The 45,903-nt window shown below is 66.2% G+C and carries 47 protein-coding genes and 1 tRNA gene (1 of these 48 cut by a window edge); 16 read left to right on the top strand and 32 right to left on the bottom strand.

Features of this window, described 5'->3' with window-relative positions:
• The first annotated feature begins 359 nt into the window (after positions 1 to 359).
• Positions 360 to 830 (top strand): hypothetical protein, encoded by a 471-nt coding sequence (locus GL279_RS10990; protein WP_155064680.1) that lies wholly within the window; start codon positions 360 to 362, stop codon positions 828 to 830.
• Positions 831 to 963: 133 nt separating this feature from the next.
• Here the strand turns inward: GL279_RS10990 and GL279_RS10985 are convergent.
• Positions 964 to 1,040 (bottom strand) — tRNA-Arg (locus GL279_RS10985).
• 213 nt (positions 1,041 to 1,253) lie between these two features.
• Between GL279_RS10985 and GL279_RS10980 the strand changes: the two genes are divergently transcribed.
• The 3 genes from GL279_RS10980 to GL279_RS10970 are packed head-to-tail and all read left to right on the top strand — an operon-like array spanning position 1,254 to position 2,615.
• Positions 1,254 to 1,628, top strand: coding sequence for an NADH:ubiquinone oxidoreductase subunit NDUFA12 (locus GL279_RS10980; protein ID WP_170293951.1), 375 nt, complete (start codon positions 1,254 to 1,256; stop codon positions 1,626 to 1,628).
• A 1-nt stretch (position 1,629) separates the two neighbouring features.
• Positions 1,630 to 2,106 (top strand): outer membrane lipid asymmetry maintenance protein MlaD, encoded by a 477-nt coding sequence (mlaD, locus tag GL279_RS10975; RefSeq protein ID WP_155064678.1) that lies wholly within the window; start codon positions 1,630 to 1,632, stop codon positions 2,104 to 2,106.
• Positions 2,103 to 2,615: a DUF2155 domain-containing protein gene (locus tag GL279_RS10970; protein WP_155064677.1), complete on the top strand. Its 513-nt coding sequence runs from the start codon at positions 2,103 to 2,105 to the stop codon at positions 2,613 to 2,615. The genes mlaD and GL279_RS10970 overlap by 4 nt, the downstream gene beginning before the upstream one ends.
• Here the strand turns inward: GL279_RS10970 and aat are convergent.
• The 5 genes from aat to GL279_RS10945 all read right to left on the bottom strand — a co-directional run bounded on the left by aat (position 2,579) and on the right by GL279_RS10945 (position 7,013).
• A complete protein-coding gene (gene aat, locus GL279_RS10965; RefSeq protein WP_155064676.1) occupies positions 2,579 to 3,211 on the bottom strand; it encodes a leucyl/phenylalanyl-tRNA--protein transferase in 633 nt (210 codons plus the stop codon). The two genes, GL279_RS10970 and aat, sit on opposite strands and share 37 nt — an antisense overlap.
• Before the next feature lie 13 nt (positions 3,212 to 3,224).
• Positions 3,225 to 4,574, bottom strand: coding sequence for an acetyl-CoA carboxylase biotin carboxylase subunit (accC, locus tag GL279_RS10960; protein WP_155064675.1), 1,350 nt, complete (start codon positions 4,572 to 4,574; stop codon positions 3,225 to 3,227).
• Positions 4,575 to 4,582: 8 nt separating this feature from the next.
• A complete protein-coding gene (accB, locus tag GL279_RS10955) occupies positions 4,583 to 5,101 on the bottom strand; it encodes an acetyl-CoA carboxylase biotin carboxyl carrier protein (protein WP_155064674.1) in 519 nt (172 codons plus the stop codon).
• A gap of 95 nt (positions 5,102 to 5,196) precedes the next feature.
• Positions 5,197 to 6,111 carry a lysophospholipid acyltransferase family protein gene (locus GL279_RS10950; protein ID WP_155064673.1) on the bottom strand — a complete coding sequence of 305 codons (915 nt, stop codon included), beginning with the start codon at positions 6,109 to 6,111 and terminating at the stop codon, positions 5,197 to 5,199.
• The gene (locus GL279_RS10945) at positions 6,108 to 7,013 is read right to left on the bottom strand and encodes a DMT family transporter (protein WP_155064672.1); all 906 of its coding nucleotides are present in this window, start codon (positions 7,011 to 7,013) and stop codon (positions 6,108 to 6,110) included. The genes GL279_RS10950 and GL279_RS10945 overlap by 4 nt, the downstream gene beginning before the upstream one ends.
• 214 nt (positions 7,014 to 7,227) lie before the next feature.
• Here GL279_RS10945 and GL279_RS10940 point away from each other — a divergent pair, with 214 nt between their 5' ends.
• Positions 7,228 to 8,697, top strand: a complete 1,470-nt coding sequence (locus GL279_RS10940) for a nucleobase:cation symporter-2 family protein (protein WP_155064671.1) — start codon at positions 7,228 to 7,230, stop codon at positions 8,695 to 8,697.
• Here the strand turns inward: GL279_RS10940 and GL279_RS10935 are convergent.
• From GL279_RS10935 to GL279_RS10925, 3 genes are read right to left on the bottom strand one after another with little or no spacing between them, the layout of a single operon-like run.
• Entirely contained in the window at positions 8,691 to 9,668 is a 978-nt protein-coding gene (locus tag GL279_RS10935) for a site-specific tyrosine recombinase XerD (RefSeq protein ID WP_155064670.1), read from the bottom strand. The genes GL279_RS10940 and GL279_RS10935 overlap by 7 nt on opposite strands.
• Positions 9,668 to 11,281, bottom strand: a complete 1,614-nt coding sequence (locus tag GL279_RS10930; protein WP_155064669.1) for a hypothetical protein — start codon at positions 11,279 to 11,281, stop codon at positions 9,668 to 9,670. Before GL279_RS10930 ends, GL279_RS10935 begins: the two co-directional genes overlap by 1 nt.
• A complete protein-coding gene (locus tag GL279_RS10925; RefSeq protein ID WP_155064668.1) occupies positions 11,268 to 11,513 on the bottom strand; it encodes a hypothetical protein in 246 nt (81 codons plus the stop codon). Before GL279_RS10925 ends, GL279_RS10930 begins: the two co-directional genes overlap by 14 nt.
• A 138-nt stretch (positions 11,514 to 11,651) precedes the next feature.
• On the opposite strand from GL279_RS10925, the gene GL279_RS10920 reads away from it, so the two are divergent.
• Together GL279_RS10920 and aroB are read left to right on the top strand one after the other, a co-directional pair.
• Positions 11,652 to 12,215 (top strand): shikimate kinase, encoded by a 564-nt coding sequence (locus GL279_RS10920; protein ID WP_155064667.1) that lies wholly within the window; start codon positions 11,652 to 11,654, stop codon positions 12,213 to 12,215.
• Positions 12,212 to 13,342 (top strand): 3-dehydroquinate synthase, encoded by a 1,131-nt coding sequence (gene aroB / locus GL279_RS10915; protein WP_155064666.1) that lies wholly within the window; start codon positions 12,212 to 12,214, stop codon positions 13,340 to 13,342. The genes GL279_RS10920 and aroB overlap by 4 nt, the downstream gene beginning before the upstream one ends.
• Positions 13,343 to 13,360: 18 nt before the next feature.
• Here aroB and mnhG read toward each other — a convergent pair whose 3' ends face one another.
• The 11 genes from mnhG to GL279_RS10860 all read right to left on the bottom strand — a co-directional run bounded on the left by mnhG (position 13,361) and on the right by GL279_RS10860 (position 24,750).
• Positions 13,361 to 13,765: a monovalent cation/H(+) antiporter subunit G gene (gene mnhG / locus GL279_RS10910; protein ID WP_155064665.1), complete on the bottom strand. Its 405-nt coding sequence runs from the start codon at positions 13,763 to 13,765 to the stop codon at positions 13,361 to 13,363.
• Complete coding sequence (locus GL279_RS10905) at positions 13,762 to 14,043, bottom strand: K+/H+ antiporter subunit F (RefSeq protein ID WP_155064664.1); 282 nt, start codon at positions 14,041 to 14,043, stop codon at positions 13,762 to 13,764. Before GL279_RS10905 ends, mnhG begins: the two co-directional genes overlap by 4 nt.
• Positions 14,040 to 14,528, bottom strand: a complete 489-nt coding sequence (locus tag GL279_RS10900) for a Na+/H+ antiporter subunit E (protein ID WP_155064663.1) — start codon at positions 14,526 to 14,528, stop codon at positions 14,040 to 14,042. The genes GL279_RS10905 and GL279_RS10900 overlap by 4 nt, the downstream gene beginning before the upstream one ends.
• Positions 14,525 to 16,237: a monovalent cation/H+ antiporter subunit D gene (locus GL279_RS10895; protein ID WP_155064662.1), complete on the bottom strand. Its 1,713-nt coding sequence runs from the start codon at positions 16,235 to 16,237 to the stop codon at positions 14,525 to 14,527. Before GL279_RS10895 ends, GL279_RS10900 begins: the two co-directional genes overlap by 4 nt.
• Positions 16,237 to 16,578: a Na+/H+ antiporter subunit C gene (locus tag GL279_RS10890; RefSeq protein ID WP_155064661.1), complete on the bottom strand. Its 342-nt coding sequence runs from the start codon at positions 16,576 to 16,578 to the stop codon at positions 16,237 to 16,239. Before GL279_RS10890 ends, GL279_RS10895 begins: the two co-directional genes overlap by 1 nt.
• Positions 16,578 to 19,505, bottom strand: a complete 2,928-nt coding sequence (locus tag GL279_RS10885; protein WP_155064660.1) for a monovalent cation/H+ antiporter subunit A — start codon at positions 19,503 to 19,505, stop codon at positions 16,578 to 16,580. The genes GL279_RS10890 and GL279_RS10885 overlap by 1 nt, the downstream gene beginning before the upstream one ends.
• A 264-nt stretch (positions 19,506 to 19,769) precedes the next feature.
• On the bottom strand, positions 19,770 to 21,017 hold the full coding sequence (locus GL279_RS10880) for a type III PLP-dependent enzyme (protein WP_155064659.1): 1,248 nt from the start codon (positions 21,015 to 21,017) through the stop codon (positions 19,770 to 19,772).
• Positions 20,998 to 21,234 (bottom strand): acyl carrier protein, encoded by a 237-nt coding sequence (locus GL279_RS10875; RefSeq protein ID WP_155064658.1) that lies wholly within the window; start codon positions 21,232 to 21,234, stop codon positions 20,998 to 21,000. Before GL279_RS10875 ends, GL279_RS10880 begins: the two co-directional genes overlap by 20 nt.
• A 17-nt stretch (positions 21,235 to 21,251) precedes the next feature.
• Entirely contained in the window at positions 21,252 to 22,850 is a 1,599-nt protein-coding gene (locus GL279_RS10870) for an AMP-binding protein (protein ID WP_155064657.1), read from the bottom strand.
• On the bottom strand, positions 22,847 to 23,383 hold the full coding sequence (locus tag GL279_RS10865) for a serine acetyltransferase (protein ID WP_155064656.1): 537 nt from the start codon (positions 23,381 to 23,383) through the stop codon (positions 22,847 to 22,849). The genes GL279_RS10870 and GL279_RS10865 overlap by 4 nt, the downstream gene beginning before the upstream one ends.
• Positions 23,384 to 23,568: 185 nt before the next feature.
• Positions 23,569 to 24,750 (bottom strand): SGNH/GDSL hydrolase family protein, encoded by a 1,182-nt coding sequence (locus GL279_RS10860; RefSeq protein ID WP_155064655.1) that lies wholly within the window; start codon positions 24,748 to 24,750, stop codon positions 23,569 to 23,571.
• 98 nt (positions 24,751 to 24,848) lie between these two features.
• On the opposite strand from GL279_RS10860, the gene GL279_RS10855 reads away from it, so the two are divergent.
• Positions 24,849 to 25,700 carry a universal stress protein gene (locus GL279_RS10855; protein ID WP_155064654.1) on the top strand — a complete coding sequence of 284 codons (852 nt, stop codon included), beginning with the start codon at positions 24,849 to 24,851 and terminating at the stop codon, positions 25,698 to 25,700.
• 102 nt (positions 25,701 to 25,802) lie between these two features.
• Here GL279_RS10855 and proS read toward each other — a convergent pair whose 3' ends face one another.
• On the bottom strand, positions 25,803 to 27,155 hold the full coding sequence (gene proS, locus GL279_RS10850) for a proline--tRNA ligase (protein ID WP_155064653.1): 1,353 nt from the start codon (positions 27,153 to 27,155) through the stop codon (positions 25,803 to 25,805).
• Between the two features lie 123 nt (positions 27,156 to 27,278).
• Between proS and GL279_RS10845 the strand changes: the two genes are divergently transcribed.
• The 4 genes from GL279_RS10845 to GL279_RS10830 all read left to right on the top strand — a co-directional run bounded on the left by GL279_RS10845 (position 27,279) and on the right by GL279_RS10830 (position 33,114).
• Entirely contained in the window at positions 27,279 to 28,616 is a 1,338-nt protein-coding gene (locus GL279_RS10845) for an AI-2E family transporter (RefSeq protein ID WP_155064652.1), read from the top strand.
• Between the two features lies 1 nt (position 28,617).
• Positions 28,618 to 29,343 (top strand): P-loop NTPase family protein, encoded by a 726-nt coding sequence (locus tag GL279_RS10840; RefSeq protein ID WP_155064651.1) that lies wholly within the window; start codon positions 28,618 to 28,620, stop codon positions 29,341 to 29,343.
• Positions 29,340 to 31,505: an RNA degradosome polyphosphate kinase gene (locus tag GL279_RS10835; protein WP_155064650.1), complete on the top strand. Its 2,166-nt coding sequence runs from the start codon at positions 29,340 to 29,342 to the stop codon at positions 31,503 to 31,505. The genes GL279_RS10840 and GL279_RS10835 overlap by 4 nt, the downstream gene beginning before the upstream one ends.
• A 67-nt stretch (positions 31,506 to 31,572) precedes the next feature.
• Entirely contained in the window at positions 31,573 to 33,114 is a 1,542-nt protein-coding gene (locus tag GL279_RS10830; protein WP_155064649.1) for a Ppx/GppA family phosphatase, read from the top strand.
• A 331-nt stretch (positions 33,115 to 33,445) separates the two neighbouring features.
• Here GL279_RS10830 and GL279_RS10825 read toward each other — a convergent pair whose 3' ends face one another.
• Positions 33,446 to 34,495 (bottom strand): dipeptidase, encoded by a 1,050-nt coding sequence (locus GL279_RS10825; protein WP_155064648.1) that lies wholly within the window; start codon positions 34,493 to 34,495, stop codon positions 33,446 to 33,448.
• Positions 34,496 to 34,573: 78 nt separating this feature from the next.
• Entirely contained in the window at positions 34,574 to 35,077 is a 504-nt protein-coding gene (locus GL279_RS10820) for a hypothetical protein (RefSeq protein ID WP_155064647.1), read from the bottom strand.
• 148 nt (positions 35,078 to 35,225) lie between these two features.
• On the opposite strand from GL279_RS10820, the gene GL279_RS10815 reads away from it, so the two are divergent.
• Positions 35,226 to 35,633, top strand: coding sequence for a SufE family protein (locus tag GL279_RS10815; protein WP_155064646.1), 408 nt, complete (start codon positions 35,226 to 35,228; stop codon positions 35,631 to 35,633).
• 60 nt (positions 35,634 to 35,693) lie between these two features.
• Here the strand turns inward: GL279_RS10815 and ileS are convergent, their stop codons facing one another.
• A complete protein-coding gene (ileS, locus tag GL279_RS10810; protein WP_155064645.1) occupies positions 35,694 to 38,618 on the bottom strand; it encodes an isoleucine--tRNA ligase in 2,925 nt (974 codons plus the stop codon).
• Between the two features lie 240 nt (positions 38,619 to 38,858).
• Here ileS and GL279_RS10805 point away from each other — a divergent pair, with 240 nt between their 5' ends.
• Positions 38,859 to 39,257 (top strand): group III truncated hemoglobin, encoded by a 399-nt coding sequence (locus tag GL279_RS10805; RefSeq protein WP_155064644.1) that lies wholly within the window; start codon positions 38,859 to 38,861, stop codon positions 39,255 to 39,257.
• Here GL279_RS10805 and GL279_RS10800 read toward each other — a convergent pair.
• The 6 genes from GL279_RS10800 to GL279_RS10775 all read right to left on the bottom strand — a co-directional run bounded on the left by GL279_RS10800 (position 39,254) and on the right by GL279_RS10775 (position 43,393).
• Positions 39,254 to 39,916, bottom strand: a complete 663-nt coding sequence (locus GL279_RS10800) for a trimeric intracellular cation channel family protein (RefSeq protein ID WP_246175274.1) — start codon at positions 39,914 to 39,916, stop codon at positions 39,254 to 39,256. The two genes, GL279_RS10805 and GL279_RS10800, sit on opposite strands and share 4 nt — an antisense overlap.
• 3 nt (positions 39,917 to 39,919) lie before the next feature.
• A complete protein-coding gene (rnhA, locus tag GL279_RS10795; protein WP_343039779.1) occupies positions 39,920 to 40,387 on the bottom strand; it encodes a ribonuclease HI in 468 nt (155 codons plus the stop codon).
• Positions 40,384 to 40,989, bottom strand: coding sequence for a glutathione S-transferase family protein (locus GL279_RS10790; protein WP_155064643.1), 606 nt, complete (start codon positions 40,987 to 40,989; stop codon positions 40,384 to 40,386). The genes rnhA and GL279_RS10790 overlap by 4 nt, the downstream gene beginning before the upstream one ends.
• A 244-nt stretch (positions 40,990 to 41,233) precedes the next feature.
• On the bottom strand, positions 41,234 to 42,187 hold the full coding sequence (gene ispH, locus GL279_RS10785; RefSeq protein WP_155064642.1) for a 4-hydroxy-3-methylbut-2-enyl diphosphate reductase: 954 nt from the start codon (positions 42,185 to 42,187) through the stop codon (positions 41,234 to 41,236).
• 43 nt (positions 42,188 to 42,230) lie between these two features.
• Complete coding sequence (locus GL279_RS10780; RefSeq protein ID WP_155064641.1) at positions 42,231 to 42,800, bottom strand: adenine phosphoribosyltransferase; 570 nt, start codon at positions 42,798 to 42,800, stop codon at positions 42,231 to 42,233.
• Positions 42,797 to 43,393: a flavin reductase family protein gene (locus tag GL279_RS10775; protein ID WP_155064640.1), complete on the bottom strand. Its 597-nt coding sequence runs from the start codon at positions 43,391 to 43,393 to the stop codon at positions 42,797 to 42,799. Before GL279_RS10775 ends, GL279_RS10780 begins: the two co-directional genes overlap by 4 nt.
• A gap of 200 nt (positions 43,394 to 43,593) precedes the next feature.
• Between GL279_RS10775 and GL279_RS10770 the strand changes: the two genes are divergently transcribed.
• Positions 43,594 to 44,130 (top strand): GNAT family N-acetyltransferase, encoded by a 537-nt coding sequence (locus GL279_RS10770; protein WP_155064639.1) that lies wholly within the window; start codon positions 43,594 to 43,596, stop codon positions 44,128 to 44,130.
• A gap of 37 nt (positions 44,131 to 44,167) precedes the next feature.
• Here the strand turns inward: GL279_RS10770 and GL279_RS10765 are convergent, their stop codons facing one another.
• Entirely contained in the window at positions 44,168 to 44,653 is a 486-nt protein-coding gene (locus GL279_RS10765; RefSeq protein ID WP_155064638.1) for an Ivy family c-type lysozyme inhibitor, read from the bottom strand.
• 212 nt (positions 44,654 to 44,865) lie between these two features.
• Here GL279_RS10765 and GL279_RS10760 point away from each other — a divergent pair, with 212 nt between their 5' ends.
• Positions 44,866 to 45,687 (top strand): EcsC family protein, encoded by an 822-nt coding sequence (locus GL279_RS10760; RefSeq protein ID WP_155064637.1) that lies wholly within the window; start codon positions 44,866 to 44,868, stop codon positions 45,685 to 45,687.
• 5 nt (positions 45,688 to 45,692) lie between these two features.
• Here the strand turns inward: GL279_RS10760 and GL279_RS10755 are convergent, their stop codons facing one another.
• A protein-coding gene (locus GL279_RS10755) for an ATP-dependent DNA helicase (RefSeq protein ID WP_155064636.1) crosses the window boundary here: on the bottom strand, positions 45,693 to 45,903 show its final stretch. It continues 1,325 nt past the right edge of the window; the window shows 211 of its 1,536 coding nt (coding positions 1,326–1,536); the start codon falls outside the window, past its right edge — the gene reads right to left on this strand; the stop codon is at positions 45,693 to 45,695.

The raw sequence follows: 45,903 nt of genomic DNA, 5'->3' as shown, positions 1-45,903 counted from the left end.
CGAGAAGCCGTCCAAATGGCCGCCCATTTTGCCGTCTCGTTCCAAGCCAACACCTCCGACGTTCATGCGCACGGAGATTGGCCCGTTCAGATCACCAGCGGCAGGAGGGGATCAGCGTCGCGCTTACAGAAGTTTCTGGTTGATGCAGGTGCAATTCCGGATCCGAGCATCGATCAGCGTCCTCCCGCACTCAGGACTTTCGATGCATGGAAGTATGCTGACCTGCTGCGTGAAATACCGACACTCGTCGGTCCGCTAGAAATGCAAGCCGCGATCGGTGCCACGAAGGCCCAGCTGAGATCTCTGAAGGAAGGCGGGATCCTGACGCCAAGGATCACCCGAGACAAGATCGACTCGCCATGGAGGATATCAGCAAGCTTGGACGTCTGCCAGGCGCTGCCGGTTATAGATCTTTTATGGTCTCGAAATCGGAGATCAACGAACTTGCCAGTCGCGAATCCAAGGTCCGCTTTCACACACGACCTTCGGTGAACGCTACCTCGGCCGCGGCATTTTCGAGAAGTATTGGAATGAGGGCAGACGGCTGGTTCCACTCTCTGTTTGAGGCAGGGCACGCAAGTGCAAGTTGGGTGCAGCACCCGATCACGAATGTTCGCATGCTATACGTCTCGGGCGAGGACATCGCTGCCTTTAACCAGCGATTTCTTACGCCTTCCCAGATGCAGCGCGAGTTCGGGCTGCATAAGCGGACCTGCCTGGCCAAGCTCAGAAAAGCTGGAGTGTCGCCGTTCGCACCTGACGGCAAAGACTTCGGCGCACTCTATGAACGCCGATTTGTCGAGCCGGTGCTGCGGGGCCCGCACGCCTGACCACGACAGCACCGTCTTGCTGTGACGCGTGGCGGCCGTAGCCCAGCAACGCATGATGCAGTTCGCAACCCCAACTTTTGTCGAAAAGTTGGTCTTTCGACGTCGGACGACAATAGGAAAAATTGTCAGAAAATGGCGACCCCGGGAGGACTTGAACCCCCAACCCCAGACTTAGAAGGTCCGTGCTCTATCCAGTTGAGCTACGGGGCCGTGGCCCCTCTGATAGCGGTTCGGAAAACTCAGTGCAACGCGGGATGGCGTTTGCGGGCACCGTCCTTGCGCTGCCGGTCCCGGCTTGCCATCCGCGCCCGTCAGAGGGCGGCACGGGGATCGCGCAAGATGGCTGCGACGCCCGCACACTCTGGACCTTCGCCCGGCTTTGCGGCATATCTGCGGCAGCACCGATCGAAGAGGTTCCTGCCGATGTCGTTTCTTCTCCGCGCCCTGACCTGGTGGAACAGCCAGACCATCAACACGCAGGTCTGGACCAAGCTTTACGGCGAAAAGATCGGCGAGGACGATCAGGGCAATGTCTATTACCAAAGCGGCGGCGGCAAACGGCGCTGGGTGATCTACAATGGCGAGGCCGAGGCCAGCCGCATTTCGCCCGATTGGCACGGCTGGCTGCACCACACCTATGACGAGCCGCCGACCCGCCAGCCCCTGCCGCACAAGGCATGGGAAAAGGCGCATCGCCCCAATATGACCGGCACCTCTGGCGCCTATCATCCGGCCGGGTCGCTTTACCGTGCCGAGCCGGCGCGCCGCAGCGATTACGACGCCTGGCAACCCGAATAACATGCTGGGCAGCGCCGAGCGGACCGAACTTTGGGTCGGCGCGGCCGTGCTGGCGGTGGCGGCGGGCTTTCTGCTGTGGTCGACGGGCGGAGGGGTCCGGCAGGGCAGCGATGCCTATGAGCTGCGCGCGGCCTTTCCCAATGTCGATGGCATCGACAAGGGCACCGATGTGCGCGTGGCCGGGGTCAAGGTCGGCCGGGTCTCGGCGGTGACGCTGGATCCGCAGAGCTTTCTGGCCGAGGCGCGCATCAGCCTGCCCGGCACGATCCGCATGCCGGTGGACAGCGCGGCGCTGATCCAGTCGGACGGGCTGCTGGGCGGCTCGTATATCGAGCTGCAACCGGGCGGTGCTGCCGAAAACCTGAACCCGGGCGATGAGATCGAGGATGTGCAGGGCGCCGTCAGCCTGCTGTCGCTGATGATGAAATTCGTCGATGCGCAGGCCGGTGACAAACCCGCCGCAGGAGGACAGCAATGACCCGCAACCGCCCTTGCCGCGCCGCCCTGTGGCTGCCTCTGCTGCTGGCCTGTGCCGCCCATCCGGTTCTGGCGCAAGATGAGGCCACGCCCGGCGATGACGACACGCTGATGGTCGATCCGGCGCTGAGCGACGATCCCAATGCCGTGGCCCCGGCCGAGCCCTCGGCCGCCGAACGCGAGGCGGCGGTGGCTGCGGCGCGCGGTCCGCAGACCCAGCGCGGTGCGGCGGCCAAGCTGCGCGGTCTTGACAAGGTGACCGGGCAGACCCGCGACTTTGACTTGGCTTCGGGGGAAAGCGTCGATTTCGGCCGGCTGCAACTGCGCTTGGGCGAATGCCGCTATCCGGCGGCCGACCCGACCTCGGATGCCTATGCGGAGCTGACGATCACCGATGCGCGCGTCAACAGCACGGTGTTCTCGGGCTGGATGATCGCCTCGTCTCCGGCGATCTCGGCGCTGGATGATCCGCGCTATGACGTCTGGGTGATTTCCTGCAACAAGGCCTGAGGCGCCGGCAGCGGCAGATCGGCGAATGTCACCGGCATCTGCACCGCCAGCGCCAATTGTGCGCGATAGGCGGTGCGGCTGATCGTCAGCCCGCCCAGCGAGGCCAGATGCGACGTCGGATATTGCGTGTCCCACAGCACGAAGCCGCAGCGGTGCAGATGCGCCGACAGCCACAGCAGCGCTGCCTTTGACGCGTTCGGTCGGCGCGAGAACATGCTTTCGGCAAAAAACGCCCCGCCCAGCGAAATGCCATAGGTGCCGCCAATCAGCGTGTCCCCCTGCCAGACCTCCAGCGAATGGGCATGGCCCATGTCATGCAGCTGGTCGTAAAGCCGGACCAGAGGCGCGTTGATCCATGTTTCGGGCCGGTCGGCGCAGCCCGCAACGACACCCGCGAAATCGCGGTCGACCGTCGCCCGCCAGTCGCTGCGCGCCAGAAACCGCCGCATCGAGCGCGAGACATGCAGCCCGCCCACGGGCAGCACGCCGCGTTCAGGCGGGTCGAACCAGTAAAGCTGCTGGCTGGCCGAGGATTCAGCCATCGGAAAGACGCCCTGCGCATAGGCAAAGAGCAGTCTTTCCGCAGTCAGTCCCATGCCAATGCCAGCCTTATTGGCCGGCCATCTGGGCCAGCCATTTTTCCAGCCAGTGGATCGAATAATCGCCCTTCTGGATGTCGGGGTTTTCCAGCAGCGCGCGGAACAGCGGCACGGTGGTGTCAATCCCGTCCACGATCAGCTCGCCCAAGGCGCGGTCCAGCCGGGCCAGCGCCTCGTGCCGGTCTCGGCCATGCACGATCAGCTTGCCGATCAGGCTGTCGTAATAGGGCGGGATCTTGTAGCCGTCATAGATCGCGCTGTCGATGCGCACGCCCAGACCGCCCGGGGCGTGATACTGGGTGATCTTGCCCGGCGAAGGGGTAAAGTTCGGCAGCTTCTCGGCGTTGATGCGCACTTCGATGGCATGGCCGCGGATCTGCAGATCCTCTTGCCGGAACTCCATTTCCTGTCCGGCGGCGACAAGGATCTGCTGGCGCACGAGGTCCACGCCAAAGATCGCCTCGGTCACCGGATGTTCGACCTGAAGCCGGGTGTTCATCTCGATGAAATAGAATTCGCCATCCTCGAACAGGAATTCGATGGTGCCGGCGCCGCGATAGCCCAGTTTGGCCACGGCATTGGCGCAGATGCCGCCGATCTCGGCGCGCTGCTCGGGGGTGATGGCGGGGCCGGGGGCCTCTTCCAGCACCTTCTGGTGGCGGCGTTGCAGCGAACAGTCGCGTTCGCCCAGATGCACCGCGCGGCCACGACCGTCGCCAAAGACCTGAATCTCGATATGGCGCGGGCGTTGCAGGTATTTCTCGATATAGACCTCATCATTGCCGAAGGCGGCCTTGGCCTCGCTGCGCGCGGTGCGAAAGGCGGTCTCCAGCTGGCTTTCGTCCAGCGCCACCTTCATGCCGCGCCCGCCGCCGCCGGCGGTGGCCTTGATGATGACCGGATAGCCGATCTTGGCCGCGACGGTCTTGGCCGCCGCCACATCGGGCACGCCGCCGTCCGAGCCGGGGACCACCGGGATGCCCAGCGATTTCGCGGTCTCCTTGGCGGTGATCTTGTCGCCCATGATGCGGATATGTTCAGCCGAGGGGCCGATGAAGGCGATGCCGTGATCCTCGACCATCTGCACGAAGCCGGCGTTTTCCGACAGGAAACCATAGCCGGGGTGGATGGCCTGCGCGCCGGTGATCTCGCAGGCCGAGATGATGGCCGGCATCGACAGGTAGCTGTCGATCGAGGCGGGCGGGCCGATGCAGACCGATTCGTCGGCCATGCGCACATGCATTGCATCGCTGTCGGCGGTGGAATGCACGGCGACCGAGGCGATGCCCATTTCGCGGCAGGCGCGGACAATGCGCAGCGCGATCTCGCCACGGTTGGCGATCAGGATCTTGTCGAACATGCCGGTGCTCACTCGACCACCATCAGCGGCGAGCCGAACTCGACCGGGTTGCCATCATCGACGAGGATGCGCTTGACCGTGCCCGAGCGCGGCGAGGGGATGTGGTTCATCGTCTTCATCGCCTCGACGATCATCAGCGTCTCGCCTTCCTTGACCTGCTTGCCGACAGCGACAAAGGCCGGGGCGCCCGGTTCGGGCGACAGATAGGCGGTGCCGACCATGGGCGAGGTCACGATGCCGGGCAGGCTGGCCGGATCCTCGGGCGCGGCGGGGGCGGCTGCCGGGGCTGTGGCAGGGGCCGCCGCAAGCGCCGGGGCGGGCTGGGCGACCGGCGCGGCGGCGATGGTCTGGACCAGCTTGTTCTGCTTTGACAGGCTGATGGTCAGGCGGTCATTCTCGCCATACTCCCGCTTGACGGAAAGCTCGGTCAGTTCGTTGCGGTTGAGCAGTTCGGCCAGGGCCTGGATGAAGGCCACGTCGTCCTGGCTGCTGCGCTCGTCCTGGCTGGATTTCTTGTCGTCGCTCATGCCGTCCTCTGGGATATTGTTATCAGGGCCGCGATCAGCTGCGGCGATTGGCGCCGCTTATAGCCTGCTCCACAACCCGAGGGAAAGGGTTTCGCCTAGTCTTGGGCGGTGCCGCCCCGTTGTTTCCAGCGCCGGTGCACCCAGAACCATTGCTCCATATGGGCGCGGACCTGCGCTTCCAGCTGGTCGTTCAGCTGCTGCATCATGGTTTCGGGGTCAGAATGCGCAATCGGCGCGCCGACCTCGACGCGAAAGGACAGCCCGTCGGGCTGGCGGATGCCGGCGATGGGCAGGATCAGCGCGTCATAGCGGATCGCCAGCTCGGCCGGGGTCAGCACGGTTTTCGTGGGCAGGCCGAAAAACCGCAGGACCGCACCATGGCCGTCGAACTGGTCATAGCCCAGCGACAGCCAGCCCCCGCCCTTGAGAAAGCGCAGCATCGCCGCCAGCCCCGAGCGGCCACGCGGAAACATCGGCTCGGCGATGGCCTTCATCGCGGGGATGTAATGGCGGTTGAAGGCCTGATTGTTCATCGGGCGATAAAGCGCGCCGACCGGCCAGCCGCGCATGGTCAGCGCCGCGCGCATGGCGTCGTAATTGCCGAAATGCGCCACGGCAAGGATCACCGGGCGCTGTGCCGCCGCCGCCTGTTCCAGCGCCGGCAGGCCGGGGCCGGTCAGGGGCTCGGTGGCATGGATGCGGGCGATGAACTCGGCCCCGGAATAGATCTCGGCCAGCGAGCGGCCGGCATTGTCGGGCACGGCGCGGGTCAGGCGGCGCACCTCGGCGGGTGGCAGTTCCGGGCAGGCGCGCGCCAGATTGTCGCGAATGCGCCGGCGCCAGCCGGCCAGGGGGCCCAGCACATGGCCAAAGAACCAGCCCATCGCCGGTACCCGGCGTTCATAGGGCAACAGCCGCGCCAGCCCCATCAGCGCCAGAAAGGCGCCATTGGCCAGCCGGTCGCGCAGGGCCACGGGCTCGGGGGCGTCGGCGGGGTCTGGTCTGGTCATTCTGCTGTCCGGTGCATGGCGCGGGCCTCGCGAGTCCAGACATAAAGCCCGGCGCCGACGATGATCAAGGCGCCGATCACCGTCCAGCGGTCGGGCAGGTTGCCCCAGAACAGCCAGTCCCAAAGCCCGGCCCAGATCAGCCCGGTATAGCCAAAGGGCGCGATGACCACCGCCTCGGCCAGCGAGAATGCCTTGATCAGCATCGCCTGCGCCGCCGAGCCGAACAGCCCCAGCAGCACAAAGGCCCAGATGTCGCCCTGCTGGATCGGCTGCCAGAAGAACGGCACGATCAGCGAGGTGACGAAACTGCCAAAGAGCGCCGTCCACAGGATCGAGGTCGCGGTCGAATCCTCGCGCGCGAGCCGGGTCAGGATGGCCCCGGCGGCATAGGAAAACGCCCCCAGCAGCGGCAGCAGCGCCGCCGGCTGGAACACGCCCGCACCGGGGCGGATGATGATCAGCGCCCCACATAGCGCCACCGCAATGCCAAGCCCGCGGCGCAGGCCGATCTTTTCGCCAAGGAATATCGCCGCCGCCAGCGTGATCAGCACCGGGTTGATGTCCATGATCGCCGTTGCCTCGGCCAGACCGATGAATTGCAGTGCAGTAAAGAACAGCCCGACCGAACCCAGCTGCGTCAGCCCGCGAAACAACTGCACCATCGGCCGGCGGCTGCGCAGCGTGGCGCCAAAGCGGCGGCCGATGAACAGCATGACCAGCGCCAGATTTGCGATGAAGCGCATCCAGATCACCTGCACCGGATGATAGGTCTGGGTCAGGTGCTTGGCGGTGGCATCCATCAGCGTGAAGGCCAGGATTGCCAGCAAAAGCAGCGCGATCCCCCGCAGTTGCGTGCTGCGCTGCGACTGGGCGCCGGGCGCGGTCAGGGCGGTTTGGGTCATGCTGGGCTCCGTTGCCACCGCTTATGCCTGCTTGGGGGCGCCCGGTCCAGTGCCCGGCTGTCCCGTCCTGACCCGCAAGCGGGCGGTGGTTGCCTGCAAAACGGGCCGATTGCGGGCGCGGCAGCCGGGCGGGCACAAAAGAATTGCCTTGTTTGCGGGCAGCCGCCTAGCCTTGGGACAAACAGGCCAAACGGGGGACGACATGGCAGGACGTATGAGCGATCCGGTTGACGAGATATTGCCGCCGCTGCGGCTGGCGACGCTGGGTTTGCAGCATGTGCTGGTGATGTATGCGGGCGCGGTGGCGGTGCCGCTGATCGTGGGCCGCGCGCTGAAGCTTGCGCCGCAGGACGTGGCCTTCCTGATCTCGGCCGATCTGTTCTGCTGCGGCCTTGCCACCATCATCCAGTCGCTGGGGGTGACGCGCTGGTTCGGCATCCAGTTGCCGGTAATGATGGGGGTGACCTTTGCCTCGGTCGGGCCGATGGTCGCCATGGCCGGGGCCTATCCGGGACCGGACGGCGCGCGCATGATCTTCGGTGCCATCATCGGCGCGGGCATCGTCGCCATGCTGATCGCGCCCTTCATCGGGCGGATGCTGAAGTTCTTTCCGCCGCTGGTCACCGGCACGATCATTCTGGTGATCGGCGTCACGCTGATGCGGGTCGGGATCAACTGGATCTTTGGCAATCCCGTGGGCCCGACCGCGCCGAAGGTGGTCGATCCGGTGGCGCTTGGCTGGCTGAACCAGCTGAAGGACATGGCGGGCACCGGCGCGGTGCCGGCGCTGCCCGAGGGCTTTGCCCCCGCCGCGAGCGTGCAGAACCCGCTTTATGCCCGGCCGGTCAATATCGCCATCTCGGGCGTGGTGCTGGTCGCGATTCTGCTGATCGCGCGCTTTGGCAAGGGCTTCGTTGCCAATATCGCGGTCCTCTTGGGCATGGTGGTCGGCGCGGTGCTGACGGTGGTGCTGGGCCAGATGACCTTTGACAAGGTGGGGCAGGCGGCATGGTTCGGCATCGTGACGCCGTTCCATTTCGGCACGCCGATCTTTGACCCGGTGCTGATCCTGACCATGGTTCTGGTGATGATCGTGGTCATGATCGAATCGACCGGCATGTTTCTGGCGCTTGGCGACATGACCGGGCGCGAGATCACCCGCGAACGCCTGACCGCCGGCCTGCGCACTGATGGGCTGGGCACGCTGATCGGCGGCATCTTCAACACCTTCCCCTATACCTCGTTCAGCCAGAACGTCGGGCTGGTCGGCGTCACCGGCATCAAGAGCCGCTATATCTGCGTGGCCGGCGGCGTGATCCTGATCCTGTTCGGGCTGGTGCCCAAGATGGGCGCTGTGGTCGAATCGCTGCCGACCTCGGTTCTGGGCGGGGCGGGGCTGGTGATGTTCGGCATGGTGGCCGCGACCGGGATCCGCATCCTGTCTTCGGTCGATTTCGCCGGCAACCGCAACAACCTGTTCGTGGTCGCGGTCTCGCTGGGCTTCGGGATGATCCCGTTGATCGCCCCCGACTTCAAGCAATGGCTGTCGCATGGCATCCACCCGCTGATCGAATCCGGCATCCTGCTGGCGACGATTGCGGCGGTGGTGCTGAACGCCTTCTTCAACGGCACAAGCGGCAGCGTCGAGGAGGCCAAGCGCGCCGCCGGCATGGCCGATCACTGATCGCCTTCGGCCTCGCTGTCGGGCGGGGCCGTTTTCGCCAGCGGATGGTGGTTCAGCACCAGATCGCGCAGCCGCGCGTCCAGCACATGGGTATAGATCTCGGTCGTGCCCAGATCGGCGTGGCCCAGCAGGCTCTGGATCGCGCGCAGATCGGCGCCGCCCTCCAGAAGATGCGTGGCAAAGGCATGGCGCAGCACATGGGGCGAGACGCGGGCCGGGTCGATCCCCGCCGCCAGCGCCAGCTGGTTCAACAGTCCGTTCATCGCCTGCCGCGTCATATGGCCATCGGCCGAGCTCGCGGGGAACAGCCAGCGCGCGCCCTTGCCGGCGATCAGCCGGGCCATGGCGCTGCCCTGTGGCGGGTCGTCGCGCAGCGAAAGCCATGCGGCCAGCGCGCGCTGCGCAGGCGAGTTCAGCGGCACCATACGCTCCTTGCCGCCCTTGCCCCGGATCAACAGCAGCGCCGGATTGCCGCGCGCGGCCGAAACCGGCAACGAGACCAGCTCGCTGACCCGCATCCCGGTGGCATAAAGCATCTCGATCAGCGCCAGATTGCGCGCCCGCTCCCCATCCGAACGGCCGATCCCCGGCAGCGCGTCCAAAAGCGCCTGCACCTCGTCCCGCTCCAGCGTGCGCGGCAGGCGCTTGGCCCGGCCCGGCCCCGAGATGCGGCCCGCCGGATCATCCTCGCGCCAGTTTTCTTCCAACGCGAAACGGGTCAGCTGCCGGATCGCCGACAGCCGGCGGGCGCGGGTGGCACGCGACAGGCCCTGCGCCTCGCAATGGCCAAGATAATCCTGAATGGTATCGCGGGTCATGCTCAGCAGGTCATGGCCGGCCCCCGCCAGCCAGTCGGCGAAATCGCTGAGGTCGCGGCCATAGGCCAGCAGGGTGTTGCGGGCGGCCCCGGCCTCGGCCGCCTGCGCGTCCAGAAAGGCCGAGATGCGCCGGCAATCGCCCGCCGCCACCATCAGGGATTGCCGTCCGGGCCATCGCCCGATCCCGCCATCACCGGATCCAGCACCAGCTCGACGGCGGATTGGCGGGCGATCTCGCCCTGACCCAGCGCGCGCAGGCTGCGCAGCCCTTGGGCCGCGCGGGCCAGATCGCCGTCAAGCCCGGCATCGGTGTCGCCAATGGCATCCAGCAGCGCCTCGCCCTTGCGGTTCTGGCCGATCATCTCGGCTGCGCGCTGCGGCACCGGCATGTCGGCGCGAAAGGCCGCCAGCAGCGCCTGCGCCCGCTCGGCGCCATTGCCCGAGGGCGGCGTCGCCTCGGCCAGACCGCTGGCGAAATCCAGAAGCCACAGGTCAAAGGGCGCGGCATCGGCGGGCGGGGTCTGCACCACCTGCCATTGCCCGGCCTGCAGGGCCAGCCACAGCGCGATCTGCCCGGCCCGGCCGGTCAGGGGCAGGGCGCCGACCTGCGCGCCCACCATATCTGCCAGCGCCGGGCCCAGCCGGGCCGCCGCCATGCGGTCAAAGGCCGGCGGCAGCGCCGCGGCCACCGCCGCGCTGTCCTGCGCTGCCAGCGCGCGGTCCAGCGCCTGCACCGCCGCTGCCCGGTCCCAGACTCCGCCCGAGGCGGCGGGTTTCTGTTCGACATAGATCGATCGCAGTTTCGATGCCGGGATCGCCCCGGCGCGCGCCAGCCGCTCGGCCGCGTCCAGCCGCGCCTTCCAGCCGCCGTTCTGGTCCAGATCGGCCAGCGCAAAGGCCAGCGGCAGCTCGGTCGAGGACAGCGGCTGGCCGATCGCCTCGTAAAGCCGCAGATCCAGCGGTGTGACCACGCGCGGCGGCGTCAGCTCTTGCTGCTGGTCGCTATAGCCATCGTCCAGATATTGCGCCAAAAGCGCCGCCATCTGCGGGTCGATCTGATCCAGCGCCTCGGCGCCGTGATAGACCAGCGCCGCCGCTGCCCAGTCGCCGCCAAGCGCCAGACAGAAGATCCGCGCCGGAAAGCTGGGCGCGACGCCGGGGGTCTTGTCCATCAGCGTGCAGGCCTCGGCCTCGTCACCCGACAACAGCGAGATGTCGAAGATGCGGCGAAAGCGCTGCGGATCGGGCGGGCCGGCGGCGCGCAGCAGTTCCCGCGCCGCGCCGGTGGCGCCCATGTCCAGAAGCTTGTCGACGCGGGCCAGAAACAGCTTGCCCACATCACCCGCCTGCGTCGGCGGCGCCTGCAGCTGTGCGGCCAGCAGCCGGCGTTCCAGCCGCCGCAACGCCGGCAGGCGCGGCGAAGTGCGCAGCACCAGCCCGGCCAGCGTGGCCGCATCGCTGTTGCCCCACAGATCCGCCGGCAGATCCGCCGCGCGGGCCGAGACGGTGCCGGTGCTGTCGGGATTGCCCTGATCCAGCCGGGTCACCGCGACCGGCTCGACAGCGCCCGATTTGGCGACCTCGCGCCGGCTCTTGTCCTTTTGCCCGGCCGGGCGGCCGTCACCGGGACGCCATGCCGAGACGGTGCCCGGATCCTGAATGCTGCCCGAAAGCCAGTCGCTGGCCGCCAGCGGCGGTCGCGCAAGCGCCGGCTGGGCCAGCGCCAGAACTGCCAAGGCGGCGGCAGAGATCCTAGTCCAGGTCATTCTGCCCCGCTTGCGGCGCGGCGGGCGCTGCGCTGTCACTGGGGGCCGGCGCCGGGGTGTCGGTGCCGACCGGTGCGGTCGTGGTCGCAGCCAAAGGCGCCGCGCCCAGATCAAGCTGGACCGGCAGGCGGGTTTCCTGCGGATCGGCCTTCATATCGCCGAAATAGGCATAGCCCAGCAATCCCGCCAGACCAAGAATCACCAGCGCCAGCACACCTGCCAAAAGCCTCATTGCCCGTCCTTTCCGCCTCTTTTCATCCATACGTTGCCGGTCTGACGCCGGCTCGCGCGAAATATATATGGCATTTCCCGAAAGATCACGCCATTCAGTGCGCCAAATAACCCGGCTGCCCCGGTGGCGGCAGGGGCAATGCAGGGCAAGCGGCGCGGGGGGGTGATGCGGCGGAATATCGTGCTGGTCGGAATGATGGGGGCGGGCAAGACCGCAATCGGCGCCGAATTGTCGCGGCGTCTGGGTCGGCCGCTCTGGGATACCGATGCCGAGATCGAACGCGCCGCTGCCATGACCATCCCCGAGATCTTTGCCCGTGATGGCGAGGATTTCTTTCGTGCCCGCGAAGCCGAGGTGCTGGCCCGCGTGCTGGCCGGCGGCGACAGCATCGTTTCGACCGGCGGCGGCTCGTGGATGCGCGAGGGCAACCGCGAACGCATCGGCCAGAACGGCGTATCGGTCTGGCTGGATTGCGATGCCGAGACGCTGTGGCACCGCGTGCGCAGCCGCCCGACGCGGCCGCTGCTGCAAACCGCCGATCCGCGCGGCACGCTGGAGCGCCTGCTGGGCGAACGCCGGCCGGTCTATAGCCTGGCCGACGTGCATGTGACGGCGGCGCGCGGCGACACCGTCGAGGACACCACCAACCGGGTTCTGGCTGCCATCGCCGCCCAGCAGCCGGTCATTCTGGAGACGAAATGAACAGCGCAACCCTGACCGCCGCCAAGCCCGAAACCGTCGCCGTGGACCTGGGCGAACGTTCCTATGAGGTGCGGATCGGGCGCGGCCTGCTGGCGCGGGCGGGCGAGGAAATCGTGGCGCTGGCCGGCAAGCGCCGTGTGGCGATCCTGACCGACGAAACGGTGGCGGCGCGGCATCTGCCGGCGCTGCAGGCGGCGCTGGCGGCGCAGGGCATCGACGCCCCGGCACTGGCCCTGCCGGCGGGCGAGGCCACCAAACGCTGGGAACGGCTGGGCGAGGCCGTCGAATGGCTGCTGGCGCAAAAGATCGAGCGCAAGGATCTGGTGATCGCGCTTGGCGGCGGTGTGATCGGCGATCTGGCGGGTTTTGCCTCGGCCATCCTGCGCCGGGGTGTGCGCTTTGTGCAGATCCCGACGACGCTTCTGGCGCAGGTGGACAGCTCGGTCGGCGGCAAGACCGGCATCAACAGCCCGCAGGGCAAGAACCTGATCGGCGCCTTTCATCAGCCGGCGCTGGTGCTGGCCGATATCGACGTTCTGGGCACGCTCAGCCCGCGCGATTTCCGTGCCGGCTATGGCGAGGTGGCGAAATACGGGCTGCTGGGCGACGAGGATTTCTTTGACTGGCTGGAAACCGCAGGACCGACGCTTTTTGCGGATCCGATCGCGCTGCAACGCGCCGTGCGCCAATCCGTGCAGATGAAGGCCGGCATCGTCCAGCGCGACGAGACCGAACAGGGCGAACGGGCGCTGTTGAACCTTGGCCATACCTTTGGCCATGCGCTGGAGCAGGCGACGGGCTATTCCGACCGGCTGCTGCATGGCGAGGGCGTGGCCATCGGCTGCACGCTGGCCTTTGACCTGTCGGCGCGGCTGGGCCTGTGCAGTCAGGAGGCACCGTCGCGGGTCGCGGCGCATTTCGTCGCTATGGGCCTGCCCTCGCGCATCGCCGACATCCCCGGCGATCTGCCCGATGACGAGGCGCTGATCGCGCTGATGGGGCAGGACAAGAAGGTGCAGGACGGCAAGCTGCGCTTCATCCTTGCCCATGGCATCGGCCGCGCCTTTGTCACCGATGCGGTGGACCCGCAGGCGCTACGCCAAAGCCTTGCGCAATCGCGGCTGTAACCGACCGGGCCGCGCGTCTCAGCGCGGCGCGGCCTGATCCGGGGCCGGCGGCTTTGCGGCATCGGTCGCGCGCGTGCGCGGCGGCACCCGCTCATCATGGCCCAGCTTGGCATCGCGGTCGCGCCGCAACGAGGCGCGGCCCAGCATCAACAGCGTGATCGGCGTGGTGATCATCATGAAGACGCCGATGATGATTTCATGCACGACCGGGCGTTCCTCGATCAGCGAAAACATCGCCATCGAGCCAAGGATGATCAGCAGCGTGCCATAGCTATAGGCCAGCGTCGGCGCGTGCAGCCGCTGGTAAAAGCTTTTCAGCCGCACCAGTCCAAGGCTGCCCAGCAGCGCAAGGCTGGAGCCCAGCACGACAAAGATCGCGATCAGCACGGCGGCGACCGGCGGCAACTGATGCAGATGCGTCATTCGATCACCTCGCCGCGCATCAGGAACTTGGCCGCGCAGACCGTGGTGACAAAGCCCAGCACCGCGATGACCAGCGCGCCCTCGAAGAAGAAGACATTGCCATTGCCCATGCCGATCAGCAAAAACAGCAGCATGGCATTGATATACATGGTGTCCAGCGCCAGCACCCGGTCCTGGGCGCGTGGCCCCCGGATCATCCGCAGGCAGGCCAGACACAGCGCCGCGACCATGGCGATCTGGGCATAGGACAGCGCATATTCCAGGATCAGGGCGCTCATTCGAAGATCTCCATCAGCAGGGCCTCGTAGCGGTCGCGGATCAGCGCCTGCCAGTCGGCTTCGCTGCGCAGGTCCAGCACATGCAGGGTCAGGTGGCTTTGTTCGGCATCATATTCCAGCCATGCGGTGCCCGGCGTCGCCGTCAGGATGATCGCCAGCACCGCCAGCCCGTTCTGCTCGCGCAGCTGCAGGTCCAGCTCGACAAAGCCCGAGTGATACGCCGGGTGGTCCGGCCCCAGCAGCAGCACCCGCGCGACGCTGATGTTGGACTTCAGGATGTCCCAGATGACAATCGCCATCAGCTGCGGGATGGCACGCCAGCGCCGGATGCGCGGGCGGCTGGGGTGAAGATGCTCGACCGACCAGCCGGCGGCCAGCGCGATGATGCTGCCCAGCACAAGGTTGCCCATGCTGAAGCGCGTCAGAAGCAGCCACATCAGCACCAGCAACGCCGACAGCAGGGGATGCGGGATCATCCGGGTCATTCGGCGCCCTCCGGCAGCGGCTGACCCGCCTGCGGGTCAAGGTTCTGCGGCGGGGTCGCGTCCAGCCGCGCCGCGTCCTTCAGCACCGCCTCGCGATAGGTGGCCGGTTGCAGCAGCGCCATGGCGGTGGCGCGGGTGTAGTTCAGCACCGCATCGGCACGCACGCTCAGCAAAAGGATCATCGCGAGCAACGCCAGCACCGGCGCGATCTCCAGCGCTAGGATGCGCGGCGCCGGGCCCTGTTCCGCCCAGAATCGGCGCATGCCGAACCGGATCAGCGCGATCAGCGCGCCCAGTCCCGACAGGATCAGCATGGCCGAATAGATCCACAGCATGACCGGCAGTTCGCCCGACAGCGCGATATTGCGCGACACCGCGCCGCGCAGGATGGCGAATTTTCCGATGAATCCGGGCAGGGGCGGCAGGCCGGCCAGCATGGCCGCGATCAGCGCGAAACAGATCGCCATGGTCATCCAGCTGACCGTGCGCATCGAGGCCGGATCGACGGTGTCCTCGACGGTGTCGAGCCCCATCGGCGTCCATTCCCAACGCTCGGCCACGGCCACCGCGCCTTCGGGCGCGGGTTCGGCCGGATCGCCGCTGTCGTCGCGCGTCACCGGCTCGGCGATCAGGAAAAAGGCCGAGATCGCGGCGGTCGAGCCGACCAGATAGTAAAGTGCGCCGCCCAGCAGTTCGACCCCGCCACCGGCCTGGGCAAAGCCCACGGCAGTCAGCACCGTGCCCGACGAAATGATCGCCAGATAGCCGCCCTTGCGGCCCAATTCGCCCGTGCCCAGCACGCCGATCATGCCAAAGCCCATGGTCAGGATGCCGCCGATCATCAGCACCGGCGCGCCAAAGCCCGCCGAGGCACCGGCCTCGGGGCCAAGGATCAACAGCGCCAGCCGCAGGATGACATAGATGCCGACCTTGGTCATGATCGCCATGATCGCGGCGGCGGGCGGCGAGGCTGCCGAATAGGTCGGCGGCAGCCAGAAGCAGAGCGGCCAGATCGCCGCCTTGATCAGGAAGGCCATGCCCAGAAAGCCCGCTGCCGCATGGAACAGCAGGCGCGGCGCATCATCCATGCGCGCCACGGTGCGGGCGATGTCGGCCATGTTCAGCGTGCCGGTGGTGCCATAGACCAGTGCCACCCCGATCAGGAAGAACAGCGAGGCGGTCAGGTTGACGGCGATGTAATGCAGGCCCGCCTTGACCCGCTCGGGGCCCGAGCCATGCAGCATCAGCCCGTAGCTGGCCGCCAGCATCACCTCGAAGAACACGAAGAGGTTGAAAAGATCGCCGGTCAGGAAGGCGCCGTTGACGCCGGCCAGCAGGAACTGGAACATGCTGTGGTAATGCTGGCCCTTGCCGTGCCAGCCGGCGGCGGCATAGACCAGCGACGGCCCGGCCAGCAGCGCGGTCAGCATGACCATCATCGCCGACAGCCGGTCCAGCACCAGCACAATGCCGACCGGCACCGGCCAGTCGCCCAGCCGATACAGCTGCACCACGCTGCCATCGCTGTCGGTCAGCGATTTGGCGTCATTCATCAGCTCGGTCGAGGACAGGAACATCAGGCCGACGGCCACCAGCCCCAGCACCAGCTTGGTCTGGCGGTTGCGGTCGTTGTAAAACAGCATGATCGCGCCCGCGACCAGCGGGATCAGGATCGGCGCGATGATCATGTGATGCGGCGCGGCCCCCATCAGTCGCGCTCCCTTCCATCGACATGGTCGGTGCCGGTGATGCCGCGTGCGGCGATCATCACCACCAGAAACAGCGCCGTGGTGGCAAAGCTGATGACGATGGCGGTCAGCACCAGCGCCTGCGGCAGCGGATCGGCATAGGCGGTCGGGTCGACGAAGCCGCCCTTGGGCATGATCGGTGCCGCACCGACGTAAAGCCGACCCATGGAAAAGATGAACAGGTTGACGCCGTAAGCCAGCAGGCACAGACCGACGATCACCTGATAGGACCGTGGCCGCAACAGCAGCCAGACGCCCGAGCTGGTGAGGATGCCGATGGCAAGGGCAAGGATCAGTTCCATCAGCCTTTCTCCTGCACCGCTGCGGTGCTTTCGGTCGAGGCCACGGCCTCGGGGTCTGCGGGGGCCTCTTCGGCGGGTTTGGGGCGCGGGGCCATGCGCAGCGACTGGTGGGCAATGGCGATCAGCATCAGGACGATGGCGCCCACCACCAGCGAGAAAACGCCCACGTCGAACAGCATCGCGGTCGAGGCCGGCACCTTTCCGACCAGCGGCAGCTCCAGATACTGGAAATGCGTGGTCAGGAAGGGCACGCCAAAGATCCACGATCCCGCGCCGACGGCGGCGGCGACGCAAAGCCCGGTGCCCATCCAGCGCACCGGCAGAATGGTCAGCCGCGCCTCGACCCAGCGCACATTGGTCGCGACATATTGCAACAGCAGGCCCACGGCCAGGGTGACACCGGCCGCAAAGCCGCCGCCGGGCAGGTCATGGCCACGGAAGAACAAATAGGCCGACAGGGTGATGATCGGCGCGAACATCCATTGCATCAGCACGGCGGGGACGAACAGATAGGCCTCCAGCGCCTGCTCCTCGGCCTCGCGCTGCGGGCGCGGACGCTCGACGCTTTCCGGGGCGGGGCGGAACCGGCGCAGCAGGGAATAGACGGTCAGCCCGACGATGGCCAGAACCGCGATCTCGCCGAAGGTGTCAAAGGCGCGGAAGTCGACCAGGATCACGTTGACGACATTGGTGCCGCCGCCCTCGACATAAGAGTGGCGCAGGAACCAGTCGCCGACCGACATGCCGGGCCGGGTCAGCAGCACGGCCAGCGCGATGGCGGTCATGCCGACGCCGCAGGTCAGCGCGATCAGCAGGTCGCGAAAGCGGCGAAAGCGCGGCCGGAACTTGGCATCGCCGGGGATTTCGACATTGCGCTTGGGCAGCCAGCGCAGGCCCAAAAGCAGCAGGGTCGTGGTCGCGATCTCGACCAGAAGCTGCGTCACGGCAAGGTCGGGGGCCGACAGCCAGACGAAGGTCGCGCAGGTCACGAGGCCGGCGCCGCCGGTCAGCACCAGCGCCGCAAAACGGTGGTATTTCGCCTGCCACGCCGCGCCGATGGCGCAGGCGCCGCCGACCAGCCACAGCAGGGCAAAGACCAGCTCTTGCGCGTTGATGCGCGGCCACGGGATATGCCAGTCAAGCGGCCCCAGCGCGAAATAGGCCCCGGCCATGGACATCAGCACCATGACGCGCAGCTGCGCCTGCAGCCCCGGCGCCGAAGCCAGCCGCAGCAGCATCTGCGGCACCCGGCGGCCGAACACGTCCAGAAGCCAGTCAAAGCCGCTGCCGAAATTGATCGCCCGCATGATCGCAGGCCCCTCGTTGCCCTGATCGATCAGCCGGCGCGGCAGCAGATAGATCAGAATGCCAAGGCTCAGCGCGATCAGGCTCATCACCAGCGCCGGGGTCAGCCCGTGCCAGATCTTGAGGCTGAAATAGGGCAGGTCGGGGCCAAGCACGCCGATGGCGGCGCTGGACAGCCAGCCGCCCAGCATGGCCTGCGGCGCCACCCCGATCGCCAGACACAGCGCCACCAGCAGCGCGACGGGCAGGCCCATCAGCAGCGGCGGCTCATGCGGTTTCCTGGGCAGGTCGGTCGCCTCGGGGCCAAAGAACACGGTGACGATGAAGCGCAGCGAATAGGCCGCCGACAGCGCGCCTGCCAGCACGGCAACATAGGGCGCGGCATTGTCGAGCGGGCTGCCGTTGTTCCACAGATAGGTGGCCTCGAAGAACATCTCCTTGGACAGGAACCCGTTCATCAGCGGCACCCCGGCCATGGATGCCGAGGCGATGATGGCCAGCGTCGCGGTGATCGGCATGGCCTTGGCCAGCCCCGACAGGCGGCGCATATCGCGGGTGCCGGTTTCGTGGTCGATGATGCCGGCGGCCATGAACAGCGAGGCCTTGAAGACCGCATGGTTCACGATGTGAAAAATCGCGGCGATCAGCGCCAAGGGCGTGCCGATGCCGGCCAGCGCGGTGATCAGGCCCAGATGGCTGATGGTGGAATAGGCCAGAAGCCCCTTGAGGTCGTGTTTGAACAGCGCGACGAAGGCGCCCATCAGCAGCGTCACCAGCCCGGTGCCGGTGACCAGCTGGAACCATGCCTCGGTGCCGCCAAGCGCGGGGTGAAAGCGCAACAGCAGGAACACCCCGGCCTTTACCATGGTTGCCGAGTGCAGGTAGGACGATACCGGCGTCGGCGCGGCCATGGCGTTCGGCAGCCAGAAATGGAACGGGAATTGCGCCGATTTGGTGAATGCCCCCAGCAGGAACAGCACCAGCACCACCGGATAGAGCGGATGCGTGGTGATGCGCCCACCCGCCGCCAGCACATCGTCCAGCCGGTAACTGCCGACGATCTGGCCGATCAGGATCATCGCAACCAGCAGGCACAGCCCACCCGAGGCGGTGACGACCAGCGCCATGCGCGCGCCGTGGCGGGCATCCTCGCGCTGATACCAGTAGCCGATCAGCAGGAACGACACGAGGCTGGTCAGCTCCCAGAACACCACCAGCATGATGATATTGCCCGACAGGATCAGCCCCGACATGGCACCGGCAAAGGCCAGCAGACAGGAATACAGCCGCGGCACCGGATCGTCGGCGGCCATGTAATAGCGCGCGTAAAGGATGACCAGCATGCCGATCCCGGACACCAGCACCATGAACAGCCAGGCGAACCCGTCCAGCCGGAAGGTCAGGTCCAGCCCGATACTGGTCGCCCATTCGAAACTGCCGCTGATCTTGCCGCCCTGCGCCACCGCCGGATACAGCACCGCCAGAATCCCCAGCGCCATCAGCATGGTCAGGCCGGCAAGCCATGTTTCGGCATTGCGTGAGCCCACTGGAAGCGTTGCGGCGAGAACCGACGAGACGAATGGAGTCAGAACGAGCAGCAGCAACAGGTTCTGTTCGACCATCGGACCCTTCGCCAATTCTGGAATACAATGCATCATAGCGGCGCTTGCCGCCGGAACACAACCGACGGCGGGTGGAAATTGGCACCATTGTCGGGGTCAGCGATAAAAATTTCTTGTTACCGCAATGAGATCGTCACCGTTCCTGCCGCCATCGGCGGGTTTGGCGATGAAAACATGCGCAAGGGGTGGATGCCGCAACCATGGCATCCGCCGCCCCTTGGCAAGCCCGCCTGCCGGGCCCGCAAAGGGCGCCCGGCGCGGCGGCTAGTCCTTGATCCGGGTGATGTCCTGCACCTCATCCGCCTGCACCAGCACCTCGCGGGGCAGGGGATGGCTGATGAAATAAAGCGGGCTCGCGGTCGGCCCATAGCCGCCGCATTGATGGATCGCCAGCAGGTCGCCCTCATCCAGCCGGTCCAGCAGGACACCGCTGCCGAGCTTGTCGATCGAGGTGCAAAGCGGGCCGGAAATGTCGTGCTTTTCCTCGGCGCGGCTGCCGCCCTGATCGCCACCGATGCGGTGCATCACGTAATTGCGCCGCAACACCATGCCGAAATTGCCCGAGGCGGCCAGATTGGCGTTCAGCCCGCCGTCGCAGATCGCGATGCGGGTGCCGCGCGATTGCTTGACCGAGATGACGCGGGTGACGAAATAGCCCGCCGGCCCGACCAGATAGCGCCCCAGTTCCAGCACCAGCCGGCACTGCGCCAGACGCGGCTGGGCGCGGAACGCGTCCAGTTCGGCCGCGATGCCTTCGGTGATCAGCGACAGGTCCAGCGCCGTATCTCCGGGGTGATAGGGGATGCCCAGACCCGAGCCAAAGACCAGCTTTTCCGGCATCAGGTCCAAAAGCTCGCAGCTTTGCGAAAACACCCGCATGAAGATGCGCCAGTTCTCGCAGATCGCCTCGGGCCGCAGGCTTTGCGTGCCGGAATAGATGTGCAGTCCGATGATGCGCAGGTTCGGCAGCGCCGCGATCTGCGGCAGGATTTCCGGCGCATCCTCGATGTCGATGCCAAAGGCGCTGGGACGGCCCGCCATCTGGTCGCCAAAGCCCTTGGGCACGCGGTCGGGCGTCATGCGCAGCAGGACCGGCTGCACCAGCCCCAGTTCGGCGGCGATGGCATCGGCCAGCCGCGCCTCGCGCAGGCTCTCGATCACCAGCTCGCCAAGTCCGGCAGCGATCACCGGGCGCAGCTCGGCCTCGCGCTTGGCCGGGCCGGTAAAGCTGATGCGTGCAGGCTCCCATCCGGCCTGCTGGCTCAGCGTGAATTCCCCGCCCGAGGAAATGTCCAGATATTCGACCTGATCGCGCATCCATGACAGCAGCGCCGGGTTCGGGTTGGTCTTGACCGCATAGCTGACCGCGAACCAGCGCCCGAAATGCCGGCGCAGCCCGCTCAGTCGCTCGGCGATGGTTTCGGTGAAATAGACATAGGCGGGGGTGTCAAAGCGCGCCGCCGCCTCGGCCAGCGCCTGATCGCGGCGGACCTCAGCCGAGGCTGTCGACATAGGCCCGGATCCGTTCAACCGTATCGAAATTGTCCAGCGTGACATCGCCGGGCTGGATAGTGGCGCCGGTGCGCTCTTCGATGAAGGTGATCAGGCTGACCATCGAGACCGAGTCCAGAAGCCCGCTGGAAAACAGCTCGGTATCGCCGTCCAGCGCCTCCTCGATATTGAGGTCGTTCTTGAGATAACCGATCAGGTCTTCAACGTTCAAACTCATCCTGTCCTGCCTTGCTTTCAAGTCCTGTTCGCTGCGGCGCCCGCAGCCGCGATGACGGCCGGGCGATCAAGCTTGCCGCTGGCGGTGCGCGGCATGGCCCCCGGCCAAGTATGGATCCGTTGGGGCCGCATATAATGGGGCATCGCCCTGGCGCAATGCGCAATCAGCGCCGGCTCGCCCGCATCGGCCAGATAGCTGACCGCGACATGCACCGCCTGACCCAGATCGGCATCCTCGACGCCCCAGGCCACCACATCGCCGACCAGCCCGCTTTGCGACAGCGCGTCCTCGACCTCGGTGGGCGACAGGCGAAAGCCCAGCGTCTTGATCATCTCGTCCATGCGGCTGACGAACCACATATCGCCATCCTCATCGACCCGCACCAGATCGCCCGACCAGACCACCGGCGCATCGCCGATCAGATGCGCCAGCTCGGGGCAGGGGCGGATCTTTTGCGCAGTGACCTCGGGCTGTTCCCAATAGCCCATGCTGACCAGCGGCCCGGCATGGACCAGCTCGCCCTGTTCGCCGGGGCCGGCAATACCGATCCCGGGCTTGATGGCAAAGACCTGCGCATTGGGGATCTGCCGGCCGATCGAGCCCATCTTGGCCGCGAATTTCGCCGGCGGCAGATAGGTCGAACGGAAAGCCTCGGTCAGGCCATACATCAGGTAGATGTCCACGCCCGGAAAGACCTGCGGCAGCAGTTCCAGGATGTTGGGCGGGATTTTCCCACCGGTATTGGTGATGCGCTTCAGCGCCGGCAGCGGCATAGGCTGCTGTTCCAGCAGGCGCACGATCTGGTTCCACAAGGGCGGCACACCGGCGATGCCGGTCACGGCCTCGGCTGCGGCCATGCGCAGGATCTCGGCCGGCATGGTCAGCGGCTGGTGCACGATGGTGCCGCCCAGCAGCATCATCGTCGTCAGCTGGTTCAGTCCGGCATCGAAACTGTAGGGCAGCACCGACAGCAGCCGGTCGTCCTGATCCAGCCCCAGATATTGCGCGACTGAAATCGCGCCCACCCGGATATTGCGGTGCGACAGCATCACGCCCTTGGGCGCGCCGGTCGAGCCCGAGGTATAGATGATCATCGCCAGCGTCGCCGGATCGCAGCTCTCGGGTGCGGCGCCGCTGTCGGCGGGCAGTTCGGACCAGCAATCGGCACCCTCGGGCGCAGCGCCCGGCTTGCCCTGCACCAGAAATGCCGTGCCGGGATCCAGCGGGTCCACGGCGCGCAGCCCCTTGAGCGCGGGTCCGGGCAGGATCAGCGCGCGGGCGCGACAGTTGCGCGCCACATAGGCCAGCTGCTGGCCGGTCCAGCGCGTGTTGACATTGACCACGACCGCGCCGGCCTTCCAGGCGCCGAACATCGCGGCCACCTCGTCGATGCCCTTGCGCAGATGTACGATCACCCGCTCGCCCGGCTGCACGCCACGCGCCCGCAGCCAGTCGCAGATGCGCCCGGCCTCGGCGGCCAACTCGGCATAGGTCACACGGCGTCCGGCATCTACGGCCGCGACATGTCCGGCGCGGTCCGCCAGATTGTCGGCCAGCATGGCCCACATGCTACGATCGAAATCGCAGCCGGCTTCGGTCGGGGGCAGGGAATTCATTCGGCCGCCTGACGCTTGGCTGCAAAGATCGGCAGGCTGGGATAGATTTTGGCCGGCGATCCGATCACGACGGAATCCGAGGGCACATTGGTGGTGACCGAGGTATTGGCGCCGATCCGCACCCGGTCGCCGATGGTGATCGGGCCCAGCACGGTCGAATTGACGCCGATAAAGACATCGTCACCGATGATCGGCGCACGGCCGCGCATATTGGTGCCGATGGTGACGTTATGCATGACTCCGCAGCGGTCGCCGACCACCACCTGCGGATGGATCGACAGCGAGCCCTCGGCATGGATGATGTGGAAATCCTCGCCCAGCTTGACCTGCGGCGGGATCCAGATCTTGGTGACGTTCAACACGAAAATCTTGAAAAAGCCGTAGACCTTGCAGGCCAGCCAGCGCCCGACCGGGTTGCGCACCGTCAGCGCCCAGCTGCCCCAGCGATAGATCAGCAGCGAAACGAAGGCGGCTTCGGTCAGGGAACGACCATGGCGGATGAAATCCCCGCGTATCAGCTCGAACAGCGTCATGCATACTCGCTCAATTGGTTCCGACAGAAATATTCTGCAGTGACTATGTTTGCGACATCGTTAACGGCATGCAAACCGCAGTCTGCGCTCGTATTTCTTATAGTTCCTTGGTGGTTCATGTCCAGACTCCGGGCCGAATCTTCCCGGGAAATGCAGGAATGGCCGCTCTGCATGGCCGGGGCGGCTCAGCGGTCGCGGCGCTCGGAGGCGCGGATGGCAAGCGCAAGGCTTTGGGCGATCAGCGCGTGATCGGCCAGCGAAGGGTGCCAGAAACAGGCCGAGCGCTCCAGCTGCGGCAGCACCACCAGCGTGGCGCGCGCGCCATCGGCCTGTAGTGCGGCAAAGGCCTCGCGATAGGGCTCGACCAGCGGCGCGCCATATTCGCCAAAAGCCAGCAGAACCTGCAGCGCATCGGGGTTTTCACGCACGCGGGCGCGCAGGAATTCGGTCAGCGCCGGGCCGAAATCGCGACTCAGCGCGGCAAGGTCGGACCAGGGCTCGCCCGGCGTCAGTTCGGTGCCGAAATCGTTCGAGCCGATTCCGGTCACCACCACATCCGCCGCCGGTTGCGGCAGGCCCGAGGCCGCCGGTTCGCCGGGCAGCGCCAGCGGATAGCGGCTGCGCATGGTGGCGTCCTGCGCCGCGCCGCCGTAATTGCGCAGCAGGCCAATCCCCGAGCGCGCGATCATGCGATAATCCGTTCCCAGCGCCGCCGCCAGCGCCGGACCAAAGCTGGCACTGGTGTCTGTGCGGGCAAAAACCTCGGCCTCGGAGCAGTCGCGCTGCGTAGCGCCATTGGCAAAACCCACGGTATCCGAATCGCCGATGAATTCGATCAGCCGCGCCGCCGGCGGTGGCGCCGGCAGGGCCGCGCCCGCATCGCGACGGATCAGGATGCCGCCGAAATTCGCCGGCATGAAGGACTCGCTGATCTTTTCGACGCGGATCTCATGCGCGCCCGGCGCCAGCCCGCGCAGATGCAGGTCGCGGCCACCGGGCAGGGCCAGATCAATGCGCCCGCTGCGCCCGCCATCCAGCAGCACCCGCCAGCGGTTGATGCCGTCGTTGAACCGCACCCATGCCTCGGTGCCCTCAAAGCGCGCGCTGACGTGAAACCCCGGCCATTCCTGACGCAAGGCCCCCTCGGGCCCCGGCGCGGCCCGCCCGACTATCCGCAGGGGCAGCGCGACCAGCCCCGGCTGTGGCATCTGCAACGCCCCCACGGGGCGGCTGCCATCCGCGCCTTGGGCGACGACCAGCGCCGGAAGCGGCTCCGCCAGCTGCTGCCCTCTTGGCCGCGCCACCAGCCCGACCACCAGCAGCAGGCTTGCCGAAACAGCCGCCACCCCCCAGAACCGCTTCCACATCTTGCCTCGCTTTCGAATTGTCGGGATCATGCGTCGGCCCAGCCGACAGGTCCAGTGCCTGCTGCGGGCGGATCGGCAAGGCACAGCTCGGAGGACATATGCGCAACTATCTGGTGGCCAGCGATCTTTCCGCGCGTTCGGATGCCGCTCTGGCCCGGGCGCTGGCGCTGGCGGCCGCGGATCAGGCCGCAGGCCGCCCCGCCCACGTCCGCCTGCTGCATGTCATCGACGAAGCCGCAGGCCATGCGGCCCATGCCACCGATCTGCTCGCCGCGCAGGTGCAGCGGGTCGCGGGCCCCGGCGCCCCGGTCCAGCCCTGCACCATTGCAGGCGATCCCGACGAAACCATTCTTGCCGAGGCCGAAGCCCTTGATGCCGCGCTGATCCTGATGGGGGTGCCACGCCCGCGCCGCTTTCCGCTGTCGCTCGCCGGCACCACGGCCGAACGTGTCCTCTCTGCCACAAACCGGCCGCTGGCGGTGATCCGCCGCCCGGCGGGCACGGCATGGCAGCGGCAGATGCTCGCGCTTGAGGACGCGCCGGCCAGCCTCGATCTATTGCACCGGGCGCGCGATCTCGGCCTGATCGCCGGCGCCGATGTCACTGTCCTGCATGCCACCAACCTGCCGGGCCCCGACCGGCTGCGCACCGGGGGCATGAGCTCGGTAACCCTGCAAAGCCTCGACATGCATGCGATGGAGGAACTGGAGCATCGGCTGCGCCGCCGCTGGCGCGAGGCTCTGGCCAGCAGCGCGCATCTGGATTTCGCCCTGCGCCACGGCCCGCCCGCCCCCGCCATCACCGGCCTGCAGGCCAGTGGCCATTTCGATCTGGTGGTGATGGGTGCGCGCGGCCATGGCAGCCTCTTGCGCAACCTGCTCGGCTCGACCAGCGCCGAAATCATCCGCGATCTCGACACCGACCTGATCTGCCTACCGCTGGCCGACTGACCGCAACGAAAAGGGGCCAAGGGCAATCACGCCCCGGCCCCCGGTCTTTCACCATTTTCCAAATACCCATGCGGCGCCCGCCAAGGGGCGCCACGGCCGGGCTCAGCGCGCGGCGTCGAACACCGGCTGATAGATCGCCTTCAGGCGCGTGACCGCCTCTTGCGGCGACATTTCCTCGGATTCGCCGCTGCGGCGCGAGGTCAGCTCGACCTTGTTCGCCGCCAGACCGCGCGGTCCGACGGTGATGCGCCACGGCAGGCCGATCAGGTCCATGGTGGCGAATTTCGCGCCGGCGCGCTCGTCGCGGTCGTCATAGAGCGGATCGAAGCCCTGCGCCTTCAGCTCGGCGTAAAGCGCCTCGCAGGCGCTGTCGGTCGAGGCATCGCCCTGTTTCAGATTGACGATGCCGACATGGAAGGGCGTCACCCCCTCGGGCCAGATGATGCCCTTGTCGTCATGACTGGCCTCGATGATCGCGCCCAGCAGACGCGAGACGCCGATCCCGTGCGAGCCCATATGCACCGGCACACGGTTGCCATCGGGGCCGACGACAGTGGCGCCCATCGGCTCGGAATATTTGGTGCCGAAATAGAAGATCTGGCCCACTTCGATACCGCGCGCGGAACGACGGCGTTCCTCGGGGATCTGTTCGAACAGCGCCGCGTCATGGGTTTCATCGGTGCGGGCATAGCGGCTGGTGAATTCCTCCAGCACGGCCTGACACTGCTCGACGCTGTCATAGTCGATGCTGCGGGTGCCGAATTTCAGATCGGTGATCTCGCTGTCATAGAAGACTTCGGATTCGCCAGTTTCGGCCAGCACGAGGAACTCGTGGGTATAGTCGCCGCCGATCGGGCCGCCATCGGCGCGCATCGGAATGGCTTGCAGACCCATGCGCTCATAGGTGCGCAGATAGCTGACCAGATGCCGGTTATAGGCGTGCAGCGCATCTTTTTTGGTCAGGTCGAAGGTGTAGCCATCCTTCATCAGGAATTCGCGACCACGCATCACGCCAAAGCGCGGGCGGATCTCGTCGCGGAACTTCCACTGGATGTGATACAGCGTCAGCGGCAGGTCCTTGTAGGAGGACACATGGCTGCGGAAGATGTCGGTGATCATCTCCTCATTGGTGGGCCCGTAAAGCAGGTCGCGCTTGTGGCGGTCCTTGATGCGCAGCATCTCTTCGCCGTAATCGTCATAGCGGCCCGACTCGCGCCACAGATCGGCCGATTGCAGCGTCGGCATCAGCATGGCGATGTGACCCGCGCGGGCCTGTTCCTCATGCACGATCTTCTGGATGTTGTTCAGAACCTTGAAGCCCATCGGCAGCCAGGAATAGATGCCCGCCGCCTGCTGCTTGATCATGCCGGCCCGCAACATCAGCCGGTGGCTGACGATCTGGGCCTCTTTGGGGTCTTCTTTCAGAACGGGCATGAAATAGCGCGACAGACGCATGGCGGAATCCTTCGTGATGGCAGGCATCGGGTTAGCGCAGCGCGAACCAGTGGGCAACGGGCTTCCTTGCATCAGGGCGCGCGACCGGCCAAATAGAACTCGGATGAGCGCAAAGGAGAGGACATGCGGCTGCCGGCACAGAAGCAGGTCTGGTATTGGAGCGGCGCGCTGGCGGTGCTGCTTCTGGCGTTATGGCTCTTGGGCAACCAGATCATGCCCTTCATCCTGGGTGCGGCGGTGGCCTATCTGCTGGATCCGCTGGCCGACCGGCTGGAACGGCTGGGCCTGTCGCGCACGCTGGCGGTGGTGGTGATCTCGCTGATCGCGGTGCTGCTTGTCGTCGCGGTGGTGCTGACGCTGGTGCCGCTGCTGGTCAAGCAAAGCACGCAGCTGGTCAGCACCGCGCCGCAGATGGCCGAACAGTTGCAGCAGTTCCTGATGGGCCGCTTTCCGCAGATCTTTGCCGAGGGCAGCACCATCAACACCGCGCTGACCGACATCGGCAAGAAGATCAGCGACAGCGGCATGCAGGTGGTCTCGACCGTGCTTGGCTCGGTCATGGGGGTGTTCAGCCTGCTGGCGCTGGTGGTGATCGTTCCGGTGGTGGCGTTCTACCTGCTGTTGGACTGGGACAATATGGTGGCGCGCCTTGACGACCTGCTGCCGCGCGACCATGCCGAGACGGTCCGCAGCCTCGCGCGCGAGATCGACCGGGCGCTGTCGGGATTCGTGCGCGGGCAGGGGCTGGTCATCCTGATTCTGGGCACGTTCTATTCGATCGGCCTTGGCATCGTGGGCCTGCCCTTTGGCGTGGCCATCGGCGTGATGGCGGCCTCGCTGTCCTTTATCCCCTATGTCGGAGTGCTGATCGGCGGCGCCACCGCCATTGGCGTTGCGCTGTTCAGCTTTTGGGGCGACTGGATGCATATCGGCGCCGTGGTTGCGATCTTTGCCGCCGGCCAGTTCGTCGAGGGCAATTTCCTGCAACCCAAGATCGTCGGCGGCTCGGTCGGCGTGCATCCGGTCTGGCTGATGCTGGCGCTGACCGTCTTCGGCAGCATCTTCGGCTTTGTCGGGCTGCTGGTCGCGGTGCCGCTGGCGGCGGCTCTGGGCGTTCTGGTGCGCTATGGCATCGGCCGCTACAAGGAAAGCGCGCTCTATACGGGCCGCGAAGTGCCGGCGCCGCCACCGCCGCCCACGCTGATCGAGGTGGTGCCGCGCGGCACCGTCGCCAATCTGCGCCGGCTGGCACAGCTGTCCCATGACGTGCGCGTGGCCGAGATCCAGCGGCAAGAGGAACTGGCCGAGCTGGTCGATGAACGTCAGGAACGCGCCCGCCGGCACCGCTTCCCGGACAACGGCCACGAGGGCCCGCCCTCGCCGGTGCAGCTGCATGTCGAGGCGCGTCAGGCCGAGGCCCATGAGCGCGACAGGCAAAAGTCCGACGGGAAGGACGATTGAGTTGGCCCGCCAGCTGGCTCTGGACCTGACAATCCCCCCGGCGCTGTCGCGGGACGATTTCCTGACCACATCGGCCAATCGCGATGCGCTGGCGATGCTGGACCGCCCCGCCGCATGGCCGGGCGGGCGGTTATTGCTGATCGGCGGACCGGGTTCGGGCAAGTCGCATCTGGCCCGGTTCTGGGCCGAAGAAAACGGCGCGCAGATCCTGCGCGCCTCGAGTATTTCGCCGGGCAGCGTCGATGCCGCCCTGCCGCCCGGTGGCGCGCTGGTGGTCGAGAACGCCCATGAGATCGCCGGCATCTCCGAGGCCGAGGATGCGCTGTTCCACCTGTGGAACCTTGCCGGCGCGCGTCAGGTGCTGCTGCTGATCACCGCCCGGATGCCGCCGCGCGACTGGGGCATCCGGCTGCCCGACCTGATGTCGCGGCTGAATTCGGCCGCGCAGGCGGTGCTGGGCCCGCCCGATGACGCGCTGTTGCCTGCCGTGCTGGTCAAGCTGTTCGCCGACCGTCAGATTCAGGTCGCCCCCGATGTGGTCGATTGGCTGACGCTGCGCATGGAGCGCGATCTGGGTCTTGCCCGGCATCTGGTTGCGGCCATAGACCGCAAGTCTCTGGCCGACCGCCGCCCCGTCACCCGCCGTTTGGCCGCCGAATTGCTGGACAAGCTTTCGCCGGTCGAGCCATCATCAACGATTACCCTTCATTCCAGCGACAAGTCATGACCCAGGCCGATTTCCTTCGCGTTCCCTTTCCGCAGCCGCGCGACCTGCCCGATGGCACCCCCGAAGGGCCGGCGCGCTTTTTCAACCGCGAGATCAGCTGGCTCAGCTTCAACTGGCGCGTGCTCGATGAGGCGCGCAACCCCCGTGTGCCGCTGCTGGAACGGCTGCGCTTTCTGTCGATCTCGGCCACCAATCTCGACGAATTCTATACCGTGCGCGTCGCCGGCCTGCGGGAACTGGTGCGCGAGGCGAACCCGGCGCTGTCGGATGACGGGCTGACCGCGGCCGAACAGCTGGGGCTGGTCAATGCCGATGCCCGCCGCCTGATGGGCGCGCAGCAGGCGGTCTGGAACGGGCTGCGCCGCGAGATGGAGCTGGCCGATATCACCATCCTGTCGCGGTCGCGCGTCACCCCCGCCGAACAGGAATTCCTGCACCGCTATTTCAGCGAGCAGGTGTTTCCGGTGCTGTCGCCCTTGGCCATCGACCCGGCGCATCCGTTCCCCTTTATCCCCAATACCGGCTTTTCGCTGGCGGTCGAGCTGGCGCGGGAAAGCGATGGCCGGCAGATGCAGGCGCTGCTGCCGATCCCGCAGCAGATCGCGCGCTTTGTCGCGCTGCCCGGCGGCAAGCGCTTCCTGCGGCTGGAGGACTTGCTGCTGATGCATCTGCCCAGCCTATTCCCCGGCTATCGCGATATCGGCCATTGCGCCTTTCGCGTGCTGCGCGACAGCGATTTGGAGGTCGAGGAAGAGGCCGAGGATCTGGTGCGCGAATTCGAGACGGCGCTGAAACGGCGCCGGCGCGGCTCGGTCATCCGGCTGAAGATCACTGCAGGCTCGCCGGTGCGGCTGCGGCGCATCATCATGCAGGAACTGCATGTCGATCCCGAGGAAGTGGTCGAGGTCGAGGGGCTTCTGGGCATGGCCGACCTGCGCGAGCTGGTGCTGGACAACCGCCGCGACCTGCAATGGCCCGCCTTTACCCCGCGCGTGCCGGAACGGGTGCAGGATCATGGCGGCAATATCTTTGCCGCGATCCGGCAAAAGGACATGCTGCTGCATCACCCCTACGAGACGTTCGACATGGTGGTGCGCTTCCTGAACCAGGCGGCGGCCGATCCCAATGTCGTGGCGATCAAGCAGACGCTTTACCGCACCTCGCGCGACAGCCCCATCGTCGAGGCGCTGTGCGAGGCTGCGGAATCGGGCAAGTCGGTGACCGCGCTGGTCGAGCTGAAGGCGCGTTTCGACGAGGCCGCCAACATCCGCCAAAGCCGGCGGCTGGAACGGTCCGGCGCGCATGTGGTCTATGGCTTCACCCAATACAAGACCCACGCCAAGATCAGCGCCGTCGTCCGGCGCGAGGGCGATCAGCTGGTGACCTATACCCATTTCGGCACCGGCAACTATCACCCGATCACCGCGCGCATCTATACCGATCTGTCGTTCTTTACCTGCGACCCGGCGCTGGGGCGCGACGCCTCGAAAGTGTTCAACTTCCTGTCGGGCTATGTGCAGCCGGACGGGCTGGAGAATCTGGCGATCTCGCCCATCGACCTCAAGCAGCGGCTGGTCGACCTGATCGCGCGCGAGGCGGAATTTGCCCGGCGCGGCCGCCCGGCCGAGATCTGGGCCAAGATGAACAGCCTGATCGACAAGGAGGTCATCGAGGCGCTTTACGACGCCAGTCAGGCCGGGGTGCGGATCAATCTGGTCATCCGCGGCATCTGCGGCCTGCGCCCCGGGATCGCGGGACTGTCCGACAACATCCGCGTCAAGTCGATCGTCGGCCGATTTCTGGAACATTCGCGCATCGTCTGTTTCGGCAATGGCCACGGCCTGCCGTCGAAAAAGGCGCGGGTGTTCTTCAGCTCGGCCGACTGGATGGGACGCAACCTGAACCGGCGCGTCGAGGATCTGGTGGAATGCCACAATGAGACGGTCAAGGCGCAGATCACCAGCCAGATCATGGCCGCCAACCTTGCCGATGAGGCGCAGAGCTGGCTCTTGCAACCCGATGGCCGCTACCTGCGCTATCTGCCGGCGGGCAAGGACGATCTGTTCAACTGTCACAAATTCTTCATGGAAAACCCGTCTTTGTCGGGTCGAGGCACCAAGGGCGCACGTGACGTTCCGGCGCTGACCCATTCGGCGGATTGACGTCGAAAGGTTAATCGCCCATCCATCCCCTGCCATCAGATGTGGTAACGGAATCGAGAGGAAGCCGATGAACGGTGTTGTGACCGCAAGCGGAGAAACCATCGAACCCTTCGGGCGCTCGCTGTTCGAGCGGGTGTCCGAACGGTCACTGAGCCGGGTTGGGGTGGTCGATGTCGGCTCGAACTCGATCCGGATGGTGGTCTTTGACGGTGCAGCCCGTTCGCCGGCCTATTTCTACAACGAAAAGGTCATGGCCGGGCTGGGGCAGGGGCTGGCCACCACTGGCCGGCTGAACCCCGAAGGCGTGCGGCGCGGCATGTCGGCGCTGAAACGCTTTGCCGCGCTGGCCGAGGGCATGGGCATCAAGCCGCTGACCTGCGTCGCCACCGCCGCCGTGCGCGAGGCCGAGGACGGCCCCGCCTTTCGCAAGGCCGTCGAAGAGGAAACCGGGCTGAAGCTGTGGGTCATCGACGGCGAGGAAGAGGCGCGGCTGTCGGCGCAGGGCGTGCTTCTGGGCTGGCCAGAGGCGCGCGGCCTTGTTTGCGACATCGGCGGCAACTCGATGGAGCTGGCCGAGCTGGAGGGCGGCCAGGTCGGGCGCCGCATCACCACGCCGCTGGGTCCCTTCCGCCTGCAACAGGTCAAGGGCGGGCAGGACGGGCTGCGCCAGCATATCCAGACCATCATGGAAGAGGCCGCCGACAAGCTGGGCCGCGACCATGATCAGATCTATCTGGTCGGCGGCTCGTGGCGGGCCATCGCGCGGCTGGACATGGAGCGCGCCAATTATCCCATGACCGTGCTGCACGAATACCGCATGTCCAGCCAGGACGTGCTGCAGACCGTGAAATGGATCGGCGCGCAAAACCTGTCCGATCTGCGCGGCAAGCTCTCGATCTCGTCCAGCCGGATGGAACTGGTGCCGCTGGCCAGTCAGGTGCTGCGCCAACTGGTGCTAAGCCTCAAGCCGAAATCGCTGGCGGTGTCCTCATACGGCATCCGCGAGGGGCTGCTTTACGAACAGATGCCGCTGAGCCTGCGCTCGCGCGATCCGCTGCTGGAGGCGGCGCGCTTTTCGGAGCGGCAGATGGCGCGGATGCCCGGTTTCGGCAAGCGGCTCTACCAGTTCCTTGAGCCGATCTTCAAAAGTGTCGGACCCGAGCGCGACCGTCTGATCAAGGCCGCCTGCCTGCTGCATGACACCACATGGCGCACCCATCCCGACTATCGCGCCGATGCCTGTTTCGACAATGTCACCCGCGCCAATATGGCGGCGCTGTCGCATCCCGAACGGGTGTTTCTGGGGCTGGCGCTGCTGCATCGCTACAAGAACAGCCGGGCCGATTCCCCGATGGCGCCGCTGTTCACCCTGCTCGACGACAAGGAAATCAAGGACGCCGAGGTGCTGGGCAAGGCGATGCGCTTTGGTGCCATGTTCTCGGTCAAGGATCCGGCCGAGGCGGGCACGCTGAAGTTCTTTCCCAAGAAAAAGATCCTGGAACTGCGGCTGACGCGCACGGGTCAGGCGCTGATGGGCGAGGTGGCCGAAGCACGTTTCCGTGCGCTGGCCGCGGCGCTGGAAGCCGAGCCGATTCTGACGGCGCATTAGCCCGTTTCGTCTGGATGTCTTTCCGCCTTTTTGCGTAGTTGCAGCGCGTCGGCCGAAATCCGCCGACGCATTTTTGCTGCATCCGCACGGAAAATTCAATCATAACGGGATTTATCGGCACTGATATCCTGCGCAGGGCGTTCCCGATCAGTCTAAACGCGCAAAAACTATCTATACAGACAGGTTCCGAGCAATCGTTAGTTGTGGCAAGAACATGCTTACGAAGACGGTGAGCTTATGATTGTTTTGTCAGCGTTGCCTTGTTAGCCGCTTACCGTCAACGCAGTTTTGTTTACGATTTTATGTTTTTGATAGCCAAGCTGGGGGCGGCTTAGCCGCCCCAAGTCTTTTCAAGCACACCGATCCAGTTCCGCCATGCGATCTTTTCGGTCAGCTCGCGCCCATAACCATGCGCCAGCATCGCCTGAACCAGATTCTGCAACATCGAGGCATCGGCCAGATCTTCGGGCATCTGCGCACCGTCGAAATCCGAACCCAGCGCCACGCCATCCTCGCCCAGCAGGGTGATCAGATGATCCAGATGCCGCAGCATGATCTCGAACCCGTGCATCGGATCGCGGCGGCCGTCGGGATGCAGGAAGCCCACGGCATAGTTCAGCCCGACCAGCCCGCCGCTTTCGGCCATCACCCGCAGCTGGCGGTCGGTCAGGTTGCGCGAACTGGGCGCCACGGCATGGGCGCAGCTGTGACTGGCGACCAGCGGCGCATCCGACAGCGCGGCCACGTCGTCAAAGCCCTTTTCGTTCAGATGCGACAGGTCCAGCAGGATGCCCAGCCGGTTGCATTCCGTCACCAGCTGCTTGCCCAAAGGCGTCAGACCGGGTCCGGTATCGGGCGAGGACGGAAAGGCAAAGGGCACACCATGGCCATAGGCGGTCGGCCGCGACCAGACCGGCCCCAGCGAGCGCAGCCCCATCGCGTGCCAGACATGCAGCGCGTCCAGATCGGCGATCGGCTCGGCGCCCTCGATATGCAGGATGGCGGCGATACGGCCGGCGGCAATGGTCTCGCGGATCTGCGCCGCGCTTTTGCAGATTGTCAGGGTGCCCGACCGCTCCATCGCCATCAGCGCCCCGGCCTGCGCAATCGCATGGGGCAGCGAATCGGCATTGCTGACCTCATCGGGCAGGGGCAGCGCAAAGGGAGGGTTGGCCTTGAGCATCGCGGCCAGCGAATCCTCCTCGGTTTCGGGCGAGGGGGTCCAGATGGCGAAAAAGCCGCCGACAAAGCCGCCCGCCCGCATCCGGGGCAGGTCCAGATGACCGGTGCCGTCGCCCTGCAACCACAGCTGATCGCGCTGCGGGCCTGCCGCCACCATGCGCTGCAGAAAATCGTTGTGACCGTCGAAAACCGGAATCATGGCCTGCCTCATTGCTTTGCGCGCAACATGAGACGGTTGCGTCGCGACCGCAAGGCAGGTCGGGTCCGCGGCCCCGGCTCAGCGCCGCAGCGTTACGGCATTGCCGGCGCCGGTGATCACCACCTCGCGGATGCCGCTCAGCGCCTCGGTCGGGATGGTCATGGCCACGGTCAGCGTGTCGCTGGCCGGATTGGCGGCGCGGCTGGCCTCATAGGTGCCGGCGGCGGGCGGGTTGCCGACCAGATTCAGCCGCAGAACGCCATTGTCGTCGCCATGCACGCGGCCGGTGGGCATCGGCACCTCGGTCACCAGCGCGACCTTGGACCAGCCCTTGGTCGCGGCCAGCCCCTGCACGACCAGCATCCGGCCCTCGTAAAGCGGCTCCCAGCGGGCCGAGACGACGCGCGTCACCGGCAGGCGGCTGTCCTGCCGCGTGGTCGGATAGCCGCCCTCGGGCTCCAGCGTCTGCGCCGGGGACCCGCCGAACCAGCCCATGGGATTGAGGCGGCTTTCGCTGAAGCGGCTGCAGCCGGCAACGGCCAAAGTCACGCAGCCGATAATGCCCCAAGTCCTGATCCGCATGATGCCCCCGTCGTCACATCTTGTTGTATGGCCGAGTGATAGGGCAAAGCGTCCGCGCGCGAAAGCCTCTTCGCCAGTTCCGGCGGCCTTTGACCTTGTGCCGCCATCGCGCTATTGCAGGCTCCGCCTTGCCCGGAAAGGACGCGCCATGGCCACCGCCGCCTTTGAAGAGATCGCCGAAACCTTCGAATTCCTCGACGACTGGGAAGAGCGTTACCGCCATGTCATCGAACTGGGCAAGGCCATGCCCGCCATGGACCCGGCGCTGCAAGTGACCGCAACCAAGGTCGACGGCTGTGCCAGTCAGGTCTGGATCTTGCCCCGGATCGCGGGCGGCAACTTCGATTTCGAAGGCGACAGCGACGCGCTGATCGTGCGCGGCCTGATCGCCATTCTGCATGCGCTCTATTCCGGCGTGCCGGTGGCGCAGGTGGCCGGCATCGACGCCCCGGCCGAGCTGCGCCGTCTGGGCCTTGAGGAACATCTGTCGGCGCAGCGCTCGAACGGAGTCCGGGCGATGGTGGAACGCATCCGGCTGCTGGCCGCCAAGGCCTGACCGACCGGACATGCAAAAGGCCCGCCGTTCTGGCGGACCTTTGTCATTTATCGCGTTAGCTCAGCCCAGAACCGCGTCGCAGCGCGCGCAGGTGCCCGGATGGGCATGGCTGCCGACATCGGGCAGGATCTTCCAGCAGCGCTCGCATTTCTCGCCCGGCGCCTCTTCGAAGACCACGCCGACGCCCGGGACTTCCGACAGGCGGAAGGCCTCGGCCGGTGCCGGATCGGCGGTCAGGCTCAGACCCGAGGTGATGCAGATCTCGGCGAAATCCACCGATTGCAGCGCGGCCAGCATCGCCCCGTCCTCGACATGGACCACCGGCGCGGCCTCAAGGCTGGCGCCGATCACCTTCTCGGTGCGCTTGATCTCCAGCGCGGCGGTCACCACGCGGCGGGCGCGGCGCACCACGTCCCATTTCGCGGCCAGATCGTCGTTCAGCCAGCTTGCGGGCGTCACCGGGAAGTCGTGCAGATGCACGCTGTCCTCCTCGGACGGGAAGCGGCTCAGCCAGACATCCTCCATGGTGAACGGCAGCACCGGCGCCAGCCAGGTCACTAGGCGGTGGAACAGCAGATCCAGCAGCGTGCGCACCGAGCGCCGCCGCAGCGCGTCCGGCGCGTCGCAATAAAGCGCATCCTTACGGATGTCGAAATAGAATGCCGACAGCTCGACCGTGGCGAACTGGAACACCGACTGGAACACCGACTGGAAGTCATAGGCGTCATAGCCGTGCCGCAATTGCGCGTCGATCTGCGCCAGCCGGTGCAGCACCCATTGCTCCAGTTCGGGCATGTCCTCGGGCTGGACCCGCTCGGCCTCGGTAAAGCCGTCCAGATTGCCCAGCACGAACCGCAACGTGTTGCGCAAGCGGCGATAGCTGTCGGCGGTGCCTTTCAGGATCTCTTTGCCGATGCGCAGGTCAGCGGTGTAATCCGACTGCGCCACCCACAGCCGCAGGATATCGGCGCCGTATTCCTTGATGACATCGGCCGGCGCCACGGTATTGCCCAGCGATTTGGACATTTTCATGCCCTTTTCGTCCAGGGTGAAGCCGTGCGTCAGCACACCCTTGTAGGGCGCGCGCCCCTTGGTCGCGCAGGCCTGCAACAGCGAGGAATGGAACCAGCCGCGGTGCTGGTCGGTGCCTTCCAGATACAGGTCCGCAATCCCGTCGGGCGAGCCATCGACGCGGTCACGGATCACAAAGGCATGGGTCGAGCCGGAATCGAACCAAACATCCAGTACGTCCATGACCTGATCATAGGCCGCGGGATCGGCGATGCCGTCCAGCATCCGCGCCTTGAAATCGGCGTGATACCAGATATCTGCGCCGTCTTTCTCGAAAGCTTCGATGATACGGTCATTGACCCGCTGATCGCGCAGCAGAAAGTCCTCGGCATCGGGCCGCGCGCCCTTCTTGACGAAGCAGGTCAGCGGCACACCCCAGGCGCGCTGCCGCGACAGCACCCAGTCGGGACGGTTCTCGATCATCGAATACAGCCGGTTGCGCCCGGTCTGCGGCGTCCAGCGCACCAGCTTGTCGATCGAGGTCAACGCGCGCGAGCGGATGGTGTCGCCATATTCACCCATGCCGTCCGCCAGCACCTTGTCGATGGCGGCAAACCACTGCGGGGTGTTGCGATAGATCAGTGGTGCTTTTGACCGCCAGCTGTGCGGATAGGAATGCTTGATCTTGCCCTTGGCCAAGAGCGCGCCGGCATAGGACAATTGCTTGATGACGCTGACATTGGCCGGACCTTCCTTGCCCTCGGGCGTCAGGATCGCCTGCCCGCCAAAGATCGGCAGATCGGTGCGGTAGGTTCCATCTGCCTCGACGTTATAGGTCATCGGCAGGCCGAATTTCAGACCCAGTTGATAGTCGTCGTCGCCATGGCTGGGCGCGGTATGCACAAAGCCCGTGCCGGCATCCTCGGTGACGTGATCGCCGGGGAGCAGTGGCACGTCGAAATCCCATTCGCCAGCGCCGCCCTCGATGCCGCGGAACGGATGCGCCAACAGGACACCCTCCATATCGGCGGGTGTCACGTCGCGCAGCCGGGTAAAGCCCTCGACTTTGGCCGATTTCATCACGCCCTCGGCCAAAGCATCGGCCAAGACCAGCAACTCGCCCACGCGCGCGGTTGCATTCTCGGCCACCGCGCCCACCTCATAGATCCCGTAAGAGATCGCCGGATTATAGGCGACGGCCCGGTTCTGCGGCATGGTCCACGGCGTGGTGGTCCAGATCACCACGCTGGCGTCCTTCACCGTTTCCCAAATACCCTGCGACGGCTGCACCTTGAACCGCACCCAGATCGTATGGCTGGTATGGTCGTGATACTCGACCTCGGCCTCGGCCAGCGCGGTCTTTTCGACCGGAGACCACATCACCGGCTTCGAGCCCTGGTACAGCGCCCCGTTCATCAGAAGCTTCATGAACTCGGCCGCGATCACCGCCTCGGCATGGTAGTTCATGGTCAGATAGGGGTCTTCCCATTTGCCGATCACGCCCAGCCGCTTGAACTGCTCGCGCTGCGTCTCGACCCAGCCCTGGGCAAAGGCGCGGCATTCCTGGCGGAACTCGACCACATCCACGTCATCCTTGCGCTGCTGGCGCTCGCGATACTGCTCTTCGATCTTCCATTCGATCGGCAGGCCGTGACAGTCCCAACCCGGCACATAGCGCGCGTCGCGGCCCATCATCTGCTGGCTGCGGGTGATGAAATCCTTCAGCACCTTGTTCAGCGCGTGGCCGATATGCAGGTTGCCGTTGGCGTAGGGCGGGCCGTCATGCAGGATAAAGGGCGTGCGGCTCTTTTTCGCGCGCAGCTGGTCATAGACGCCCAGACGCTCCCAGCGGGCCAGCCAGTCGGGCTCGCGCTGCGGCAGGCCGGCGCGCATCGGGAAGTCGGTCTGCGGCAGGAAAACCGTGTCACGGTAATCGGGTCCAGCGTCGGTCTGGGTGGTGGTCGTGTCGCTCATCTGGCGGGAATCCTTCGGTGGCAGGGCAGGCATGCGTGACCCGACGGCAAGGAACCCCTATGCCGCCGGGCGACTAATTCGAATGGTCCGGCCTGAACTGCCTGCGCGGGTGCTGAACATGCGGGCGGTTATAGGAAAGCCGGCCCGCTCCCGCAAGCACCTGACGCCGCCTCGCGCACCGTCGCAACCGCGTCATCCTGCCGTCTTGCCCTTTGGCGCCCTGCGGCCCATATCGGCGCCATGGTTCCGCCGCGCTTTGCCATCACCCCGCCCGAAATCGACCGGGTCGTCGCCACCTTCTACACCGCCGTGCGCCGGCACGAGGTGCTGGGCCCGGTCTTTGCCGCCCATGTCCACGACTGGCCCGAGCATGAGGCCAAGATCGCCGCCTTCTGGCGCAACGCCATCCTTTACGAACGCAGTTATGACGGCAGCCCGATGCGCGCCCATCTTCGCGCCGGCAACGTCCGGGCCGAGCATTTTCTCGAATGGCTGATGCTTTTTGACGAGACCCTGCGCCGCTGCCTGCCCGAGGACAGCGCCCGCGGCTGGTCGGCCTTGGCGCATCGCATCGGCGCTGGCCTGCGCATGGGGGTCGAGAATACGACCCCGGGGGCGATGCCCCCGGTGCTGCGCTAGTTGCGCGGCGGCCGCGCCTTATAGACTGGCAACCGCCAGCCCAAAGCCATGCTGCCCGCGCGCAGCAGGAATACCACCCCCGCGCCCATGATCAGCGCCAGCGGACGCGGGCAGTCGATCTCGATCAGGCTGACCACGGTGACCGAGCCGCCAAAGGCCGCAGTGATGTAAAGCTCGCCCTGTTTCAGCACCAGCGGCAGCTCATTGCCGACGACATCACGCATCAACCCGCCGAATGTGCCGGTGATCACCCCCATCGCCACCACGACGACCGGGCTGACATGCGCCTGCAACGCGACGCCCACCCCGGCCGGCACCGCGACGGCCAGCGCCAGCGCATCCAGCCATAACAGCAGCCGATAGCGGCTCTCCAGCAGATGTGCGGTAAAGAACACCAGCACCGCCGCCGCCGAGATCAGCAACAATAGTTCGGGCCGCGCCACCCAGAACACGGCGCTGCGGTTCAGCACCAGATCGCGCAGGGTGCCGCCGCCGATCCCGGTCAGCGTCGCGAAAAAGATGAAGCCGACCAGATCCAGCTGCGCCCGGCTGGCGACCAGCGCCCCGGTCAGCGCAAAAACCAGCACCGAGGCATAGTCCAGCAGCGGGATCAGCAGCTGCGGGTGCAACATCTCCTGACGCAACAGATCGGGGGGCATGGGCTATCCCTGCGCCTTGACAGGCTTGAAGGGCGCCATGCCGGCCCGCGCCAGCTCATCTGCGCGCTCGTTCTCGGGATGGCCGGCATGGCCCTTGATCCATTCCCAGCGCACCTGATGGCGCGCCTGCGCCGCATCCAGCCGCTGCCACAGTTCGGCATTCTTGACCGGCTTGCGATCGGCGGTCCGCCAGCCGTTGCGCTTCCAGCCGTGGATCCATTGCGTGACGCCGTTCTTCACATAGGCACTGTCGGTGGTCACGGTGATCTCGGTAGACCGGGTCAGCGCCTCCAGCGCCGAGATCGCGGCCATCAGCTCCATGCGGTTGTTGGTGGTATCGGGCTCGCCCCCCGACAGCTCGCGCTCTTTCAGCACGGCGTCACCACTCATGGCGCGCATCAGCACCCCCCAGCCGCCGGGGCCGGGATTGCCGCTGCAGGCGCCATCGGTCCACGCAAGAAGCCGGGTCACGCCTCAAGCCCCTTGTAGCCTGGCAGTGCGGCAATGCGCGCAAGCCAGCGGTTCAGTGCCGGGAAACGCCCCAGATCAAAGCCGCCGCGCGATCCGGCGCTGTGCGTATAGGCATAAAGACAGATATCGGCCAGACTCACGGCATCGCCGGCCAGCCAATCCCGGTCCTGCAAATGCCGCTCCATGACCGCCAGCAACTCATGGCCACGCTCCAGCAACTCGGCCAGGCGCTCGGGCGTCGCCTGCGCGCGGCGATGCGGATAGGTCAGCAAAGCGGCCCGCACGGCGATGACGCCTTCATGCTGGTTCTGCTCCCAGAACATCCAGGCCAGCATCTCGGCCCGCGCAAAGGCATCTTCGGGCAGGAAAGCGGTGCCTTCGCCCAGCCAGCACAGGATCGCATTTGATTCGGGCAGCAGGCGGCCATCATCCAGCTCCAGCACCGGCGCCTTGCCAAAGGGCAGCAGCCCTTCGGCCTTGGCCCGGTCCAGCGCCTCACTCTGATATTCCACGTCCAGCGTCTCGCAGCTGCGTCCAAGCAGCGCCAGAAGCAGCCGCACCTTGTAGCTGTTGCCCGACGAGGGCATCGAATAAAGCCGCATCGACTTGTCACCTTGATCTTGCTTCTGCGGGATTTTCCCGCAGCATGTCGCGGCACTATAGGCAGGATCGCGACGCCCTGCCAGAAGGCAAGGCAGCGGGTGTCAGCAGCATCGCCATCAGTCCGCAGGCCGCGCCTCTGGCAGGTGTCGCGATGGGTATTTGGAAAATGATGAAATACCAGCCGGGCGGGCCGATTTCATCATTTCACAAATACCCATTCGCGGCGGCGACGAAGGGCGGCGCTCAGCCGGGCTCGCGCAGAACCCGGGGCACCTTGAATTCGACATTCTCGCGCGCGGTTTCCACCAGTTCGACGGTCACGTCGTAGCGGGCGCGAAAGGCGTCGATCACCTCGTTGACCAGCACCTCGGGCGCTGAGGCGCCGGCGGTGACGCCGACCGAGCGGATGCCCTGCATCGCGCGCCAGTCGATCTGGTCGGCGCGCATCACCAGTTGCGAATAGTCGCAGCCAGCAGCGCGACCGACCTCGACCAGCCGGCGCGAGTTCGAGCTGTTGGGGGCGCCGATCACCAGAAGCGCGTCAATGCGGCCTGCGATGGCCTTGACCGCGGCCTGACGGTTGGTGGTGGCGTAGCAGATGTCTTCCTTGGCCGGGCCGACGATGGCGGGGAAGCGGGCCTGCAGGGCCGCGACGATGGCGGCGGTATCGTCCACCGACAGCGTGGTCTGGGTGATGAAGGCCAGCCGGGCAGGGTCGCGGGGGGCAATCCCGGTCACATCCTCGACGGTTTCGACCAGCAGCACCTCGCCCTCGGGCAATTGGCCCATGGTGCCCAGCACTTCGGGGTGGCCGGCGTGGCCGATCATCACCATCTGCAGGCCGGCGGCATGGTGACGCTCGGCCTCGACATGGACCTTGCTGACCAGGGGGCAGGTGGCATCGACAAAGATCATCTCGCGCCGGCGCGCCTCGGCCGGGACGGATTTCGGCACGCCATGCGCCGAAAAGATCACCGGGCGGTCATCGGGGCATTCGTCCAGTTCCTCGACAAAGACCGCGCCCTTGTCGCGCAGTCCTTCGACCACGAATTTGTTGTGCACGATCTCATGGCGGACATAGACCGGGGCGCCCCATTTCTGCAGCGCCATCTCGACGATCTTGACGGCGCGGTCAACGCCGGCGCAAAAGCCGCGCGGCGCGGCAAGGTAAAGGGTCAGGGGGGCTTTCTGTTCCATGCGCCTCACCTAGCGATCCGGTCCGGCTGCCGCAAGGGCGGCGCTAGCGGTCGGAAAACACCGTCAGGGCATGGACGTCATAGCCCAGTTCCTCAAGCAGGGCCCGGCCGCCGAGTTCCGGCAGGTCGATGACGAAGGCGCAGCCGATCACCTCGGCCCCCAGCCTTTCGCAAAGCTCGATCCCCGCCGCTGCCGTGCCGCCGGTGGCTAGCAGGTCATCGACGATCAGCACCCGCTCGCCGGGTTTGAGCGCGTCGTCATGGATCTCGACCACCGCCTCGCCATATTCCAGCGCATAGGCCTGGCTGACCACGGCGCCGGGCAGCTTGCCCTTTTTCCGGATCGGCACGAAGCCGACCGAAAGCTGATGCGCCACCGCGCCGCCAAGAATGAAGCCGCGCGCTTCAAGACCTACGACCTTGTCGATCGGCTCGCCGGCATAGGGGGTCAGCAACTGGTCCACCGCCATGCGAAAGCCGCGCGCATCGGCAAACAGCGTCGTCACGTCGCGAAACAGGATGCCCGGTTTCGGAAAATCCGGGATGGTGCGGATATAGTCGCGCAGGACGCGCGTGTCGCGATGGCGCGGCTCGCGCGGGCGGAGGTCGCTCATCGGGGGCGTTCCATTTCGAAAGTGTCGGTGGTGATGGTGAAGTCCTTGTAGCCCAGCCGCGACAGCCACCCGGCTGGCGGGCGGAAGCGTCCGTTCTGCACGCAATCATCGCGCAGGTGGATGCCGGTGACGACGCCCAGCACCATGATATTGGCATCACCCGCCAGCCGGATGATGCGCGTCATCCGGCATTCCAGCGCAGCAGCCGCGCCCGCGACGCGGGGGCAGTCGATGGTGTCGCATTCGGCGGCGGCGATGCCGCAGGCCTCGAATTCGCTGGTGCCGGCGGGCAGGGCGGCCGAGCTGGCGTTCAGCGCCTGCGCCATGCTGCCATCGGCGATATTGACGCAGAACACCCGGCTTTCGGCGATCTGGGCCACGCTATCCTTGGTGCCCGGCCGGTCCGGCTTGGCCCCGGTCGAGGAAAACATCACCTGCGGCGGCACATAGGCGGTCAGGTTGAAGAAGGAATAGGGCGACAGGTTGTCGCCCTGCGTGCCGCGCGTCGAGATCCAGCCGATGGGCCGGGGGGCGGCGATTGCGTTCAGCGGATTGTGCGGCAGGCCATGGCCGGCCTCGGGGCGATAGAACATGGTTTCCGGGCCTTCCTGCTGGCTGGGTCGCAGATCACAGGTCTGCCCGCAGCCCATGCCGGCGTCAAGCACCCTGGCCGGGCCGCGCCCCGCCGCAGGGACCCCAGCGCAGGAATTTTCCCGCCGGGGCGGCTGGGCGGTTTTCGTGGCGCGTCATGCGTGATAGGGGGGCCGCGCCCGCTGCTTCTAGGGATGGCCCGATGTATGCACTTCGCCCGGAAAGGGCGGTCGATACGCCCGAGGTCGAGGCCCTTCTGGACCTCTGCTTCGCGCCGGGTCGCACCGCGCTCAGCTCATATCGCCTGCGTGAAGGCGTGCCGCCGGTGCCCGGCCTGTGCCTTGTGCTGCGCGACAGCGGCGAGGTGGTGGTGGGTGCCATCCGCTTCTGGCCGGTGCATGTCGCGGACGAGCCGGTGCTGCTGCTGGGCCCGGTCGCGGTCCACCCGACCGCGCAGGGCGAGGGTCTGGGCGGGCTGCTCATTCGCGAGGGGCTGTGGCGCGCCGAATCACAGGGTTGGGTGCGGGTGATGCTGGTCGGCGACGAGCCCTATTACCGCCGCTTCGGTTTTCGCAAGCTGGAACATGTGCAGATGCCGCCGCCCACCAACCCCGAGCGCGTGCTGGGGCTGGAACTGGAGCCGGGCGCATGGCAGGGGGTCGAGGGCGCGGTGACGCGCGACACCAGCGACAACGAGGCCTCGGGCACGGCGTGGCGCAGCATCGGCAGCCGGGGCTAGGCGCAGGGCGGTCCCGCCCTGCACCAGCGGTCGGGTTTCAGTTTTCGTTGTAGTCAAAGCCTTTGGGGTGGTTTTGCAGGCTGCCGGTCAGCGCCGCATAAAGGATGGTGCGCCCGTCGATGGTTTCGGCACCGCCACCCATGTTCAGCCAGCTCAGCTTTTCCTCGGCGCCGTCATTGCTGGTTTCCGACAGCAGGCCATACATGACATTGCTCTTGGGCTCATAGATCACGGCGATGCGCTGGGAGGCGCAGTCATGCGGCTTGCACGAGCTCATGGCCAGCCAGCTCTTGCCGTCGAAGCCGACCTGCTGAGTGGGCGTGGTCACGCCGCCGTTCTTCAGCCATTCGGGCATGGTGCGATTGACGGTCATGGCGTCAAAGGCGGCGGTCATGGACGTGTCCTTGTCCAGCTGTTCCAGGGTGGGCAGTTCGGGCGGGCTGTCCTCGGCCATGGCCGGAATCGCGGCCATCAGTGCCATCAGCGCGCCGATCATCGAAAGTTTGACCCGGTTACCATTCATCGTTCTTTGTCCTTTTGTCAGAGGCCGGACCATGCGCGAGTCCCTGGGCCGGCCGCGCCCAAAGGATTGTCACGCCAGCCGGTGACAGGGAACCCCGGAGTTCCTATCTGGGTTTGGTCACGGGCTTGCGCGGAACCGGATCCCCGGCCGCCGTCGCGGGCCAGAACCGCCCGGGCACCGCCCCAGAACCGCCAAGGACGCCAGTCGCCAGCATGACCGAACACAGCCCGATCCCCACCCGCCAGGCGGTGCTGCCGCCGATCACAGACCCTACGGTTCATGCGGAAATCGACCGGCTGGCGCGGCGATACCTCAAGGCGGGCGGTCTTGCGATGGAACTGATGAACGCCGTTGGTGGTCGCGCCGAGGGGCTGATCGAGCATCTGCCAAAGCCCGTGCGTGCGCGCATGGACCGCATCACTCTGGCGGCGCTGAACCGGGCTTTTGACGCTGCGTCACGCTCGCGCGGGCTGCTGTCGAACCGCGGCGACTGGTTCAACCGCGCGCTTTCGACCGCTTCGGGCGCTGCCGGGGGCATGGCCGGTCTGGCCGGTTCGGTGATCGAGCTGCCGGTGACGGTGACGCTTTTGCTGCGCGCGATCATGGACATCGCCGCCGAACATGGCTTCGATCCCGACAGCGACGCCGCCCGGACCGAAGCGCTGCATGTCTTTGCCTCGGCTGGGCCGTTTTCGGGCGATGACGGCGCCGATCTGGGGCTGATCGCGGCGCGCATGACCATCACCGGGCAGACGGTGCAGACGCTGATCGCCAAGGTGGCGCCGCGGCTTTCGGCCTCGCTGGCGCAAAAGGTGGCGGCGCAGGCGGTGCCCTTGCTGGGCGCGGTGGCCGGTGCCACGATCAACTACAGCTTTACCGGCTATTATCAGGAAATCGCCCGCGTCCAGTTCGGCCTGATGCGGCTGTCGCATGAAACCGGCATCCCGCGCGAAGCGCTGGTCGAGGCGCTGGTGCTGCGCATGGAACAGATCAGCCCCAATATCACCGCGCGCAAGCTGATGCGGCGCGGCTGAGGGCCTTAGTCCTCGGCCTCTGCCGTCAGCTCCAGCGCGGCGGCCGGGTTCTCCAGATGGTCGATGCCCAAAGGCTGCGCCGGTCGCGCAAGCCTCGCCCGCACCACCCAATGCAGACGCTCCTGCGCGCGGGTGATCGCCACATAGGTCAGGCGTTTCCACAGGGGCACGCCCGCTTCGTTGCGATTGGACCATGCGGCGGCGCTGATGTCGGGG

The organism is Paracoccus limosus (assembly GCF_009711185.1).
Classification (GTDB): domain Bacteria; phylum Pseudomonadota; class Alphaproteobacteria; order Rhodobacterales; family Rhodobacteraceae; genus Paracoccus; species Paracoccus limosus.
This window is presented reverse-complemented; position numbering and strand designations above follow the sequence as displayed.

What these genes read in the sequence shown, in the direction of transcription:
- mlaD (WP_155064678.1), top strand. Translation starts at nt 1,630, where the DNA reads ATGCTGGGCAGCGCCGAGCGGACCGAACTTTGGGTCGGCGCGGCCGTG.
- GL279_RS10800 (WP_246175274.1), bottom strand. Translation starts at nt 39,916, where the DNA reads ATGCCCCCCGATCTGTTGCGTCAGGAGATGTTGCACCCGCAGCTGCTG.
- GL279_RS10835 (WP_155064650.1), top strand. Translation starts at nt 29,340, where the DNA reads ATGACCCAGGCCGATTTCCTTCGCGTTCCCTTTCCGCAGCCGCGCGAC.
- GL279_RS10765 (WP_155064638.1), bottom strand. Translation starts at nt 44,653, where the DNA reads ATGAATGGTAACCGGGTCAAACTTTCGATGATCGGCGCGCTGATGGCA.
- accB (WP_155064674.1), bottom strand. Translation starts at nt 5,101, where the DNA reads ATGAGCGACGACAAGAAATCCAGCCAGGACGAGCGCAGCAGCCAGGAC.
- GL279_RS10935 (WP_155064670.1), bottom strand. Translation starts at nt 9,668, where the DNA reads ATGGTGGCGGCGGGCGATTGCCGGCGCATCTCGGCCTTTCTGGACGCG.
- GL279_RS10925 (WP_155064668.1), bottom strand. Translation starts at nt 11,513, where the DNA reads ATGAGGCTTTTGGCAGGTGTGCTGGCGCTGGTGATTCTTGGTCTGGCG.
- GL279_RS10970 (WP_155064677.1), top strand. Translation starts at nt 2,103, where the DNA reads ATGACCCGCAACCGCCCTTGCCGCGCCGCCCTGTGGCTGCCTCTGCTG.
- GL279_RS10820 (WP_155064647.1), bottom strand. Translation starts at nt 35,077, where the DNA reads ATGCGGATCAGGACTTGGGGCATTATCGGCTGCGTGACTTTGGCCGTT.
- GL279_RS10870 (WP_155064657.1), bottom strand. Translation starts at nt 22,850, where the DNA reads ATGAATTCCCTGCCCCCGACCGAAGCCGGCTGCGATTTCGATCGTAGC.
- GL279_RS10805 (WP_155064644.1), top strand. Translation starts at nt 38,859, where the DNA reads ATGGTTCCGCCGCGCTTTGCCATCACCCCGCCCGAAATCGACCGGGTC.
- GL279_RS10950 (WP_155064673.1), bottom strand. Translation starts at nt 6,111, where the DNA reads ATGACCAGACCAGACCCCGCCGACGCCCCCGAGCCCGTGGCCCTGCGC.
- GL279_RS10945 (WP_155064672.1), bottom strand. Translation starts at nt 7,013, where the DNA reads ATGACCCAAACCGCCCTGACCGCGCCCGGCGCCCAGTCGCAGCGCAGC.
- GL279_RS10815 (WP_155064646.1), top strand. Translation starts at nt 35,226, where the DNA reads ATGGCCACCGCCGCCTTTGAAGAGATCGCCGAAACCTTCGAATTCCTC.
- GL279_RS10895 (WP_155064662.1), bottom strand. Translation starts at nt 16,237, where the DNA reads ATGGGGGCCGCGCCGCATCACATGATCATCGCGCCGATCCTGATCCCG.
- GL279_RS10790 (WP_155064643.1), bottom strand. Translation starts at nt 40,989, where the DNA reads ATGCGGCTTTATTCGATGCCCTCGTCGGGCAACAGCTACAAGGTGCGG.
- GL279_RS10890 (WP_155064661.1), bottom strand. Translation starts at nt 16,578, where the DNA reads ATGGAACTGATCCTTGCCCTTGCCATCGGCATCCTCACCAGCTCGGGC.
- GL279_RS10875 (WP_155064658.1), bottom strand. Translation starts at nt 21,234, where the DNA reads ATGAGTTTGAACGTTGAAGACCTGATCGGTTATCTCAAGAACGACCTC.
- ispH (WP_155064642.1), bottom strand. Translation starts at nt 42,187, where the DNA reads ATGGAACAGAAAGCCCCCCTGACCCTTTACCTTGCCGCGCCGCGCGGC.
- GL279_RS10900 (WP_155064663.1), bottom strand. Translation starts at nt 14,528, where the DNA reads ATGACCCGGATGATCCCGCATCCCCTGCTGTCGGCGTTGCTGGTGCTG.
- GL279_RS10980 (WP_170293951.1), top strand. Translation starts at nt 1,254, where the DNA reads ATGTCGTTTCTTCTCCGCGCCCTGACCTGGTGGAACAGCCAGACCATC.
- proS (WP_155064653.1), bottom strand. Translation starts at nt 27,155, where the DNA reads ATGCGTCTGTCGCGCTATTTCATGCCCGTTCTGAAAGAAGACCCCAAA.
- GL279_RS10885 (WP_155064660.1), bottom strand. Translation starts at nt 19,505, where the DNA reads ATGGTCGAACAGAACCTGTTGCTGCTGCTCGTTCTGACTCCATTCGTC.
- GL279_RS10930 (WP_155064669.1), bottom strand. Translation starts at nt 11,281, where the DNA reads ATGACCTGGACTAGGATCTCTGCCGCCGCCTTGGCAGTTCTGGCGCTG.
- GL279_RS10865 (WP_155064656.1), bottom strand. Translation starts at nt 23,383, where the DNA reads ATGACGCTGTTCGAGCTGATACGCGGGGATTTCATCCGCCATGGTCGT.
- aroB (WP_155064666.1), top strand. Translation starts at nt 12,212, where the DNA reads ATGAACAGCGCAACCCTGACCGCCGCCAAGCCCGAAACCGTCGCCGTG.
- GL279_RS10905 (WP_155064664.1), bottom strand. Translation starts at nt 14,043, where the DNA reads ATGAGCGCCCTGATCCTGGAATATGCGCTGTCCTATGCCCAGATCGCC.
- GL279_RS10760 (WP_155064637.1), top strand. Translation starts at nt 44,866, where the DNA reads ATGACCGAACACAGCCCGATCCCCACCCGCCAGGCGGTGCTGCCGCCG.
- GL279_RS10780 (WP_155064641.1), bottom strand. Translation starts at nt 42,800, where the DNA reads ATGAGCGACCTCCGCCCGCGCGAGCCGCGCCATCGCGACACGCGCGTC.
- GL279_RS10880 (WP_155064659.1), bottom strand. Translation starts at nt 21,017, where the DNA reads ATGTCGACAGCCTCGGCTGAGGTCCGCCGCGATCAGGCGCTGGCCGAG.
- ileS (WP_155064645.1), bottom strand. Translation starts at nt 38,618, where the DNA reads ATGAGCGACACGACCACCACCCAGACCGACGCTGGACCCGATTACCGT.
- GL279_RS10920 (WP_155064667.1), top strand. Translation starts at nt 11,652, where the DNA reads ATGCAGGGCAAGCGGCGCGGGGGGGTGATGCGGCGGAATATCGTGCTG.
- GL279_RS10990 (WP_155064680.1), top strand. Translation starts at nt 360, where the DNA reads ATGGAGGATATCAGCAAGCTTGGACGTCTGCCAGGCGCTGCCGGTTAT.
- GL279_RS10775 (WP_155064640.1), bottom strand. Translation starts at nt 43,393, where the DNA reads ATGTTCTATCGCCCCGAGGCCGGCCATGGCCTGCCGCACAATCCGCTG.
- GL279_RS10830 (WP_155064649.1), top strand. Translation starts at nt 31,573, where the DNA reads ATGAACGGTGTTGTGACCGCAAGCGGAGAAACCATCGAACCCTTCGGG.
- GL279_RS10845 (WP_155064652.1), top strand. Translation starts at nt 27,279, where the DNA reads ATGCGGCTGCCGGCACAGAAGCAGGTCTGGTATTGGAGCGGCGCGCTG.
- GL279_RS10770 (WP_155064639.1), top strand. Translation starts at nt 43,594, where the DNA reads ATGTATGCACTTCGCCCGGAAAGGGCGGTCGATACGCCCGAGGTCGAG.
- GL279_RS10855 (WP_155064654.1), top strand. Translation starts at nt 24,849, where the DNA reads ATGCGCAACTATCTGGTGGCCAGCGATCTTTCCGCGCGTTCGGATGCC.
- GL279_RS10825 (WP_155064648.1), bottom strand. Translation starts at nt 34,495, where the DNA reads ATGATTCCGGTTTTCGACGGTCACAACGATTTTCTGCAGCGCATGGTG.
- mnhG (WP_155064665.1), bottom strand. Translation starts at nt 13,765, where the DNA reads ATGACGCATCTGCATCAGTTGCCGCCGGTCGCCGCCGTGCTGATCGCG.
- aat (WP_155064676.1), bottom strand. Translation starts at nt 3,211, where the DNA reads ATGGGACTGACTGCGGAAAGACTGCTCTTTGCCTATGCGCAGGGCGTC.
- accC (WP_155064675.1), bottom strand. Translation starts at nt 4,574, where the DNA reads ATGTTCGACAAGATCCTGATCGCCAACCGTGGCGAGATCGCGCTGCGC.
- GL279_RS10940 (WP_155064671.1), top strand. Translation starts at nt 7,228, where the DNA reads ATGAGCGATCCGGTTGACGAGATATTGCCGCCGCTGCGGCTGGCGACG.
- GL279_RS10860 (WP_155064655.1), bottom strand. Translation starts at nt 24,750, where the DNA reads ATGTGGAAGCGGTTCTGGGGGGTGGCGGCTGTTTCGGCAAGCCTGCTG.